The sequence below is a fragment of the Calothrix sp. FACHB-168 genome, from assembly GCF_963889195.1.
Taxonomy (GTDB): domain Bacteria; phylum Cyanobacteriota; class Cyanobacteriia; order Cyanobacteriales; family Nostocaceae; genus Aulosira; species Aulosira anomala_A.
In genome coordinates, this window is the sequence record NZ_CAWPNJ010000041.1 from 57672 (window position 1) to 115342 (window position 57671).

42 protein-coding genes and 2 pseudogenes (2 of these 44 cut by a window edge) are annotated in these 57671 nt (G+C 41.1%); 19 read left to right on the plus strand and 25 right to left on the minus strand.

The annotated features are described in order from the left end of the window. Nucleotides 1-606: the 5' portion of an MASE1 domain-containing protein gene (locus tag AACW45_RS23480; RefSeq protein ID WP_190628881.1), read on the minus strand. The gene continues 1794 nt to the left of window position 1, outside the view; only the first 606 of its 2400 coding nucleotides appear in the window; its start codon is at nucleotides 604-606; its stop codon lies off the left edge, out of view. 421 nt (nucleotides 607-1027) lie between these two features. Beyond that, entirely contained in the window at nucleotides 1028-1753 is a 726-nt protein-coding gene (gene hetI / locus AACW45_RS23485; protein WP_190628884.1) for a 4'-phosphopantetheinyl transferase HetI, read from the minus strand. 280 nt (nucleotides 1754-2033) lie between these two features. Between hetI and AACW45_RS23490 the strand changes: the two genes are divergently transcribed. Both AACW45_RS23490 and AACW45_RS23495 read left to right on the plus strand, forming a co-directional pair. Beyond that, nucleotides 2034-2783, plus strand: a complete 750-nt coding sequence (locus AACW45_RS23490) for a PEP-CTERM sorting domain-containing protein (protein ID WP_190628886.1) — start codon at nucleotides 2034-2036, stop codon at nucleotides 2781-2783. A 603-nt stretch (nucleotides 2784-3386) separates the two neighbouring features. Beyond that, nucleotides 3387-4130: a response regulator transcription factor gene (locus AACW45_RS23495; RefSeq protein WP_096589036.1), complete on the plus strand. Its 744-nt coding sequence runs from the start codon at nucleotides 3387-3389 to the stop codon at nucleotides 4128-4130. Between the two features lie 865 nt (nucleotides 4131-4995). Here AACW45_RS23495 and AACW45_RS23500 read toward each other — a convergent pair. The 8 genes from AACW45_RS23500 to AACW45_RS23535 all read right to left on the minus strand — a co-directional run bounded on the left by AACW45_RS23500 (nucleotide 4996) and on the right by AACW45_RS23535 (nucleotide 10806). After that, complete coding sequence (locus tag AACW45_RS23500) at nucleotides 4996-6255, minus strand: bifunctional sterol desaturase/short chain dehydrogenase (protein WP_190629246.1); 1260 nt, start codon at nucleotides 6253-6255, stop codon at nucleotides 4996-4998. A gap of 184 nt (nucleotides 6256-6439) precedes the next feature. Continuing rightward, nucleotides 6440-7036: a hypothetical protein gene (locus tag AACW45_RS23505; protein WP_190628889.1), complete on the minus strand. Its 597-nt coding sequence runs from the start codon at nucleotides 7034-7036 to the stop codon at nucleotides 6440-6442. 393 nt (nucleotides 7037-7429) lie between these two features. Beyond that, nucleotides 7430-7801 carry a hypothetical protein gene (locus AACW45_RS23510; RefSeq protein WP_190628891.1) on the minus strand — a complete coding sequence of 124 codons (372 nt, stop codon included), beginning with the start codon at nucleotides 7799-7801 and terminating at the stop codon, nucleotides 7430-7432. Beyond that, the gene (locus AACW45_RS23515; RefSeq protein WP_190628894.1) at nucleotides 7794-8795 is read right to left on the minus strand and encodes an LLM class flavin-dependent oxidoreductase; all 1002 of its coding nucleotides are present in this window, start codon (nucleotides 8793-8795) and stop codon (nucleotides 7794-7796) included. The genes AACW45_RS23510 and AACW45_RS23515 overlap by 8 nt, the downstream gene beginning before the upstream one ends. 20 nt (nucleotides 8796-8815) lie before the next feature. Beyond that, a complete protein-coding gene (locus AACW45_RS23520; RefSeq protein ID WP_190552152.1) occupies nucleotides 8816-9181 on the minus strand; it encodes a hypothetical protein in 366 nt (121 codons plus the stop codon). Between the two features lie 551 nt (nucleotides 9182-9732). Next, complete coding sequence (locus AACW45_RS23525) at nucleotides 9733-10044, minus strand: hypothetical protein (protein WP_190628896.1); 312 nt, start codon at nucleotides 10042-10044, stop codon at nucleotides 9733-9735. A 2-nt stretch (nucleotides 10045-10046) separates the two neighbouring features. Next, nucleotides 10047-10337, minus strand: coding sequence for a hypothetical protein (locus AACW45_RS23530; RefSeq protein ID WP_096644287.1), 291 nt, complete (start codon nucleotides 10335-10337; stop codon nucleotides 10047-10049). 40 nt (nucleotides 10338-10377) lie between these two features. After that, nucleotides 10378-10806, minus strand: coding sequence for a hypothetical protein (locus AACW45_RS23535; protein WP_190628898.1), 429 nt, complete (start codon nucleotides 10804-10806; stop codon nucleotides 10378-10380). A 1022-nt stretch (nucleotides 10807-11828) separates the two neighbouring features. On the opposite strand from AACW45_RS23535, the gene cysK reads away from it, so the two are divergent. After that, on the plus strand, nucleotides 11829-12788 hold the full coding sequence (gene cysK, locus AACW45_RS23540) for a cysteine synthase A (RefSeq protein WP_190628901.1): 960 nt from the start codon (nucleotides 11829-11831) through the stop codon (nucleotides 12786-12788). A gap of 749 nt (nucleotides 12789-13537) precedes the next feature. Here the strand turns inward: cysK and AACW45_RS23545 are convergent. Further along, nucleotides 13538-13753 carry a caspase family protein gene (locus tag AACW45_RS23545; RefSeq protein ID WP_190628903.1) on the minus strand — a complete coding sequence of 72 codons (216 nt, stop codon included), beginning with the start codon at nucleotides 13751-13753 and terminating at the stop codon, nucleotides 13538-13540. A 122-nt stretch (nucleotides 13754-13875) separates the two neighbouring features. Here AACW45_RS23545 and AACW45_RS23550 point away from each other — a divergent pair, with 122 nt between their 5' ends. Continuing rightward, a complete protein-coding gene (locus AACW45_RS23550) occupies nucleotides 13876-14307 on the plus strand; it encodes a Pepco domain-containing protein (RefSeq protein WP_190628905.1) in 432 nt (143 codons plus the stop codon). A gap of 14 nt (nucleotides 14308-14321) precedes the next feature. Then, nucleotides 14322-17081 carry an SUMF1/EgtB/PvdO family nonheme iron enzyme gene (locus AACW45_RS23555; protein WP_242045530.1) on the plus strand — a complete coding sequence of 920 codons (2760 nt, stop codon included), beginning with the start codon at nucleotides 14322-14324 and terminating at the stop codon, nucleotides 17079-17081. Nucleotides 17082-17415: 334 nt separating this feature from the next. Here AACW45_RS23555 and AACW45_RS23560 read toward each other — a convergent pair whose 3' ends face one another. The 7 genes from AACW45_RS23560 to fdxB all read right to left on the minus strand — a co-directional run bounded on the left by AACW45_RS23560 (nucleotide 17416) and on the right by fdxB (nucleotide 24458). Continuing rightward, nucleotides 17416-17910, minus strand: a complete 495-nt coding sequence (locus AACW45_RS23560; protein ID WP_190628907.1) for an ArsC/Spx/MgsR family protein — start codon at nucleotides 17908-17910, stop codon at nucleotides 17416-17418. Nucleotides 17911-18070: 160 nt separating this feature from the next. Further along, a complete protein-coding gene (locus tag AACW45_RS23565) occupies nucleotides 18071-18682 on the minus strand; it encodes a cysteine dioxygenase family protein (protein ID WP_190628909.1) in 612 nt (203 codons plus the stop codon). Between the two features lie 388 nt (nucleotides 18683-19070). Continuing rightward, nucleotides 19071-19556, minus strand: a complete 486-nt coding sequence (locus AACW45_RS23570; RefSeq protein ID WP_190629251.1) for a hypothetical protein — start codon at nucleotides 19554-19556, stop codon at nucleotides 19071-19073. Nucleotides 19557-19810: 254 nt separating this feature from the next. Next, nucleotides 19811-20401: a cytochrome c oxidase subunit 3 gene (locus AACW45_RS23575; RefSeq protein WP_190628911.1), complete on the minus strand. Its 591-nt coding sequence runs from the start codon at nucleotides 20399-20401 to the stop codon at nucleotides 19811-19813. A gap of 292 nt (nucleotides 20402-20693) precedes the next feature. After that, nucleotides 20694-22373, minus strand: a complete 1680-nt coding sequence (gene ctaD / locus AACW45_RS23580; RefSeq protein ID WP_190545652.1) for a cytochrome c oxidase subunit I — start codon at nucleotides 22371-22373, stop codon at nucleotides 20694-20696. 107 nt (nucleotides 22374-22480) lie between these two features. Further along, nucleotides 22481-23458 (minus strand): cytochrome c oxidase subunit II, encoded by a 978-nt coding sequence (locus tag AACW45_RS23585; RefSeq protein WP_190628914.1) that lies wholly within the window; start codon nucleotides 23456-23458, stop codon nucleotides 22481-22483. Nucleotides 23459-24164: 706 nt separating this feature from the next. Then, nucleotides 24165-24458, minus strand: coding sequence for a ferredoxin III, nif-specific (gene fdxB, locus AACW45_RS23590; protein ID WP_190628916.1), 294 nt, complete (start codon nucleotides 24456-24458; stop codon nucleotides 24165-24167). 1018 nt (nucleotides 24459-25476) lie between these two features. On the opposite strand from fdxB, the gene AACW45_RS23595 reads away from it, so the two are divergent. The 3 genes from AACW45_RS23595 to AACW45_RS23605 all read left to right on the plus strand — a co-directional run bounded on the left by AACW45_RS23595 (nucleotide 25477) and on the right by AACW45_RS23605 (nucleotide 34038). After that, nucleotides 25477-27069 (plus strand): helix-turn-helix domain-containing protein, encoded by a 1593-nt coding sequence (locus AACW45_RS23595; protein ID WP_190628919.1) that lies wholly within the window; start codon nucleotides 25477-25479, stop codon nucleotides 27067-27069. 371 nt (nucleotides 27070-27440) lie between these two features. Then, nucleotides 27441-28868, plus strand: a complete 1428-nt coding sequence (locus tag AACW45_RS23600) for an ATP-binding protein (protein ID WP_190628920.1) — start codon at nucleotides 27441-27443, stop codon at nucleotides 28866-28868. 301 nt (nucleotides 28869-29169) lie between these two features. Next, nucleotides 29170-34038, plus strand: coding sequence for an nSTAND1 domain-containing NTPase (locus AACW45_RS23605; RefSeq protein WP_190628921.1), 4869 nt, complete (start codon nucleotides 29170-29172; stop codon nucleotides 34036-34038). A 100-nt stretch (nucleotides 34039-34138) separates the two neighbouring features. Here AACW45_RS23605 and AACW45_RS23610 read toward each other — a convergent pair whose 3' ends face one another. After that, a complete protein-coding gene (locus AACW45_RS23610) occupies nucleotides 34139-34489 on the minus strand; it encodes a DUF433 domain-containing protein (protein WP_190628923.1) in 351 nt (116 codons plus the stop codon). Between the two features lie 374 nt (nucleotides 34490-34863). Then, complete coding sequence (dnaK, locus tag AACW45_RS23615) at nucleotides 34864-36768, minus strand: molecular chaperone DnaK (RefSeq protein ID WP_190628926.1); 1905 nt, start codon at nucleotides 36766-36768, stop codon at nucleotides 34864-34866. Nucleotides 36769-37178: 410 nt separating this feature from the next. Between dnaK and AACW45_RS23620 the strand changes: the two are divergent. From AACW45_RS23620 to glsA, 5 genes and pseudogenes are all read left to right on the plus strand, one after another. After that, nucleotides 37179-37418: pseudogene (locus AACW45_RS23620) on the plus strand (ADP-ribosylglycohydrolase family protein); the annotation flags it as partial. A 449-nt stretch (nucleotides 37419-37867) separates the two neighbouring features. Then, nucleotides 37868-38242, plus strand: a complete 375-nt coding sequence (locus AACW45_RS23625; RefSeq protein WP_313933734.1) for an ADP-ribosylglycohydrolase family protein — start codon at nucleotides 37868-37870, stop codon at nucleotides 38240-38242. A gap of 71 nt (nucleotides 38243-38313) precedes the next feature. Continuing rightward, nucleotides 38314-39135 carry an Rpn family recombination-promoting nuclease/putative transposase gene (locus AACW45_RS23630; protein WP_190628927.1) on the plus strand — a complete coding sequence of 274 codons (822 nt, stop codon included), beginning with the start codon at nucleotides 38314-38316 and terminating at the stop codon, nucleotides 39133-39135. 161 nt (nucleotides 39136-39296) lie between these two features. After that, entirely contained in the window at nucleotides 39297-40352 is a 1056-nt protein-coding gene (gene dusB, locus AACW45_RS23635) for a tRNA dihydrouridine synthase DusB (RefSeq protein WP_190628929.1), read from the plus strand. A gap of 35 nt (nucleotides 40353-40387) precedes the next feature. Further along, nucleotides 40388-41302: a glutaminase A gene (glsA, locus tag AACW45_RS23640; RefSeq protein WP_190628930.1), complete on the plus strand. Its 915-nt coding sequence runs from the start codon at nucleotides 40388-40390 to the stop codon at nucleotides 41300-41302. A 199-nt stretch (nucleotides 41303-41501) separates the two neighbouring features. Here the strand turns inward: glsA and AACW45_RS23645 are convergent, their stop codons facing one another. Beyond that, the gene (locus AACW45_RS23645; RefSeq protein ID WP_190628932.1) at nucleotides 41502-43085 is read right to left on the minus strand and encodes a hypothetical protein; all 1584 of its coding nucleotides are present in this window, start codon (nucleotides 43083-43085) and stop codon (nucleotides 41502-41504) included. A gap of 630 nt (nucleotides 43086-43715) precedes the next feature. Here AACW45_RS23645 and psaA point away from each other — a divergent pair. From psaA to AACW45_RS23660, 3 genes and pseudogenes are all read left to right on the plus strand, one after another. Then, on the plus strand, nucleotides 43716-45974 hold the full coding sequence (psaA, locus tag AACW45_RS23650) for a photosystem I core protein PsaA (RefSeq protein WP_190628934.1): 2259 nt from the start codon (nucleotides 43716-43718) through the stop codon (nucleotides 45972-45974). A 179-nt stretch (nucleotides 45975-46153) separates the two neighbouring features. Further along, a complete protein-coding gene (psaB, locus tag AACW45_RS23655) occupies nucleotides 46154-48379 on the plus strand; it encodes a photosystem I core protein PsaB (protein WP_190628937.1) in 2226 nt (741 codons plus the stop codon). A 165-nt stretch (nucleotides 48380-48544) separates the two neighbouring features. Continuing rightward, a pseudogene (locus AACW45_RS23660) lies at nucleotides 48545-49014 on the plus strand (REP-associated tyrosine transposase). Nucleotides 49015-49124: 110 nt separating this feature from the next. On the opposite strand, the gene AACW45_RS23665 reads toward AACW45_RS23660, so the two are convergent. The 4 genes from AACW45_RS23665 to AACW45_RS23680 form a co-directional block, all read right to left on the minus strand. Further along, nucleotides 49125-50546: a tetratricopeptide repeat protein gene (locus AACW45_RS23665; protein WP_190628939.1), complete on the minus strand. Its 1422-nt coding sequence runs from the start codon at nucleotides 50544-50546 to the stop codon at nucleotides 49125-49127. A gap of 574 nt (nucleotides 50547-51120) precedes the next feature. Beyond that, on the minus strand, nucleotides 51121-52125 hold the full coding sequence (locus tag AACW45_RS23670; RefSeq protein ID WP_190629257.1) for a WD40 repeat domain-containing protein: 1005 nt from the start codon (nucleotides 52123-52125) through the stop codon (nucleotides 51121-51123). 349 nt (nucleotides 52126-52474) lie between these two features. Then, nucleotides 52475-52771: a hypothetical protein gene (locus AACW45_RS23675; protein ID WP_190628943.1), complete on the minus strand. Its 297-nt coding sequence runs from the start codon at nucleotides 52769-52771 to the stop codon at nucleotides 52475-52477. A gap of 331 nt (nucleotides 52772-53102) precedes the next feature. Continuing rightward, nucleotides 53103-53273 (minus strand): chlorophyll a/b-binding protein, encoded by a 171-nt coding sequence (locus AACW45_RS23680; protein ID WP_096647654.1) that lies wholly within the window; start codon nucleotides 53271-53273, stop codon nucleotides 53103-53105. Between the two features lie 414 nt (nucleotides 53274-53687). Between AACW45_RS23680 and ald the strand changes: the two genes are divergently transcribed. From ald to AACW45_RS23695, 3 genes are all read left to right on the plus strand, one after another. Next, the gene (gene ald, locus AACW45_RS23685; protein ID WP_190628945.1) at nucleotides 53688-54779 is read left to right on the plus strand and encodes an alanine dehydrogenase; all 1092 of its coding nucleotides are present in this window, start codon (nucleotides 53688-53690) and stop codon (nucleotides 54777-54779) included. 201 nt (nucleotides 54780-54980) lie between these two features. Beyond that, nucleotides 54981-55598 (plus strand): hypothetical protein, encoded by a 618-nt coding sequence (locus tag AACW45_RS23690; protein ID WP_190628947.1) that lies wholly within the window; start codon nucleotides 54981-54983, stop codon nucleotides 55596-55598. A 483-nt stretch (nucleotides 55599-56081) separates the two neighbouring features. Further along, nucleotides 56082-57671, plus strand: partial view of a DEAD/DEAH box helicase gene (locus tag AACW45_RS23695; protein ID WP_190628949.1) — the 5' portion only. The gene runs 582 nt beyond the window's last position; only the first 1590 of its 2172 coding nucleotides appear in the window; it begins with the start codon at nucleotides 56082-56084; its stop codon lies off the right edge, out of view.

Consider the following 57671-nt stretch of genomic DNA (forward strand, 5'->3'; position numbering starts at 1 on the left):
CAGCAAAATAAACTCGCTAATCTGCTGCCAATTTAGTGGTGTCTGTTGTTCCGGTTGCTCAAACCAAGTTAAAATTGCTGGGGCGATAATCAGCACGCTAGTAATAGAACCAAAATACCAAATTCGCCAAGCATCTTCATAAGCCTCCCAAGATGTCATTCCATCTAAACATTGAAGGCTAATCCCCAAGGTAGCGCTGACTAAAGGTGCAAAGGAAATTAGTACCAGAAATTTAAATACATCCGCAGTACGATGAAGTAATTGATAATGTTTAATGCAGCGTTTAATTAAAAAAGCGTTGATTATTGCCTCAATTACACCAACGACAGCAGCCAGAATACCCAATCCAGGATTTTTATAAAACAATAAAATATTGATAATTATTTCACCAAGCAATATTCCCGGTAAGACACGATAACCCCACAGCAAAATAATCGCTACATAAACCCCAGATGAAGGCCAAATAGCTGCAACATTATTCTCATAAGATATAAATACTGCAAATTTAGCCAGACAAAAATGCAGAATGGGAATTGCGATCGCTGCGATCGCGACTGTACGATTTAAAACTAGTCGAGATTTTCTCTTCGTAGAACTTGCTTGCATCGCTTCTCTGTGCTTTTTATTACCACTAACAAGCAGCAACAGATACAATACTGAACTCAGTAATGACCTGATGTGGAGGCGATCGCTTGTAGCATATACTACTTCAGCTATGCCTCAACTTCATATTTCCCAAAAGTTCTACAGTAATAACTTTAATATTGGGCATGGGGCATTGGGCATTGGGCAATTCAATTTTGGATTTTGGATTTGCGATAGCGCAGCGTAAAGCCTTCTCTTCTCCCAAGGGGAGACGCTACGCGAACGAGAGGCTTCGCCAACGGCATAGCTTCGCTTAGAGCGAGTCCGCGAGCGTCTTTTGGATTGGGTTTGAATCTAAAATCTAAAATCTAAAATCTAAAATCTAAAATTCCTTGTCCCCCTTCCCTGCTCCCTGCTCCCTGCTCCCTGCCCCTCTGCCTCTTCATCCGCCATATTCCCAGCAATGCAAGTCCCAGCCAAAGCCGAGTACTGCTAAAGCGGCGACGTAATTGTTGGCTGGTACTAGTTCTAATAAACTCCAGTCTGGCTGCGTCAGTAACTTTGCTGGTTGTGTGGGAGTCAGGGAAATTTCTACTTGTTCTAATTGGGCTATGCCTTCGCCTGTGGCTTTAAGGTAAGCTTCTTTACAAGTCCAATAGCGAAAAAATACTGAAGATTTTTGCTCATCAGGAAGCGATCGCACTAGTTCATATTCTCGTGGTAAAAAGAATCTGTGGGCGAGAGATTCTAAATCTGACAGGGGACGAATGCATTCCAAATCTATCCCTAATTGACGATTTTTACTCACAGCACACAAAGCTAAATTTTGGGAGTGCGATAAATTAAATGCTAAACCACTGTCAGCAAATTTACTTGCTAAAAATGGCTTACCACGTGGTTCGTAATCAAACTGTATTTCTTTAGCTGTCACACCTAAGTAACCACCTAATATTGTCCGTAGGCTACCACGCCCAGCAATGAAGCGTTGACGATGTTCGGGAAAATAAAATCTGTTAGCACGAACTAATTCATCCTCAGAGAGAGATAATGCAAGTTTTTCTAAGATTGATTCTGGTTGTTCGAGGTTAATTCGCCAAATATGGACATCATTCGGCAATAAAGTGAAATCTGCCGGTGTGGGTAGCCATAGATGGTTAGCAAAAGTCATCGAGTTAACGCATTAAAGGATTGGTGAGTTTAGCTATTTTACTGGAGTTTAGACTAGAGAAGCGCGATCGCAATCCGCTTATATATTGCAATACGCTTATATCAAGATTTCATAAAGTTAAGGACAAGATGTAGTGAACTTGTCGTTCTGATGGGATTGCTCATGAATTAGCAAGTATATAATTACACAATGCAACAAAATACAAGAGGTTCAATTATACCTAAGTAACTCCGTATTTATAGTTGCAAAGTAACGCAAATACTCAGTTGTCTATATTGACATGAAAATAAGTTTATCAACATTTATTGCTTCTTCTGCCCTGTCTGCTAGTATGGCCGTGACTGCAATGGTCACTTCTGCACCAGCCCAGGCGTTTCAAGTTACCATCGAACCTACGTTTGGGAGTACTGAGAATACAGGTGCTTCTGCACTGTTGGATTTCAACTTTTCTCAATTCGCAGATAATCAGGTAAAGCTAAATTTAGATATTACCAACACTACTGATGGTAGCAAAGGCTTGAAAGCAACAGAGGCTACTTTAGTTGGGCTAGCATTTGACGCGGATAATTTTGATCCTGGTGCTCCAGTTTCCTTCAATAATTACGATTCAGGTACTAGCGGCTTTACAAAGTTGTGGGTTAAAGGGATCGATACTCCCAGCTTACCACCCTATGGTGACTTCGATGTTGCTATTAGCCCTCCACGCAACACGTTTGCTGGTGGTAATCCCCAAACAGGCTTAACAGCAGGTCAATTTACTACAGTTAGTTTCCTATTTGACACCAGCTTAAGTGCCGATGAGCTTTCTGATGCACTGGAGAAGGGATTTCTCACTCCAGCTTTGCGGATAGCTGGGCGATTCCAACAGGTGAATGCTGGTGGTGGAAGTGATAAAGTTTTGGGTGGTATCATCAAGGGCGGCGAACCAGTACCTGAACCTACTACTATAGCTGCATCACTTTTGGCACTTGGTGGACTTGGTTTGTTTAAGAAGAAATTTCAGCACAAACAAGCTGTCTCGATTAACTAGTCAGCATTGACTAATTGTCTATCAATCTAGGGTTCGTCTACCAACCACATTACTGCTCTTTTCTTTTTTGTTCCAGCTGTGCTTTGTCTATACTCTTTCCCCACACTTTACCTATAATGAACGATCGCGGGTACGCCAATCAAATAACGCTACACAACTAATTGCGCGTATACCCAACAACTGAAACATTTCTCACAAAAAAACTCTATTTAATTCTTCCTAATTGTCAAAAATTGCAATAATAGTACGGGAAGCCTTGTCTGTTATAGCCCTTCAACAAAAAATTGGCATACCTTGCGCACCAGTTAATACTGTTTTATGATAGGGCGGCTTTGAATCGGGAATTGAACTTTGGCGATCGCAACTTCTTAACTAAACAGTGTTAAACAGTCATAGCTCGATGATTTTGTAGTCATCTGAGCCAGATTGTAGGGTGTGTAACATATCAGCTAAAAAAATTCCTGTACTTTAGGGTAGATTTATTTATCCTGGTATCTTAAGCTTTATGTTAGATTTAAAATCTTTTTTATAATCGATCAAGAATTCTTTGTATCTATCAAAGGTTCTTATTTATCCTTAATAAGTAGTAATAATTTTTTAAGAATGCCGAGGATTCTTGTCATAGACGATGACCCAGCAATTTCAGAACTCGTTGCCGTCAACTTGGAAATGGCTGGCTACGATGTTAGTCAAGCAGAAGACGGGATAAAAGGTCAGGCTTTAGCTCTCCAGCTACAACCAGACTTAATTATGCTTGATTTAATGTTGCCCAGGGTAGATGGATTCACCGTTTGCCAACGGCTGCGGCGCGATGAGCGCACAGCTGAGATTCCTGTGTTAATGCTGACTGCTTTAAGTCAAACACAAGATAAGGTGGAAGGCTTCAACGCCGGGGCTGACGACTATTTGACCAAGCCCTTTGAAGTTGAAGAAATGCTGGCTAGAGTCAGGGCGCTATTGCGGCGTACTGACCGTATTCCCCAAGCAGCAAAGCATAGCGAAATTCTCAACTATGGCCCCTTAACTCTTGTTCCCGAAAGATTTGAGGCCATTTGGTTTCATGAGACAGTCAAGCTGACTCACTTGGAATTTGAGTTACTTCATTGCTTGCTCCAGCGCCACGGACAGACAGTTTCTCCCAGCGAAATCCTGCGGGAAGTTTGGGGTTACGATCCAGATGATGACATTGAAACAATTCGAGTCCATATTCGTCACCTCAGAACCAAACTCGAACCAGACCCCCGTCATCCCCGCTATATCAAGACAGTGTATGGTGCTGGATATTGTCTGGAGTTACCAAGCCTCCCTCCCTCTGCTGAAGGAGCTTCAACATCAGTTGTGGAATAAAATCAGGATAAGTTTTCTTCTTGACCTGAGCCATAAATTGGCACTCTGTTCTGTCAAAGTTAGCGAGTGCCAATAGGATACTGCGTCGGAAATTGGTGTCATATAAGCAAATACTGTTTGTAGTTCCGCTCTTCATTTGCTCGCACTAACCATAACTGCTTGTCAGTATTTCAACATTTCCAGGCGCTGATATCCTTTGATACAGCATATTTCAGGTAAATGAGGTACGCGCTTTGGGGCATGGCAGTGCCAGTGCCCCTACAATCAACTATCGTTTCTACCTCACCAACTGGCAATCTGCTGTAACTTGTGTTTATCTAACTAACCCTCTACATCACTCTTTCGAGAAACATCTCCAATCCTGACTTACTCAGATTTTTATCGAGCCATCAAAGTTTGAGCTTTTATGGGGAATATGCTGCTTAAACCTAGAATAAATCTGAGTTTTGCATGAAGGCGATAATTTTTATCTAAGAAAAGTGAAATAAGAGGGTTATTTTTCAGAACTTCTCTCACTGACAAATTTAATTGACACTCCCCGTCCCAATACTACTCGGTTACAGCAGTTTTCACCTATTTGAACTACATCTGTCGTAGGGGCACGGCACCAGTAAAATTATTGTATATATGAGAAGATTGTGCATGACGTGCCCCTACAGTGTGGTCTATTTACCTGAAAATAGCTGTAAGCATAAAAAATAGAAATGTGTAGGTTGGGTTGAGGCTTTGCGAAACCCAACATTTTCCTGGGTTTGTTGGGTTTCGTTCCTCAACCCAACCTACGAATATTCTTCATTGAGCAGTATTCCGGGGTGATCCGCCACTACAATTTGGCATAATTTATTTTTTGAAGTTCGCTTGATGCTCAATTCACAAATTCATCGCGCTGCGCTTTTTTGCTAAACATCCGATAGTAAAGCCAGGTGCTAGTTTCTTTGATAGGAAAAAGTAGATATGTCAAAGGATTTATCGTCACAATAATATTGCGGAAGTCGCGCTTGGCAAAAAACAAAATTGCCCTAGCAACTTGTTGTGCTGACATCACTCCGTAAGGATTGAGTTGACTTTTGAAAGGCCCCAAAATTAACTTGCGAATTATACATTCCCCATCTAACCGCTTGAGGGTGACAATTTCACCTAAAGCGCGTTTGCTCAGTTCATAAAGGGGGCTAAAGGCTGGCGAGACTTCAGCTTCAGAGGTGTTTACCCAAATTTCTTTAGTTGCTTTTGATTGGGGGCCTGTGACAGTGGAGATAAATATATCCATCAACCGCAATGTGGAAAAAGTGTTGACTTCATAGGAGGAATTAATCGCCTCTGGCGTGCGGTTACCATAGACGTTGATTCCATGATTGAGAATCAAAATATCTACTTTTTCTAAACTCTTTTTCAATTCTGCTTCGTTACCTAATTCCCAAGGAATGATTGCGAGTTTATCTTGAGCCTGTAATTTTTCTGGATGAGTAGTTAATGCTAAAACTTTGGCATTATGTTTAAGTAATTCAGTTGCTAATGCTTGTCCTAATGCACCAGAAGCACCAGTCAAAGCGATGGTTTTACCTTTCAAAGATAGCCCCGTTCCTAATATGGTATCGACTAGGGGAAATACACCACTATAATAGGCGTTAACATCATCAAAATGATGACGCCAGTGATAAGAACGATTTACCCACCAAGTAGAGGGAATTGTTTCTAAAGGGCCGGGGAGATGGGTATAATCTGTGTCAATTTTACCTAAGAAATATCGGCGAGAAGCACCATATAAAAAGGTAAAAGCATAAGCTACACCTAGCCAAAAGCCCATTTGGTTAAGTAGTAGAGCAATTAATGTCACAACGACAACTAATATACTGGACTCAACAATATCGTTATATAGCTGGGACTCTTGATATATTTTTGGGGAAACTACCGATAAATCCCGACGATATGCCATGTGATGCTTGTTATGCCATTTACTCATCCAAGTAAACTGGTGACATAAGGCGTGATAGCTATCTCTGACAACCTCAGCCAACAACAGCGAGAATAATCCCCAAAGAGCAAACTGTAAGCAGGTGTTGAGCAAATCCCAATTAATCTGTAATTGGCTTTCAATGTCAGCCCAGCCTTTAGTAAAAAAATTCATCGTAATTTTTTTGTACTCGTTGTCTGTAATCATTCTTCATAATCTAATAAGAACGGTTTCAGGTCGAGTTGTCCAGTAAATAAAAATTAAAATGTAGAGACTTGACTATAAATATAATATATGCATTCTTTCTGAAAAGAATCAGTTAGTGATGATTTGCGCTTAGGTACTTAAAATATATTTTTTAACTCACAAAACTGACCAAAATACCCAAGATTTTTTCTACTGGAGGGATAGTATATTCCAATAATCCAATGGTAACGGTATGATTTTCTAGTTTGAGAAATTTCCAGCGATCGCCTGTTGTCACCGTACCATAAATTACCGGGATAGTGCGATCGCTCTGTTCGTTAAACCTCTGTACAGCAATCATTTCGGCTACACATTGACCTAATCCACTGTTGAGATCTTCTCGTTTGGCTTCGACTACCACTACCGCAGGTGCTTCGATAAATAACTGTTCGGGAGAACGACTGATTAAAAAGTCACAAACACCGCTAAGTCCGATAGAACTATCGATTGTAAAGTCATTCCCCGAAAATAAGCTGATTTGCTGTTGGAGAATTTCTTTTACTTCTAACAAAATCGGACAGATTAGCATTTCTGAGCGGGCTTTTTCTGTATTCAGCGCTAAAGCTAAGGGTAAATATTTTTCCAGAAATGAAGCCAAAAAATTACTAGGTGCAATCGATGGAAGATTATCTATAAATGTTGGTTGCTCTATGATGGTGAGGTGAAAATCTTGTTTGACACGACGAAGTGTAAAGTCACTATAAGGCATACTTTCACCTAAAGGCGATCGCTTGGTTTGGACACGACTAATACCAATTTAAACAATGTTGGCGGCATATCAATATATTCTAGAGGGCATGGCAGTGCCCATTGGTGTCAACTTAAGTTAAAACGCTTACCCCACAAGCGTTTTACCCCTCCCCTTCATCCCCTCCCCGTAAACGGGGAGGGGAGGTTTTGCGTTAGCAAAGCCGGGGTGGGGTAACGCGGAGCTTGATGGTAGGTGATAGAATTAGTTCATCGAGTCTTGGCAAGGGTTTTGCGTTAAGTTGACACCAATGTGCCATGCCCCTACAATCTGTCGCATTATTTGATAAACAAAAGAAGCGCTGAACGGGAAATAACCACATCAGCGCGTTTAGTTGTTTATCTGCCCTAATTACTAAATCCAATCGCGGTAAGCAGAGATTTCATTAACGCTAATCTCAAAGGGCCCGCCTTTACCAAATGGGGGATAGACGCGAATTCTAGCGTTAGTGGTAAACCGTTCTAATCTGTTGCCTAGTTGGGGTATATTGCTGACTATATGCCAATAAGAAACTATATCTGGACAGTCAATAATTAGCATTAAGGTATTGCTATTACTGGTGAGATACCATTGGCAATTAGCTAATAATGTTTGGGTAATGCGATCGCAAGCTTGATAAAAGCATCTACCAATCGATTGCTCTAGCTCCAGATGCAGCATCCCATCCATTTTTGTGACTTCGTTGGGTGGTAAATCGTCTGGAGGCAATAAGGGTAACTTAGACATAATTCCGCACCTCTTGATTGTAGCGCGTCAAACTTTCCAGGTTTTTTTGCACGTTGCAAGATGAGGGTTTAATTGCCAGCGTTCCTAGATTTAATTCATCCTGAAATAATTTGATTCTGTCTCGACAGGTTTGGACATCACCAATAATTGAGTTTTCTAGCAAATAGTCTTCATCAAAACAAATATTGGTGCGATCGAATGTTTTATGTCCAGTAGAACTTTTCTGCATGACAACAGCCGCATTTGCTGTCATTTTTTGGCTAAATTGGCGGATGAAAGGTAACGCTTCTGTGACTGCTTCGTCGTATGTCCTGGCAACATAAAAGAAACGAGCTAGTACTAGGTTTTCGCAACCACTAGAATTTAAGGCTCGGTATTTAGCAACAGTATTCCGCAATCTAGGCAGAGAAAATGGCGGCCCCCCCATTAAACCAAAGGAATGTTTGGCGGCAAACCCTATACCGTCATCATCGCCAGTGGCTACATATACGGGAATTTGGTGTTGCAATGGTTTGGGGTAAACTGTGAGGCGATCGCATTGATAATATTGCCCGTTAAATGATACGTTTGTTTCATATAAAAGCTTTTCAATCAATGCCATTGCCTCTAGCATCTGCGGGCGAGATTCACCCATTGGTGTGGCAAAATGTTTATTTTGTTCGGGAAAAGGCCCGCCTTTGGCAATCCCAAATAACAATCTGCCATTGCACAGGTTATCTAAGGTGGCTATGTCTTCCGCTACCCGAATGGGGTTATGAAACGGGAGTAACACCGCAGCTGTGCCGAGTTTAATTGTGGTGGTTAAGGCGGCTAAATGCCCCATTAACACCAACATTGAGGGGCTAAGATTGGATTCACTAAAATGATGCTCGCTCACCCAAGCTTCTTCAAAGCCTAAGCTTTCCGCCTGTTTTACCAGTGCAACTTGTTCTAAGATGGCACGGCGGGCATCCTGATGATAATTATCGTAATTGCAGAAAAGTCCTGTTTTCATTTTTGTGGGCGATCGCTATTTTAAGATGCAGCAACCCAATGTAACTCTAACCATAAGCGCGGATTGTTCTGCTTTAACGGCGATAACGGATCGCGTAGCAATCGCCCTGCATTCATACACACTACTTGAACTAATCCCATATTATCTGCGATTTCTCTGAGAATTTCTTTTTTGGCTTGTACAAGGGGAAGCATTTCTTCAGAACAATAAATTCCTATGTACTGTAATCGTCTAGCTGGCCTTCCCCAAAAACAGGTAATTACCTTCACATGACAATTAAGAAGTAATTCTCCAACGCTGGGGTAATAGTGATTGACGACTCTGGTAAATTCTTTGGCTAGGATGTCTTCGGCAATCATAGCAATTGATATTTCTGTAGCGTTCATCACGATATTAATATAACATACATTTGTCAGTTAAATGTGACATTTGGTTGTAATTCTTTAGTAAGATTTGTTAATCATTAAATCTTGATTATAAACATACAAAAAGAGTGATATTTACTTAAATATCACTCTTTATAAAAATTATTTACAAATCCAAAGTCAACAATATTTAATGGTCAAAAACTATAACTCTCCAGCCATGAAATAGAAATTTTAAAGAGATTTATATTTATCTGGGAATCTCCCCAAAAAATTGGGGAGCATCCCAATTTTGACGCAATACCCTACAAGGGTATTGCTATACCAACAAAGCCTGCCTTCGCAGGCTATCAAACTTTTAGCCTGCGTTCGTCGAAGACGTTCCCGAAGGGTAGGCAGGCTTCGTATTTCTAGCCCCACCCTTATAGGGTGAGGGCGTTTTTGCACATTTGGGATGCTCCCAAAAATTGTATCTTATTTCTCATTTTTGACCATTGACCATTGACCATTGACCATTGACCATTGACCATTGACCATTGACCATTGTACAGACGCGATTCATCGCGTCTCTTTTATCGAGCATTTCTTTCCGATACTAAAACTTCTGCAACCAAATGCGGTAAATCTATCAGGTCAACATAACCTTCAGAACCGCGAATAGGCGAAATAAATGTGTAATTTGGGTCGCAAGCTCCGGTATCATAGACTTGGATAAACCAGCGATCGGGAAACCCAGGTACACTCAGTTCTACAATGTACCAACTCTCCCCCATCGGGCGAGAATTCACAATTGTAAACCAGTCTCTATCCTGTTCAGAAATATTCCATTCTGCCAAGATAAATTCTAACGCTATTTGTCCGGCATCAGTTGCAGTTAATAGCATGGCTACTCCTTCGTGGAAACTTCCGCTTCAGCATCAGGTTGAGAATTTTCCGAGCCAGTTTCCGGATATAATCCTAATTGCTTGGCTAATTCCCGCCCAATAAAAAACAAGAATTTTGCACTATCTTGATTACCCTCATGGGCAAATACTGTAGCAACTTTCAGTACTGCATAAACAAAATCAGCATCAATTAATTCGGGATTTGCTTCTAAAACTTCTGGCTCTTGACCGTTAGGACATTTAAGTAGCTGATCGATTAAATCAAAATATAAAACTTGACGTTCTTCTGTCATGGTTTCCTTGTGAATTTAATTAGTGTAAATTTACCAAAGCTTACTGCTCAATACTTTGTTGCCACAATCTTTCTAGCATTTCAACTTGTTCTTTAAATACGGCATTACGATAAACAAGATATCTATCGTAAACAATAATTCCTAGCCCCAGACATATAGGGGTAAAAAAGAAAAACCACTCTAGGAATGTTGCTAATTGATATTGTTCGCTAGCAGTCAATTGCTGTGTTTTTAGATTAGTTACAGAGATTTGATTACTGTCTTCAATTGGCGAGGAAGCTATACCCCCTGTTTGGGGAGCCAAGATTTCATTAGCTTTAATATTATTGTTGACTTCACAAGTTAAATTCTGTGCTTTTGCTAACTCTATATGCTTGCCCCAAACCATGCTAAATACTAATAAGGCTGGAGATAAAACAGCTAAAGTAATGACACAGACTGTGAGAACATTTAAAAGCTTAACTTTCATCCTGGTTCTCCCTCTCTAGGTATTATGCACCCAGTTAGACAATAACTTTTGTTATCTACTGACAAAAATAGAACTGATGTGCAAAAAGTTATCAGTTAACAGTTGTGATTTTGCCGTAAGTTTATCCTGAACTATTTACTAAGCGAGGTTAGTTTAAGGCAAACATTAAGTTATAATCATAAATATCGGGAATAGTAGATAGTTGATCAAAAATTAGTATTGTAAAATACTGAAATATGTGAGCTTATGTGATTTTTAATATTGCAATCAAAGCATAAATATTAGTCTCTAATTTTGATAAATAGGGGGTTAAGAAGTCCCCCCTTCATCTCCAGGTTTTGCCTGTTAACGTCGGGGGGTAGAGGGGAATCTCTGCGTAAATCCTATACGATTTATATCAGGCATATCCCTCAATAGCAGTTTAGTTGAGTGCGATCATATTTATTAAAAATATTAAACTTGTACTCAAAGGCTAGAGCTTTGATTTAGCCCATAATGCAAAAATTTTTTAGGGTATGGGTACTAGTATTTTGCAAGGAATGTCCTAGCATTTATGATTTAGGGGTCGGGGATGTTTGTACTCAAGCTCAAACCCAGACTGAGGGCTAATTCAAATATATTTGTTGTGAATGAATGCTAAAAAATTTTGTACTCAAAGAAAATATATTTTTGCACGAAGATATCTCAGAAAGATATAAAAATCAATAAAATTTTATAAAATCATCAATGTGTTATCGACAAACATAAAAAATATCCCCATCAAATATAAAATCAAACAAATATATTAAATTTGGCACTACCAAATTTAAAAAAGATTCCATGTGTTCACCGTTAACAGTCAACAGTCAACGACTGATATTTTTACAATAACTATCTCAATCGATACAGTTTTGTGGTTTAGTAATAGTACAGACCTCATGCAATCACTAACAGTCAAATATCAAGAAAATAGATACAAACTTACTGTTATAAGGAACAAATACCTAAGTTACTACCGGATTTAGAATTTTAGGAGTTATTGAATGCGCATTGCTAAAGATGTAACAGAACTTATTGGTAAAACACCTTTAGTTGAACTTAACAAAATTCCTCAAGCTGAGGGAGCAGTAGCCAGAATTGTTGCTAAACTCGAAGGAATGAACCCAGCCGCTTCAGTTAAAGACCGCATTGGGTTAAATATGGTACTAGCGGCGGAAGCTGATGGCTTGATTGAGCCAGGAAAAACTATTTTAGTTGAGCCAACTTCCGGGAATACAGGCATTGCTTTAGCGATGGTATCAGCAGCGCGGGGCTACAGCCTGATTTTAACCATGCCGGAAACCATGAGCAATGAAAGACGGGCGATGTTACGCGCTTATGGTGCAACTTTGGAATTAACACCAGGCCCCGAAGGGATGCGCGGCGCAATTCGTAAAGCCGAAGAAATTGTGGCTAACACCCCCAATGCATATATGTTGCAACAGTTCCGTAACCAAGCTAACCCCAAAATTCACCGGGAAACTACTGCTGAGGAAATTTGGGCGGATACGGATGGAGAAGTTGATATTGTGATTGCTGGAGTAGGTACTGGCGGAACAATTACCGGAATTGCGGAAGTATTGAAACAACGTAAGCCAACTTTTCAGGCGATCGCAGTTGAACCCAGCAACAGTCCTGTATTATCAGGTGGGGAAGCAGGCCCCCATAAAATTCAGGGGATTGGCGCTGGCTTTGTTCCTGATGTTCTCAAGCTGGAATTAGTAGACGAAGTAATTCGCGTCAGTGATGAACAGGCGATGGTATTTGGAAGACGATTAGCTAAGGAAGAAGGTTTATTATCGGGTATTTCTTCCGGTGCGGCTTTATGTGCAGCGCTTCAGGTAGCTAAACGTCCAGAAAATGCAGGTAAGCTGATTGTGATGATTCAGCCTTCCTTTGGCGAACGTTATCTCAGCACTTTGATGTTCCAAGATTTAACTTTGGAATCGGCTGTAGCGCGTTAGTGACAGGTAAAATTGCGTGAACACAGGCGGGGGAACCCCGCCTTTACGATTGGGATGCTGTGCCAACTATATTCTTATACTGGTTTAACAACTTCATTTTTTTCCCGAATAACTAATTATGGCATTGTCTTGAATTTCAAAGGCGATCGCAAAAAACAAAAAAGCGTAGTTCCATAGCAGCTTGTTGTCAGACTTAGTACTTTTTGAGCAAGTGATTAGCTGAAATTTTTGCGGAAAACACTAAAATAAGTGCGCGATTTACCGAAATTAGTAAGTAATAAGGCTTTTTACCTGCGGAAAACACCAAAATGAGTGCGCGATTTACTAAAATTAGTAAGCGATAAGGCTTTTTGAGTAGGTGAAATGGCTTTTCGCTTGCGGAAAACACTAAAACCAGAAAGCAATAAGGCTTTTTGAGTAAGCGATAAGGCTTTTTAAGTAAGTGAAATAGCTTTTTGCTTACTTAAAACATTTAAATGAGAAAGTAATCAGCTTTTTTGTTTACTCAAAATATAAAAATGAGTCCCTAATTTAAATAAGGGACTTCCAAATAAAAAAATATTCCAATCATTAACTTACCAAACCCGCAACTCGTAGGGGCGGGGTTACCCCGCCCCTACAATTTGGCATAATTTATTTTTTGGAGTTCCCTAAAGCATAAAGCGATCGCCTTTTCCACCACCATGACAAGCCAAGAAAAACCAGAGATTATCCCCTGCTTCCAGTAGTGGCGTTTCAAAGTTTGCTTGTCAGAACCGCCGTAAGTTACCGTATGTTGGCTGAGTGAGAATCGGTGGATTGGTGGGAATTGGGGGAGAATCATCGGTAAACAGGAACATTTCATTAAATTTAGCGTCTCTTTTAAACCAATCACCCATAGCTTCAGCATCTAGTTTGGCATAATTTAGATGCTGAAGATTGTTGTACTGATTAATCCCCACTACAATCGCCCAATTTTTAGCCATTCTGCGTTGTTATGCTCGCCTTGTTGCCAGTTTACGTGGTATTACTTAATAATAGTAATCAATAAATCCTATAAGCTTGGGAAAATTTAGTTAACTCACGAATAATTTAAATCATTAAAATTATGTCAGCAGAAAATCCCACCCCAAAAGAAATCTGGATTATTACGGAAGAAGTAGCGGAAACTACAAATACCACCACTGAAACCTATACAGATACCGTCACTAGAGATGGAGCCAGAAGCGGTACTCAAGATACAGGCGGAAGATTGGGCGGAATTAAAACCACAGAAGAAATAATTATCAGCCAAAAACAAGGCCAACTAGTAATTACTAGACGCAAGGTAGAAGTATCTCAACTCAAGCAAGAAATGAAGGGATTTCTTCAAGCAATGCGAGAAATGCTTGATGAGGCGGAAGAACCCAATTCTAAAATGCAGCTAGATGAAGTTGAACTTTCTGTAGAAATTAATGGCGAAGGAAAAGTCAGCCTGTTTGGGTTGGGTGGTAAAGCCGGGGGAAAAGGCGCGATGACTTTTAAGTTTAAGCGGAAATAATTTGGTAGTTGAAGATGGGTAGGAATTGGGCGATTGTTGTTGGGATCAACACATATGATAATCTTCTACCATTAAAATATGCTCAGTTGGATGCTGAGGCTATGGCGACTTGGTTCAAGGAAGCCAAGTTTGAACAAGTTTTTGTGTTCACAGAAAATTCTCCATCTATTGGCCAAGTAGGTATTTACTCAGTTAACCCTCCTATACCTACCCAACCAACTTATGCACGCTTTCAAAGAGCCTTGGACGTACTTTTTGAAACTCCTTTGCTGAAGCCAGAAGATAATTTCTGGTTTTTCTTTGCTGGACATGGTAGAAGATATGCAGACAAAGACTATTTGATGTTCTTGGATAGTAATCCCCAAGCTGTTGATAGAACCGCTATTTCTGTGGATTATGTCACCAAAAGATTGCGTCGCAGTGGTGCTGGTAATGTAGTGTTGTTTTTGGATGCTTGCCGAAATGAAGGTAGTCGCTCAGGATTAGGAATTGGTGAAGAAAGACATCAGGGAGTTATTACATTTTATTCCTGCACAGCTAATCAGGAAGCTTATGAAATTGATGAATTACAACATGGGTCATTTACCCATTCCCTATTAGAAGGATTGCGACTACAGGGTGAGGCTAATTGTGCCACAGTCGAGCGGTTAGCACAATATTTACGTTATCAAGTTCCTGCTTTGAATACTCGCTATGGCAAGGCAGTACAAAATCCTTATTGGCAGGCAGAACCGCCTTATAAAATGCATTTTATTTTATTAGAGCAAGCTGCCACCCTTAGAGATGTAGAGCCATTAAAATATCAAGCTTCTCAAGCTGAAAATAGAGGTGATTTATTATTAGCAAAGCAATTATGGGTGAGAGTTTTAGCTGTATCTCGTGGTGATTGGGAAGCAATTGAAGCGATTGAAAGAATTGCCCGTAAGCGAGGAAGTTTTGAACCGACAAGCTCAAATTCTGAACCTGCTACTTCCTCAAGCGGAGGTAGGTCAGTAAGTAATAAACTGTTAGCTCAAAAACAAGAAGAATATCGGCAGAATTTAGTAAAGTATGAGCAAGCTTTTTCTCAAGCAATTAAGCAAGAATATCCCCTCAGTACAGCTAGTCGTAAAAAGTTAACCAGCTTACAACAATCTTTGCATCTGACTAATGAAGAAGTTGTAAAAATTGAACAGCCAATTTTTGCTCAAAAGCGAGCAGAATACAGTCAACGTCAAGAAGAAGAGAGAATTAGACAGCAACAAGAAGCTGAATATCAGCAAAAATTGCGGCAGTATGAGCAAAAATTCATTCAAGCCGTTGAGCAAGAATTTCCTTTAAATAAAACAAGCCGTAGACAGTTAAAAAATTTACAAGAATCTTTACAGCTTCCTGATGAAGAAGTATCGCAAATTGAACAACCAGTTATTGCTCAGAAGGAGGCAGAATATAAGCAGCAGCAAGAGATAATTAGACAGCAACAAGAAGCTGAAAAACAACGACAAGAAGAAGAAGCCGTAATACTGAAGCAGCAGGAAGCAGAAAAGAAACGGCAGCGAGAGGAAGCAGAATATCGCCAAAAATTACAGCAGTATGAGCAAAGGCTAATTACAATAATTAGAGCTAGACATTCTCTTGATAGTTATGATGTTCGGTTGAGGTTAAAGATACTTCAATGGACTTTAGGACTTAAACAAGCGGACATCACTGCTATTGAAACTACAGTTATAGCTAGCTATGCTCAACCTAATCAATCGAATTTACCACCAATAACTCGACAAAAGTTTTTGAAATTGGCTGGTTTAGGAAGTGCAGGTTTAATAACAGCAGTGGTAGGTCGTGAAATGTTTAATAGTCTATTACCAAAACCTATTGTAGCAAAACCTAAATATATACTTTCAACCGAGAAGGTATTTGGATTACCTATATGGATGGTTGAGTTTGAAACGGTAACAGTAGATAAAACTGGAGAGGTAATTAAACGAAATTCTAATAAGCAAGCTAAATTATTTAAGCAAGACTTAGGTAATAATGTCACCTTAGAAATGGTGGAAATTCCCAGTGGCAAATTTATGAGGGGTTCGCCACAAGGGGAAGGATTTGATACTGAAAAACCTCAGCTTCAGGTAACGGTTAAGTCATTCTTTATGGGTAAAAATCCAGTCACACAAGCACAATGGAAAAGAGTAGCAGCATTCCCCAAAGTTAACCGTGACTTGGAAGCAGACCCATCTTATTTTAAAGGAGATAACCGACCAGTAGAGCGAGTGTCTTGGTACGATGCAGTTGAGTTTTGCTTACGCCTTTCCAAATATACAAACAACCAATATCGTCTACCAAGTGAAGCAGAGTGGGAATATGCTTGTCGTGCAGGAACAATATCACCATTTTACTTTGGCGAGACAATTACAACTGATTTAGCCAATTACAACGGCAATCGCACTTACGCTTCTGAGCCAAAAGGCAAATATCGCGGAGAAACAACAGAAGTAGGAATTTTTCCACCCAACGACTTTGGATTATACGATATGCACGGGAATGTTTGGGAATGGTGTCAAGATGATTGGCATGACAGCTATCAAGGAGCGCCAGCAGATGGTACTGCGTGGTTTGATGATAACAATCAACTTTATCAAAAACAAGGAAGAGCCGTACTGCGGGGCGGTTCTTGGGACTACAATCCTAAAAACTGCCGTTCTGCGTCTCGCTTCAACAACGATGGGGCGGAGCGCGACGTCATCGTCAGCGCTTTTGGTTTTCGTGTTGTCTGCGCGTTCGGGAGGATTCTTCAGTAGCCCTTTAGACTTTAGCCTTTTTCCCCTTTACTCTTGTTTCTTTTTCCCTTCTTAAGCGTAGCGAAGCGGAGCGATAAAAATTTTTTTTTAAATACAAAAGCATCCTGATTTTTTTGAAGAACAGAGATGTAGCGTTGACGGTGCGTTAGCCTACGGCATAACACACCCTACTAGCGTGGCAAGCTTAAAATGTTGCAATATAATTTTCTTGTGGGGTGGACATCTTGTCCGCCCAGGACGGGCGAGACGCCCATCCCACAAGAGTTTTATCTAAATCAAAAAGAACGTCCCTTACCGAGTCGGAAAGGGACGTAACAGTTAACAGTTATCAAATTTAATGGCTACAGCTAGTTTCCTTTTTCTCGTGTCCCTTACAACCGCCTTCGTGATGGTGGTGTTCGTGATTTCCACCCGCACAGCCTTGTAAATCTTTGCTCATCAGGTTTTCCGCCATTTCCCGGAAGGATTCATCAACTGGTTGTAAGCCAATCCAAGCGTCGATGGTTTCCACTTCAAATCCTACCTCACAGCGATCGCCTACTTGGAGTAAGGGACGGCGAATTAATAGCGGATCTTGCAGCATTAAGGCTAATGCGGTGTTTGCATCAAGTTTTTCAGGAACCACTTCACCTGATTTTACTCGTGGCGCACTTTTATTAAACCATTCGGCTACGGGGCGATCGCCAAAAAATGACCGCAATCTTTCCGCAGTCCAAGGTTCTGTGAGTAAGCTATAGGCTACAACTTCATGTCCTGCGGCGGTTAATAATACTTTTTGCCGAGTACCGCCTTTACAGCCTGGTTTTTCATAAAAAATTACTCTAGCCATTGATTCATCTCCGGGTTATATCTTTTATCTGGTTAGTGATTTTCAACACAGAGTTACGCAGATGTTGACTATTGACTATTGACTATTGACTATTGACTGTTGACTGTTGACAGCCCTGACGATGGATTGTGCAATTTAAAAGCACAATAGCTGATTGAACCTAAAATTTTTTGGCGATGTGAGTTACTGGATTAAACTCAAATCTTTCTTTAGGATCTGTTTCTCCATAAAGGTTAAAAGTCACAGTTGGTTCATCACCTACTGCTTCTACAGAATGAATTGCGTCAGGAGTAAAACTAATAATATCTCCTGGTAATAGATGAATTTCTCCCGTTGCTTCCACTTTATTTTCTGCATCGGAGCTAGGATTACGCCGCCAAATTGTGTTCTTTTCTTGACCTTTTAAAACTGCAACAATTCCCCAGGTTCCATGATTATGAATTGTCGATGATGTCCCTGGTGCAAAGGTGACTGTTTGCACTGTCAACGGGAAACCTAATTCATCATACATGAGTAACACAGAAGTGCCAGTTTTGGGACAAGGTTCTAAATGTTGACTCCGTACCCAATAAGAATTAACAATTAAACGCCTTACCAGCATTCTTAATTCTGGTAAACGGCTAGATTCATCCTCAACATCATTGAGAACGTCTTCCACTTCAGTTAAAAACCGATAAAGACGATAATTCTCTCGCAGTAAATCCCATGCTCTCGCAGATTTACACGCTTGTAACTTGCCATCGCCAGCTACAAGAAAATCCCTACCTTGCATATGTTTTAAACTAAACTAAACTAATCGAAAAGTATTTTGTGGGAGAACAGGGCCGGGCGGAAGCGACGGCGAATTCATTGGTGGAAGTTCAATCCGAACAACAGGAGGAGGAATTAATGTAGCAGAATGTATGGGAGATAAGCTAAGAAAGTTATTGGACAATGAATGATTCATGACTTTTGTCTCAATCCTTAATAATTACTCATTTGTAATTGATAATTCGTAATCAAATAGGTATCAGCAAACACCAATTTTTCAATTAGTGCTGCTATTTGATAGTTAAAACACAGATGATATTTAGGGCAATATACAGCCAGTCTTGTTTCCAGCTATTGCCCATAACTGTGTAAAACTTAATTACGAATTACGAACTACGAATTACGAATTATTAATCCTCTTCTTCAGGCGGACGGGTAAGAATATCCAGCAGGATTCCGGCTCCAAAATCGTTATTTGGATCTATGGCTTTGACTCGACTACTAATTATTTTAGCTTCTTCGATATTGCCTAGCTTTGCTAATACTAATCCCGAAGCAGCGTAAGCATTCAAATATAGCCTGATTTGGGGGTCTTCCTTCCGACTCACTAAAATCGGTTGCAGTTGTTCCCACGCATCAGGAAATTTTTCTGCTTCCTTAATTTTATCTAATAATTGGTTTGTTGTTTGCAATGCTAAAGAATAATTATTTTTGTAATAAAAGTACCTATATGCTGCTACTAAAACATCTGTATAATCGCCTGTTTTAGCAATAGCCTGTTGCATATATTTCTCAGATTCTGCGGTATTTTCCCAAGTCTCGGCAGCTAAAATTAACAGCTTTTTGACATCTTCAGGAACTTGGAACCATGAGAATTTATTCGCATCTACTTGCATAGTAATCTCCAAGATTGGGCATGGGGCATTGGGCATGGGGCATTGATGAGCATTTGTTATTTATCTCTCTTGTCCTCCCTTTTCATCCCTAGGGCGTGTTTTCAAACTCTAAATTAGACTTAATTGTAGGTTGGGTTGAGGAACGAAACCCAACATTTACGTCACTTCGTTGGGTTGCGCTTGGCTTAACCCAACCTACTTTTGGAGTTTGAAAACAGTCCCTAGCCCCTAGCCTCTAGTCTCTAGTCCCTAATTTAAAACAAAGTGAGAATGTACACTAGGGTAAAGAGAATAATCCAGATGATGTCTACAAAGTGCCAGTAAATTTCTGCCATTTCAATACCAGTGTGTTTGGTAGCAGAATAATGGCCTGGGCGGAGCGATCGCCATAACACGCCTAAAATTAATAACAGTCCCACAAATACGTGCAAACCGTGGAATCCTGTCATCAAGTAAAAGCAGTTGGCGAAAACGTTGGTAGTCAAGCCATAGCCTAGTGTGGCATATTCATACACCTGACCGCCTAAGAATACCGCACCCATAATTGCGGTGAGGATGTACCAAAACCGCATGGCTTTGACGTTATTCTTTTTAATCGCTTTATCACCAAAGTGAATCACGAAACTGCTGGACACCAGAATAATGGTGTTAATTGTCGGCAGAAATAACTCTACCTCTGTTCCTTCGGGAGGCCAAACTTCTGTACCACCTCTCAAGTACAAGTAAGTGGCGAAAAATCCGCCAAACATCAGGGATTCGGAAACGAGAAAGGTTAACAATCCCCAGACTCGTAAATCTGGATGATGTTCTTGGTGCTGTTCGCTGGTTGTTGTCGCTATGGTCATATTGTTTAATTAGTGGTCATGAATTGCTGGTGAAGGGGCTAGGAGAAAGTATCGTGCTGTGGTGTCATCCCGCCCAGAACTGAAGTTCCGGGCTAATAGTCTAAGTCCACTCAAGTGGACTGAAATATGCGGTTTAGTCTACTTCAGTAGACTTGAACTATTAGCCTGGGAATTAATTCCCAGGCGGAATAGCAACGCCGCCAGAGATTTGAGCAATGATAAAGGTTAGGGGCTGGTATTTTTAAGCATGAAAATCTCTGTTTCTCTATCCCCTAGTCCTTAGTTTTTCTAACTAAGCGCTAACTTCTGGTGTACCTACCGGCACATGATCATGACCGTAGTCGTAAGGGCCGTGAGTAACAACGGGCAATTCTTCCCAGTTTTCAATTGCTGGTGGGGAAGCGGTTGTCCATTCTAAGGTTAAGCCTTGCCAAGGATTATCACCGGCTAAAGGCCCTTTGAGCCAGCTTTGAATCACGTTGTAAGCAAAGGGAATAACTGAAAGCCCCAGGATGATTGAACCAAAGGTACAAATCTGGTTAAGATTAATAAACTGGGGATCGTACATTGCCACACGGCGAGGCATACCTTGCAAACCTAGTTCGTGCATAGGTAAGAAGGTAAGGTTTGTACCGATGAAGGTAAGGGCAAAGTGAATTCTACCCCAAGTTTCATTTAACATCCGACCAGTCATTTTGGGGAACCAGTGGTAAATACCGGCGTAAATCCCAAATACAGAACCGCCAAATAGTACATAGTGGAAATGTGCCACTACATAATATGTATCGTGGACATGTACGTCAAAGGGAGCAGTACCCATTGTCACGCCGCTTAAGCCGCCCATGACAAACATGGATAACAAGCCGATCGCAAATAGCATGGCACTGGTAAAGCGAATCTTACCACCCCATAATGTAGCTACCCAGCCGAAAATCTTCACGCCTGTGGGCACGGCAACAAGTAAGGTGGAGATGGTGAAGAACATCCGCATCCAGCCGGGTGTACCACTGGTAAACATGTGGTGAACCCAAACAAATAACCCGACAACGCAAATAGCCAAGCTGGAATAAGCGATCGCTTTATAGCCAAAAATTGGTTTACGTGCGTGAACGGGAATTACTTCGGACATAATGCCGAAGATGGGCAGAATCATTAAATATACTGCCGGGTGAGAATAGAACCAGAACAAATGTTGATACAGGACAACATTACCGCCTGCATCTGGTTTAAAGAAGGAAGTACCAAAGTTAAGGTCAAACAATAACAGCACCAAACCAGCTGCTAACACGGGTGTAGAGACAAGTGCTAGTACGGAAGTTGCTAAAATTGCCCAGCAAAACAAAGGTAATTGATCCCATTTCATGCTGGGAACCTTCATCATCAAAATGGTGATGACAAAGTTCAGGGAACCCAAAATTGAAGAAGTCCCCACCAACACGATCGCCAAAACCCACATACTTTGAGCGATGGGTGCTGTGACTAAACTTAAAGGTGGGTAAGCTGTCCAACCAGATTGAGAACCGCCAAAGATAAAACTAGCAAGTAATAACAAACCTGCTGGTGGGTTTAACCAAAAGGCGATCGCATTCAATTTGGGGAAAGCCATATCCCTAGCACCAACCATGAGCGGTACTAAGAAGTTACCAAATCCCCCGATCGCACTGGGAACAATCCACAGGAAAATCATAATTGTCCCGTGGTTTGTCATGAAAGCGTTGTAAAGATTGGGGTCGATGAAATCAGCTTCCGGGGTTGACAATTCAACCCGAATAGCCATCGCCATCAAACCGCCAATAATATAGAACACAAACGCTGTCACCAGGTATTGAATCCCAATGACTTTGTGATCCACATTAAAGGTAAAGTAATCCTGCCATCTCCAAGCTGTAGGATGTGCAGCGTGACCAACCACCGGATTTTGTCCTTTATTCTTATCTGGTGGCGTATTTCGCGGAAATTCTACTTTTGTCATTTGCTTAGTTGTCAGTTGTTAGTTGTCAGTTGTCAGAGACGCGATGAATCGCGTCTGTACAATCGTCATTTGTCTAAAACTTATAAACAATGACCATTGACTATTGACTAATGACTCTTGACCATTGACTCTAGAGTTGCTGCATTCACGCCCAAATCTTTTACATGGGGTGCAAGAAACTCGGATGTTGATAAGTCAGCTGGGTTAATTGCGATCGCTTGACGCAAATCTGGCTTTTGGGCAATTTGGTTTTCTGCTAACCAGCTTTGATACTCTTCTGGAGTATGCACAACTACCTCAGATCGCATGGAACCGTGATAACCACCGCACAGTTCAGCGCAAACTACAGGATATGTACCCGGCTTTGTGGCGACAAACCGCAATTGCGTAGCAATACCAGGAATTGCATCTTGCTTGATGCGGAAATTGGGTACCCAGAACGAGTGAATTACATCCTGTGCTGACAAATTGAGTTGCACATCAGCACCAACGGGAACGTGTAATTCCCCAGCAGTCACGCCACTATCAGGATAGTTAAAGATCCAAGCGTACTGCATCCCTTGGACATCAACAACTAAATCCGGTGCTTTGTCTTGGGTTTTAGATGTTGCACCAATGCCAATTTTGGGTGCAGCTTGAGCTGTTCCAGGTTCATCCAAAGTAGCAGCGATCGCACTACCGCTCATGTGCGCCACGTGAGTTCCGCCATGAGGATGACCGGCTGGTTCTAACCCGCCCATACGATTAAAAACATCTACGCTGTAGATGCCTAAACATACGACAATCACTGTGGGGATAGCAGTCCAGAAAATTTCTAAGGGAACATTGCCTTCAACGGGAACACCATCGGTATTATCTCCCCGACGACGACGGTACTTAAACAAGAAAATCACAATCGTTCCTTCCACTACCAAGAAAAGAGCGATCGCGATCGTAAACATCACATTAAAAAACCCGTCTACCATCGGCGCTTGTAACGACGCCTGTACAGGTAATAGACTGTGATGCTGACCAATCCAAATGCTGATTGCGGAAACTAATATCCCAGCAACCAAAGTCCATAGTGAAACGGGAATTTGTTCCATACATACCACCTGCTCTGTAAAACGCCGTCAAAGGGAATTGGGTTTTGGGCATTGGGCATTGGGCATTGGGCATTGGGCATTGGGCATCGGGCATTGGGCAAAGACGCGATGAATCGCGTCTCTACAATTGTCCTCCTTGTCGCCCTTGTCCTCCTTGTCCCCCTGCTCCCTGCTCCCTGCCCCCCTGCCTTCCTCATCCCTCTTCCCTTCATCTACAGGGCAGCGTTTTGTTTTCTTTCTCTTTTTCTAACTTGCAATTATAAAAATTGGGGGGAATTTTCCAGATCTTTTCACATCTTTCCCCCCAAAATATTTAATTTAAAATCTTTATTTTGATGACAAAGTATCCCGCAACTTTGACGAAAACCTAGTTCAGGAGAGTACTTTTAGCTTTAATATTAATTTAGCTAGTTGACGAGCAAGTATGGATTTGTTAATAGATAACACTTTAAGATTTACGCATTTGTTTACTACGAACTTTTTCCCAACATCGAGTAAACACTAAAGCAACATAGCCAGCATAAATAACTACACAGTTGCACAAGGTTATAAAGCTTACTTTCCACACTTTCTTACCTTCTGCCATCTGCTTGGGCACTGAGCGAAGTCGAAGTGCTGCCATCTGCCTTTTTACAATCCCCTCAAATTACCTTGCCTTTTAGTACCTCCTTGAACTAGTGAAAATATTGACTAATGCCAAACCATTCTAGCTGTTTAATGGAGCGTGTGAGTAGCAATTCTTAGGACAAATTCTCGAACAAGCTTCACAACCAATGCAGTTTTCTGGTGTAGCAACAACCATTACTTTACGTTCAATTTCTTCATCATCTTCATCCTCAACAAATTCGCCTTCTTCGTTGAGAGCTTTTAGATCTAAGACATTGTACCCGCATACTTTCATACATCTGCCACAGCCGATACATTTATCTTTGTCAATTGCTTGAGCAAATTTTGGAGTCCAAGTTTTACCTCCAAAGGTTAATCCTGTTAGTTGTGCCATGATAAATCCTCGGCAATTTGCCTAAAAATATGTTGGTGCCTTAATCATTATCCTAACCTAATCTTAATAGTTTGGTTGTGCCATTAAAGCTGGATTTCGCTATCATCAAAATTTTCTGACTTTTGCAAAATCGCAATTAATTTATGTATTGACTATGTTAATTGAAAGCTTTTAGCAATAATTAAAAATAATCTTGATCTAAGTCATGCTTGCTTAACATCTGTTGTCGCTTTTTCTGCGATAATCGGGCATTGTTGATTTTAAAAATCTCAACAGCAACTTCTAGCATTAAACATCAATTATATGAATAGCGATGAGTATAAAAATCTAGTTTGATACAATTGATGCCCTTGTCAAAATCAGATTTTTTTGCTTGCTATATATAGCCTTTGGCAAGGTATTGAGATATACAGATGAAGTTTTATTAATAGCGATCGCTTTTGTTACTCTAATAGTTAGTATGCAAATTATTGCTTATATAATTTATAGTTGATTATTGATACAAACACAAAAAACCTAAATGTTATCTTGGCACATTACAGCAAATTTTAGCCCAAAGTCAGCTTAATTGCAAAACTGTAATAATTATGGCAGAATATGAACTAATGTAAAATATTAAAAGTATTAATAAACAAGTTGAATACTATTAAATATAAGCGTTGGTGTTCGCCAAAAACACTTAGGGTAAGGTTTTAAGGTCTTAACAAAATACTCTTTGAATCTCTGCGGATAAAATCCTTAAGAAAGCTCCCCAGGCTCATTGTGAACAAACTTCTCAATATGATTATGAAATCTATAGTTAATAAAGAAGTAAATGATAAGGCTCTGGCGATAAGCCTGAAGTAGTTTACCAGTGGATGCAATATCTCAGAATGAATATGGACAGATTACCTAGCAAGAAAAATCTTTCTTGTTAGCAAAATCAACTGGTAGTGAGTCGTGGATGTAATAAATACAAAGTAAACATCCAGGGGAGACTTAAGCCAAACATCTCAACGAGTATAGTTAGAAGTGCATTATGCCATATACAATTCCTAACAACAGTTGCGTTGGATGTGATAATTGCCGTCCCCAATGTCCGACGGGTGCAATTAAAATCGAAAACAACGAATATTGGATCGATCCTTGTCTTTGTAATAATTGTGAAGGTTATTATTCTGAACCGCAATGTGTAGTTGCATGTCCAATCAAATCACCAATTCCTTGGCAAGCGAAAAAGGGTAGATGTAAAGTAGAACCGCGAGATGCTACCAGCCCAGATTTATTTTCTAATGGTAAAAATAATGCTTTTGCGTCAGCAATTGTGATTTGGGAAGCTTGTAATGTTCTAGCACAACGCACTTCTTTAAATTGGGAAATTGATGAAGCTGGACATTTATGTTATAGCCGCCAAGTTAATCAAGGTAAAGGTGCGATCGCATTTCATATCCAAGACCCATGTAATACTAATAATCGCACTACAGATATTGAGGCTATTGAAGCTTTAGATATTAGAGCAGCTTGCGTTCATTTAATTTTTGCGGCTCATGCTACCGCTTTAGAGCAACCTTGGGAGCAAGAATTCGCCATTGATGAACGTCAGCTAGAGAAATATTTAGGATTAGAAAAACGCAAAGATTTGACTAAAAACGTCAAACTCGCATTAATGAAAAATATCGTCCTGCAAGCTTGTTCCTTAATTGTTTCTATTGACTGGCCGCCACAAGGTAGAATAAATGGATTCTCAATTGCGGGTACTCGCTTGTGGCGTTTAGTTGACATTGAACACCACTTTCAAGAAGATGATATTGGCTGCAAATACTTAATTGGCTTAACTTTTAAAATTAAAGCTGGACTATGGGCGCAGCATTTCTTAAATAAACAAGCCTGTAAGGAACGCACTGCATTTTATCAATATGGTATTCTCCCCAAAACACTATTAACTACAGTAATGAGTATTTGGCAGCAACATGAAGGTACAGCTAGACTCATGCTGTGGTTGCTGTTTAAAACCAAAATGGGTAGAGAACAACGCATTACTGTTCCCACCTTACTGCGTGTTGCTTATGGCGAACATAAAGTTACTTTAGCTGCTAGACAACGAGAAGAACGCAAACGTTTGTTGCGGACATTTGAAAGCGATTTAGAAATACTTAATCATTATGGAATTAAACCTATATTTGATCCAGTTACCTATCCGCCAAACATTCAACCCCTATGGGCAAAGTTAGCCGATATTCCCGAAGATCCAGAAGCGGCGTTAGAATTTTGGACAAATGATGGTGGTGGCGATACAAGGTTAACAGATACAGGCCCCCGTGGTAAGTGGAATTTGCTAATGAATGCGCGAATTTTATCCTTTAACTTACCAATTGAATGGGAGCATCAAAACTCAGACTCAGATAAAAAGCCAAGACGGACAATCAATAAAGCTAGAAGACAGCCGAAAACCACAGGCGATTTACTGGGAGAACAAATTTTACAAGCGCGAAAAAACCTCAATTTGTCGCAGCGAGAATTGGCTAAGTTGACAGGTAAAAGCCAAAGCTGGATTCGCGACATCGAAAACGGGCGGTTAAAAGTTAAGCTAGAAGACCAAGCAATATTACGGAAAATACTGAATATGGCTTGATGGATGAAAAAAGCTAAAGTTTCTAGGCTGGATTGATTTAGCGATCGCATTTTTGGGATATTGAGGAGAGCGATCGTTTTGTTATACCAATTTGAAGAATGATCGCTACAAATGTAGGTTGGGTTGAGGAACGAAACCCAACATCCCAAAGCCTTGTATATGTTGGGTTTCACTTCGTTCAACCCAACCTACACATCTGTCGCATTCTTTTTTTAAATTGGTATTACTACTAAAGCACATCAATATATTCTAGAGGGCATGGCAATGCCATGCCCCTACCATTTATAATTGAAAATTAACCGTATATTTTCGTAAGTGTATATCTATTTTTTTGTATAAAATAAGGAGAAAACCTTGTTATGAGGTAGTTAATGGTACTAGATTTACAGAAGTTTTATCAGGCGTGCAATCCAAGCAAAACCTTAGCCGTAGAGAATCCTGAGGATCGTAAATATTATATTGATTTCTGCTCCGTGCGCGGTGGCAAGATTATTGAAGAGTTAAAAGAAAACATCACCTTTTTTTCACCCGATGAGCCTACCTGTGAATTATTTACAGGTCATATTGGTTGCGGTAAGTCTACGGAATTACTCAGACTCAAAGCTGAATTAGAACAAGTAGGCTTTCATGTAGTGTATTTTGAGTCTAGCCAAGACTTAGAAATGGGTGATGTTGATATTGGAGATATTTTACTGGCGATCGCTCGCCGTGTGAGTGAAAGTCTTGATAGCTTAGAAAAACTCAATCTCCCTGAACCTCTAGGTCTAAAAAAAATCCTTCAAGGAGCCGCTAAACTATTAACCACAGAAATTGAAGTTTCAGCAGAAGCCATGATTCCTGGTCTTGCTAAGGTAGCAGCTGGTAGTGATGGGAAGTTTTCAGCAGAAGCTACGATTTTAGGCTTAGGAGAACTCAAACTTAGCGAGCAAGAGGGAATATCCCTAGTAGCCGCAGGTATTGGCAAGATTTCTGCCAAAGCCAAAAATAGTCCTGAACTTCGCAATAAGTTAAAAGAATATCTTGGCCCCAGAACAAAAGGTATTTTGGACGTAATTAACGAAGAATTGCTGTTACCTGCAATAGCGAAACTTAAACAACAGGGTAAAAAAGGACTAGTTGTAATTGTTGATAATCTCGATAGAGTCGAGACTACTGCTAAATCTTGGGGACGACCTCAACCAGAATATCTATTTATAGATCGTGGAGAACAATTAACTCAACTTAAGTGCCATGTACTTTACACCATGCCTTTAGAGTTGATGTTTTCTAATGATTTAAGCAGACTCACACAGCGATTTATGGTCGATCCAAAGGTTTTACCAATGGTACCAGTTAAATTGCGCGATGGTAGTGAATGTGGTGAAGGAATAGCATTATTGCGCCAAATGGTGTTAGCAAGAGCTTTTCCTGAGGTAGCTGCTGAATATAGGCTGGCTTTAATCACAGAATTGTTTGATACACCAGAAACTTTAAATCGCCTATGCTGTGTCAGTGGTGGTCATGTTCGCGAATTACTCAGGCTGCTGAATGACTGGATTAAGAAAGAACGAAAACTTCCTTTGTCCCGTGAAACCTTAGAAGCTGTAATTAGAGCTTATTGCAATCAAATGACTTTAGCTATAACTCATCATGAGTGGGAATTGTTGCGCCAAGTTCAACAGCGAAAATGGGTGAGTGGTGATGAAGGCTATCGTGTTTTAGTACACAGTCGATTTGTTTATGAGTACCGCGACACTCAGGGTTCATGGTTTGAAATTAATCCGATTTTGGCAGAAGCATCAGCCTTAAACCAAATTTAGAGACTGTTTGAAAAGTGGTTGGCTATGATTTTAAACACTGTTGATCCCCCCTACCCCCCTTAAAAAAGCTACGGTGTATATACAAGTCTTATAACCTAGCCCGATAACGTTTTGATCCCCCCTAACCCCCCTTAAAAAAGGGGGGAATTAGAATCAAAGTCCCCCTTTTTAAGGGGGATTTAGGGGGATCTAAAAGTCTCGAATACTATACAAAAAATTTAAGAGACATCTTCTTAGATTTTTTTGGACATTTACACAGTAAAAATTTCCCAATATTTAGCTGGAAAAGATATTAATAAGTATGCAAGAAGCGCACAGCATCGAAACTTATAACGAAAATTCTTTACAAGAGTTAGCATGGGCGATCGCAACTTCTCAAGGAGAATTTTCTCTTATTTTGGCGCTGTGTAATGCTGCTAGCTTGCGACAGTCTTTAACTCAAAGGTTACAAGCATCTTGTTCACAGCAGATTCGGGAAATAGTTTTGTATAAGTCTGTGAAAACATTTTTTCAGGCTATCCAAAACTCACTAGGCGAAAAACAACCGCAAGCGCTGATAGTATCTGCTTTAGAGTCAGTCAAACAGCTTGAGCAAGTGCTGACAGCTGCTAACCAAGTACGAGAAGAATTTAGGAAAAATTTTCATTTTCCTTTAATAGTATGGGTGACAGATGAAGTATTGCAAAAGCTGATGCGATTAGCACCAGATTTACATAGTTGGACAACAACAGTTGAATTTGCGATCGCTACTGATGATTTAATTAATTTTATTCGGCAAACTGCTGATGATATTTTTACCAAAGTATTAGATTCTGGTGCAGGAAGATATCTCGATAGTAATGCACTAAATCTGCAAGTTGGTTCGCCACGCCGCATTGAGTTAGAGTCAGCGCGAACTGAATTACAAAATCGCGGTGTATTCTTAAAATCAGAATTAGAAGCCAGCTTAGAATTTGTCCTTGGTCGAGCTTTTTCTGGTTCAATGGAACAATCTCGACAACATTATGAGCGCAGTTTAGCACTATTTAACGATCCTGCCCCATCTCCCGAATTACTAATTCATCAAGGATGTGTACTCTACTCTCTAGGTATTTGGTGGGGTACATACGCTATATTGCATCATCCTGAACAAAATAGCGCTCGTAGTATTACCAAAGATTATTTACAAAAATGTATTCAAATATTTGAACAGGTTAATCGTCAAGATTTAGTAGCTAAGTTTATAAATGCTTTAGGATTAGTCTTACAATTGCTTGAGGAATGGAATGATTTGGCAGATGTTGCTAACAAAGCATTAGCACTGCATCAAACATATCCTCATCAGTTAAAACTAGCTAGAGCTTACGGATTTTTGGCTGAAGTAGCAATAGCAAAATCAGCTTGGGTTGAAGCTAAACAAACAGCTGAAACAGCACTTTCTTTACTCAATAGTGTAGAACTCAATCCAGATCATCCTGACTTTCAAGAAATGAAAGCAGATTTAGACTGGGAAAAATTGTCTCATCAGGGTTGGTATTTATTTGCGATCGCGCGATCGCAATCTGCACTCAATCAACCAGAAGCAGCACTACAAACCTTAGAAACTGCTAGAGCAGAAACTAAAGCTCAATACGATCCAGAGCTTTACATTCGTATTTTGGCAGAGTTACGTGATGGCTATTTTAAACAAGGAGAATATTTAACTGCCTTCCATATTAAACAGCAGCAACGTTCTATTGAACAGCAGTATGGTTTTCGTGCTTTTATTGGTGCAGGTAGGTTACAACCGCAACAAGCAATAAATAACCCAGCACTACCATTAGTTGAACCACAAACAGCGATAGCTACAGAAATTGCTGCATCTGGAAGACAACAAGATATTAATCGCCTCATTGAACGCATGGGGCGTCACGATCATAAACTCACAATAATTCATGGACAATCGGGTGTTGGCAAAAGTTCTATTTTACAGGCTGGGTTAGTACCAGCATTAAAACAAAAATCTATTGGTACTCGTGATGTTTTACCTGTTGTGCAACAAGTTTATACAAATTGGGTTCGAGAACTTGCTAATAAATTACAAGAAGCAATTTCTGATTTAAGACTATTTCCAGATTTTACTTTAATAGATAATCAAGACAATATTTTACAACAATTGCATCAACATGATGATAAAAACTTACTGACCGTACTAATATTTGATCAATTTGAAGAGTTCTTTTTCGTTTGCAAAGAGCCAAAGCAACGTCAGATTTTCTATGATTTTCTTAATCAATGTCTAGATATACCTTTCATAAAAGTTATTTTGTCATTACGTGAAGATTATTTACATTATTTATTGGAATGCAATAATCGCTTAGCTGATTTTGATGTTATTAGCAACAATATTTTAGATAAAAATATTCTTTATTATTTGGGAAATTTTTCACTAAATGATACTAAACAAATTATTCAAAATTTAACGCTGAAAACGCAATTATTTTTAGAGCCAGAATTAATTAATCATTTAGTATTAGATTTGGCTAGAGATTTAGGTGAAGTCCGACCAATTGAGTTGCAAATTGTAGGAACACAACTACAAACTGAAAAAATAAACAAACTCGAAGATTATCAAAAATTTGGGACGAAAGAGAAATTAGTTGAGCGATTTTTAGATGAAATTATCAAAGACTGTGGCTGTGAAAATGAACGTGCTGCTCAACTTGTTTTGTACTTATTAACAGATGAAAACAATACCCGTCCTTTAAAAACTCATGGGGAGTTAGCGAAGGATTTAGCTGTAGAAGCTGAAAAACTAGATTTTGTATTAGAGATTTTATTGGGTGCAGGTTTAATCTTTCGTATAGCAGAATTACCAAATGACCGCTATCAATTAGTACATGATTATTTAGTACCATTTATACGCCAACAAAGAGGCGCAGAAATACTTGCAGAACTAGAAAAAGAGAAAGAGCAAAGGAAACTGGCTGAAGAAAGATTAAATCAATATCTTAAAAGGCGACTAAAAGAAGCTTATATAGCAGGAGCTGCATTAACATCACTCGTAATTTTAGCTGTGGTGTTTGGCTTCCGGGCAGAACATGAAAGGCAGCAAGCCGAAACTGGTCAAATTTTGGCACTAAGTGCTTCGTCAAAAGCTATTTTTGCTTCAAATCCTTCACTGGATGGACTTATGGAAGGTTTAAGGGCAGGAATACGGCTAAAAAAAGCAACATGGGTAAATTCTGAATCCAAAATTAAAGTCTTAGCTGTGGTACAACAAGTTATTGAGCGAGTTCAAGAGCAAAATCGCTTAGAAAGACATAGTGATATTGTCTGGGGCGTTGCTTTTAGCCCTGATGGTAAATTGTTAGCCTCAGGTAGCACGGATAAAACAGTCCGAATTTGGCTGCCTAATGGAACTTTACTACAAACTCTCGCAGGTCATAATGATGCTGTCACCAGCGTCAGCTTCAGCCCTGATGGGCGCTTCCTGGCTTCTGCTAGTCTAGATAAAAATGTACTCATTTGGCGGAAAAATCCAACTACAGGGGAATTTGACCCACAGCCATACAAAACTTTGGAAGGTCATAGCGATTGGATTTATAGCGTCAGTTTTAGTCCTGATGGTAATTTATTAGCTACTGCTAGTAAGGACGCAACCATTAAACTCTGGAATAAGAATGGAAATTTAATTAAAGTTCTTCGAGGACATCGGGGATGGGTTAACTGGGTCACCTTTAGCCCTGATGGACAATTTATTGCCTCAGCTAGTGAAGACAAAACCGTGAAAATTTGGCGAAGAGATGGCAGCTTAGTCATGACCTTGCAAGGGCAAGGACATAAACAAGGTGTTACTGCTGTCGCATTTAGTCCTAATGGTCAAATAATAGCTTCTGGGGGTAGAGATAAAATCATCAAGCTTTGGCGCAAAGAAGGCAATAACAGTAAAGATGGCTTTTATTTTCGTCCCAGTAAAACTTTACAGCAGAATAGCAAGACAATTTGGAGCCTAAGCTTTAGTTCTGATGGTAAAAAGTTAGCCTCTGGCAGTGATGATAACACCATTCATCTTTGGAGTGTGACAGGCACTTTATTGGATACATTAAAAGAACATAGTGACGCCGTCACCAGTGTCGCCTTTAGCCCAAATAACAAACTTCTGGCATCAGCTAGTTATGATAAAAGCGTGAGATTGTGGCGATTAGACGCCTCAACAATACCTATCCTCAAAGGTCATCAAGATAGAGTTTTAAGTGTTGCTTGGAGTCCTGACGGTCAAATGTTAGCTTCTGGTAGTAAGGATAAGACAATCAAACTCTGGAAACGAAATCCGAAAAGCAATGAAACCAAAGTCAATCTCTACAAAACTTTGCAGGGACACTTAGATAAAGTTACCAGTGTTACCTTTGACCCCAAAGGGGAGATATTAGCCTCAGCTAGCCACGACAAAACCGTCAAACTCTGGCGACGCGACGGTACTTTATTAAAAACACTCTCAGGACATAGCGATAGTGTTCTCAGGGTTAATTTTAGCCCTAATGGCGAGCTATTAGCCTCAGCTAGTAAGGATAAGAAGATCAAACTTTGGAGCCGTGATGGTCGCTTGCTGAAGACTCTAGTGGGGCATAATGGATGGATAAATAGCGTCAATTTCAGTCCTAATGGTCAGCTTTTAGCTTCTGCAAGTGACGATCAAACTATAAAAATGTGGCAGCGCGATGGTACCTTATTGAAAACTTTTCCACCTCAAGATAGTTGGGTTTTAGATGTGAGCTTTAGCCCTACTAATCAGCTACTAGCTTCTGCTAGTTGGGATAACACGGTTAAACTCTGGAACTATAAGGGTACATTGCTCAAAACACTGAAAGGTAATACTGATAGTATGAGTAGTGTGAGTTTTAGTCCAGATGGACAGATGTTAGCTTCAGCTAGCTGGGATAGAACTGTAAAACTTTGGAGGACTGATGGCAATTTACTCCATATTTTTAATGGTCATCAGGGTGCAGTATTAAGTGTTAGTTTCAGCCCCGATGGTAAAACTCTTGCTTCTGCTAGTGATGACAAGACAATCATTCTGTGGAGTTTAGATTTCGATTTAGATAAATTGCTGGTAAGAGGTTGCAACTATGTGCATGATTATCTAAAAAATAATATTAATGTTGATGAGAGCGATCGCCATCTCTGTGACGACATCTACAATAAAAAGTAAAACAGTGATCGTTGTATTCCTCTCTGCGCCTCTGCGCCTCTGCGTGAGACAAAATTATTTATACAATAACTCGACTAGCTAAAAATCACTCTAAGTGCGATCAGCAATGAAAAATAGCGATCGCGGTAACTGGGTGAAGAATGTTATTAGCCTGCATCCGAACAAAAAATGGCGATCGCGGTGACTGCATTTTTGCTTGTTCAGCTTGTTCCCATTCCGTGCGAATCTCAGCGTCAATCTCTTCTTGATTGTCAAAATAATAACCCATCGCTGCATGAGCCTCAGCTAATCTTAAATCCGGATGCTGACGGCACATTTCCTCAACTGACCAGCCGTAAGCCAGGTAATCCATCACAATTTGAGCAACACGCACACGGGGTAAACGCTGCAAATGTGCAGGCTCATGTAAACTAGTTTTCTCTATATGAGGATAAATTACTGTACTGGTCATAGCATTCGACCAACCGCTTCCTAAACCTTCATTATAGCTAGTATACTGGCTAATATATCTGCTGGATAGGCTGGTTTACAGTAGCGATCGCGCTCATAATTTGTTGAAAAAATCAGCATATCAAAAATTGCGATCGTTAATAACCCACACTCTTGCATTCCTCTTTGTGCCTTTGCGCCTCTGCGTGAAAAAAAATTATCCCTGCAACAAATCGACCTAAACCGAGTGGATCAAGAACAAGATAAATATATGCACATCCATATTAAGTGGTACTGAAATTTATAACTAAATAAAAAAATTCCCACCCAAGGATAAACTTGGATGGGTAATAGGGGGTAAGGATGCGATCGCATCCCCACCAATCGCTATGAAAATTATTTGCTTTCTGTGAAGTCAGCATCAATGACATCATCACCGCCGCCAGAAGGAGGAGTGGGGCCGCCATCACCAGCACCAGGCGCACCAGGCGCAGCACCACCAGCTTGTTGATAGATGTTGCTACCAACTGCGAATAATGCTTGTTGTAATTCTGGTGTCAGCTTCTTAATTTGCTCATCATCTTCTTTGGCTACAGCTTCGCGCAAGTCTTTCACCAAACCTTCAACTTTGGTTTTGTCAGCCGCAGGAACTTTATCACCTAATTCTTGCAGTTGCTTCTCTGCTTGGTAAGCCAAGGAATCAGCTTGGTTCTTGCGTTCAATCTTCTCGCGACGTTCCTTATCAGAAGAAGCGTTTTGTTCAGCTTCTCTCACCATCCGGTCAACATCGTTTTTATCTAGTGTTGAAGCACCAGTGATGCTGATGGATTGTTCCTTACCAGTACCTTTGTCTTTTGCAGTTACGTTAAGGATACCGTTAGCGTCGATGTCAAAGATAACTTCAATTTGGGGGACACCGCGTGGTGCAGAAGGAATACCATCTAAGCGGAAGGTTCCCAGACTCTTGTTATCGTTAGCAAATTCCCGTTCACCTTGAAGAACGTGAATTTCTACATTGCTTTGACCGTCAACTGCTGTTGAGAATACTTCAGATTTCTTGGTAGGAATTGTGGTGTTACGAGGAATAATCTTAGTCATCACACCACCCAAGGTTTCTACGCCTAGAGACAATGGTGTTACGTCTAACAACAAGATACCAGTAACATCACCAGCTAATACCCCAGCTTGAATAGCCGCACCAACAGCTACCACTTCATCAGGGTTAACAGTTTGGTTAGGATCTCTACCTAACAACCGCTTCACTAACTGTTGTACTGCGGGAATCCGGGTAGAACCGCCCACGAGTACCACTTCATCGATATTGTCTTTGGTTAGCTTGGCATCTCTGAGAGCGTTTTCTACAGGGATGCGGGAACGGTCGATTAAGTCAGAGCAGAGTTCTTCAAACTGAGCGCGGGTTAAAGTTGTATCCAGGTGCTTCGGCCCGTCTTGGGTAGCGGTGATAAATGGTAAGTTAATTTCCGCTTGGGTAACGCTGGAAAGCTCAATCTTCGCTTTTTCAGCAGCTTCAGTTAAACGCTGTAAGGCTTGTCTATCTTTGCGTAAATCGATACCTTCTTCTTTGCGGAATTGTTCAGCTAAGAAGTCAACAATTTTCTTATCGAAGTCATCACCACCAAGGTGGGTATCACCAGATGTTGCTAGTACTTCAAATACGCCATCACCAACTTCTAAGACAGATACGTCGAAGGTACCACCACCAAGGTCAAATACCAGAATGGTTTCGTTACTCTTCTTGTCAAATCCGTAAGCTAGAGAAGCGGCTGTAGGCTCGTTGATAATCCGCAGAACTTCAATACCAGCAATTTTACCAGCGTCTTTTGTAGCTTGGCGCTGAGAGTCGTTAAAATAAGCCGGAACAGTAATTACAGCTTGTGTAACAGTTTCGCCTAGATATTTACTAGCATCTTCAACTAGTTTGCGCAGAACCTTAGCAGAAATTTCTTCAGGAGCAAATTGTTTACCAGCCCCAGGAGAGTCTACTTTAACGTTACCGCTACTGCTGAGTACTTTATAGGAAACTTCTGTAGCTTCGTTTGTAACTTCATCAAAGCGGCGACCAATAAAGCGCTTCACAGAGTAGAAAGTGTTTTCTGGGTTCATTACCGCTTGACGTTTAGCGATTTGCCCTACCAAAGTATCGCCGTTTTTCGCAAATGCTACAACAGATGGTGTTGTCCGAAAACCCTCTGCGTTAGCAATAACCGTGGGTTTACCACCTTCCATGACTGCTACGCAGGAGTTTGTTGTACCTAAGTCTATTCCAACTACCTTTGCCATTTTAACTGCTGGCTCCGTATAACTACAAATGAATGAGATTTATTAAGGTCTAAATTTTTGAACCAACTGTGTTGATTAATGCAGCCAGTTCAGCATGAATACCTTTGGTGGGGTTTTTTGGGGCATGAGACCCAATACTATGCTGATATATATACTGAGCTTATGTAGTCAGTTCATTAAAGGGGGTTTCCCGAACCTGTTAAGGGACGGTTCAACTTGACGATGCATTGAGTTGGCTCATGGATTAATTCGCTTGCACACTGTACTAATGTATGAGAATTAATACTTTCAGGAATTGGGGCGAACCGTAAAATCAAAGTGGGGTTTGCCGTCTTTATAATATTTGTCAGTAGTCAGTGGTCAGTTGTCAGTTGTTGAGAAGTCAATGATTAGATGTAAATACTCGTGCAGCTATTTCCCAATTTCAAGCTGCATTAACACATGGTCATCCTACAGCTTTGGCTGCTTCTGATTTAACCGCAACGGCGATCGCATATCTGATCAATGGTGGCGATTCACAAGGTTTACCTTCCCGGCTCTACAACTATGCCCAGAGTCAGCGCTCAGTTTATCATCATGATTGGCTCGGTTCGCTTTGGCAACCTTCCTACATCAATACACCAGAGGAATTTATCAGGAAAGCTAGCTGAAAACCCTTGAGAAACAGCAACGCAGTTGCGCTTTTCGTACTTCAAGCAAGGGGACGGCAGTTGCGCGACTGCCGGGAAACCCGTCCAACGCACTGCCTGATGAAAGCCGCGCTTCAGGTGTTTACGCCTGGGTCACGTTTTGGTAAAATTTAAGTCTAACAGGAACGGTAATCAACCTGTATAAAAACCTAACTGCCTAACGGCAATCTGTACCTTGACAATTGAAGATATGGGGTTCTATTCCATAGTTCTAGTTCCTGCCCAGGAATAGGTAAAATCTACCCTTCGGGAACGCTGCGCGAACACGGGGGCTAGACGACACAGAATTTGAACAAACAAATTCTTGGAGTAATCCAACTACCGAGGGGCACTCGGAAAGTTAAAGCTTGAGGAGAGAACCACCTCTAGTTTAGATACCGCAAGGGGTCTAATCTAAGTGGACTCGTTGAATCAAGAATCCCTGTGGCTTTAGCCCAGGGAGTGTCAATAGTCGTGGCTGGGATGAATGTCTCGCTGTACTCGATCGCCTCAACAATGCATTAGCTAATCCCAACCGCAAAGCCGATCCTTGTTTAGCCACAGGTGATGGTTGGGTAGCAGAAAAAGCCTTCGCTACAGGTTTATTATGCTTTTTACTGTTTCCCGAAGCACCATTAGCCGCAATACGACGCGCAGCAGTTACAGCAGGTGATTCTGATTCAATTGCTTGTTTAACTGGGGCTTTTGCTGGGGCTTATTTAGGTATGGCTGCTTGGCCGGAAGATTGGGTAACTCGTATTGAATACCGCGATCAACTCACAGAAATAGGTAAACTGTGGGATTGACTTTTTTTGCTGCCAATTTAACAGCGTAAAAGCGGTAAAATCGCAAAAGCGCAAATTTCAGCCCAGCTAGAGTGAAAACTGACAGCATCTTTTATCGCCTTTTTCAAGAACTACCAGAAATTTTTTTTGAATTAATTGGTAATCCTCCCGAAAATGCAGAGGCTTATCAATTTTCCTCTGTGGAAATTAAGCAGACTGCATTTCGGATTGATGGTGTTTTTCTCCCAATTCAAGGAGAACAGAATCCGATTTACTTTGTGGAAGTTCAATTTCAACCTGACGCAGAAATTTATTCGCGCCTAGTTTCGGAAATTTATTTATACCTACGTCAAAACCAACCGAAAAATTATTGGCGGGGAGTAGTCATTTATCCAACGCGAAGTCTAGATATATCAGATATCCATAATTACAGCGAATTATTCACCAGTCAGCGTATCAGTCGGATCTATCTGGATGAATTAGGTGAAATAGCATCATTGCCAGTTGGTATTGCTACTATTAAATTAGTTCTGGAAGATAAAGATACAGCAATTGTAAGTGCTAGGGAATTAATCAACAGAACCCAACAGGAAATTAACACCGGATCAAAACAGCGACAGTTACTAGAATTGATAGAGACAATCTTGGTTTATAAGTTTCCTACTATGAGTCGAGAGGACATAGAGAGTATGTTTGGTTTAAGTGAGTTGAAGCAGACAAAAGTTTATCAAGAAGCAAAGCAGGAAGGTATTGAGGAAGGTAGACAGAGAGGTATTGCAGAAGCGAATTTAAATGCTATCTCTGGAATGCTAATGTTAGGTTTGACAATTGAACAAATTGCCCAAGCTTTGAACTTAGATATTGAACAAGTGAGAAATGCTGCACAACAAGCAAAAACTCAGAATGATAGATAATTGATCGTCGTTAAAATCTCTGACTAGACTTATACAACAAGGAAAATTATTACCCTCACAGCACTAAGTTTGATGTGACTAAAATTATCGAAAATTTGGCGATCGCTAAATTCGTATTTTAATTAAGAAATATCAATAAGTTGACATTTTGAATTCTTTATATGCTTACTCTCTCTCCTAGCCTGCAAGCTAGACTTTCCCAACCTCTGAAAATCGGCTCCTTTGAAGTCAACAGCCGGGTTTTACAGTCGCCTTTATCTGGAGTCACAGATTTGGTATTTCGCCGTTTGGTACGTCGCTACGCGCCAGATTCGATGATGTACACAGAAATGGTAAATGCTACGGGGTTGCACTATGTGAAACAGTTACCGAAAATTATGGAGGTAGATCCCAACGAACGACCAATTAGCATACAGTTATTTGACTGTCGCCCAGATTTTTTAGCAGAAGCTGCAATTAAAGCTGTCGCTGAAGGTGCGGATACTGTTGATATTAATATGGGTTGTCCGGTTAATAAAATTACCAAAAATGGTGGTGGTTCTTCGCTGTTACGTCAGCCAGAAGTCGCAGAAGCAATTGTGCGGGAAGTAGTGAAGGCTGTTGATGTTCCAGTAACAGTGAAAACTCGTATTGGCTGGAATGATAAAGAAATTACCATTCTCGATTTTGCCAAGCGAATGGAAGATGCTGGCGCAAAAATGATCACTGTCCACGGGCGTACTCGTGCCCAAGGATACAATGGTAATGCACGTTGGGAATGGATTGCCCGTGTAAAGGAAGTACTTTCTATTCCAGTGATTGGCAACGGGGATATATTCTCTGTAGAAGCGGCGGTGAAATGTTTAGAACAAACTGGTGCTGATGGGGTAATGTGTTCTCGCGGAACTTTAGGTTATCCGTTTTTGGTGGGAGAAGTCGATCATTTCTTGAAAACTGGAGAATTGTTAAGGCCACCGACTCCGATTCAGCGTTTAGAATGTGCCAGAGATCATTTACAAGCTTTGTGGGAATATAAAGGCGATCGCGGTGTTCGTCAAGCTCGTAAGCACATGACTTGGTACGCTAAAGGTTTTGTCGGTGCTGCTGACTTGCGCGGACAGTTAAGCTTAGTAGAAAATGTTAATCAAGGTTTAGATTTAATCGATCGCGCCATTGAACAATTGACTAAGGGTTATGAACCAGAAGTAGATACAGAATCTAACTTTGCTATAGCCTAAAGTTCATAGTCAATCATTTTGAATCTGTACTAATTTTGACAAGACTTTCAGCAATAACCACTACAGAATTATCAAATTGGGTTGAGCAAGCTAAATCCCATGTTCATCGTGGAAGAGTAGCCGATCGCACTCCGCGATTAAACATGGCTAATCCCTATTGGTTTGCGGTTCACATCTGTTGTGTCACGGGACAAAATTACAGCGTTGGCGATACAGCTTGTGTATTCCCACTCATGAGTGTAGTTAAAGCGTTTTCGCTACTCTATCTGTTAGAAACGTTCGGTGCAGAGAAGGTTTTGCAATGGGTAGGCGTTGAACCATCACAAGCACCGTTTAATTCTTTAGATCAATTAATTGCCGATCGCGGTTACCCCCGCAATCCGATGATTAACAGTGGCGCTATTACTTTAGCAGCTAAATTACCGGGTGATCATGCTAGCGATCGCACTCAGCGTTTTTGTCAATGGCTGAATCGATTAGCTGGTTGTCAGCTAAAGTTAGATGAATTAATGCTAGCTTCAGTTCGCTTAACACGTTCGCCAGCTAATCAAGCGATCGCTAATTATTTAGCAGAAACCCAGTATCTCGATAATCCAGAAATGGCTCTTGACACATACGAACAAATATGCTGCTTATCGGGACAGGTAGAAGACTTAGCTTTAATTGGCAAACTCTTAGCAGTGAGAGATGGGATAATATCAGCAAAAAACCGCCGAATTGTTAATGCTGTCATGTTCACCTGCGGATTATATGAAGCATCTGCCGAGTTTGCTGTCAGAATTGGTCTACCAATGAAATCGGGCATAGGTGGTGGACTGTTAGCAATAATACCAGGCGCAGGAGCGATCGCTTGTTACAGCCCAGCCTTAGATACCGTAGGAAATCCCGTAGCAGGGTTAGCATTTGTCGAAACTTTAGCACAGCAGCTAGAGTTGAGTATTTTTGGCTAAAACTGAGAGAATTAGTTTTTTGCTGAACAAACCTGCAACTCGTAGGGGCGGGGTTACCCCGCCCCTACAATTTGGCATAATTTATTTTTTGGAGTTCCCTAAATCATAATTATGAAGCCTGCCAAAGCAGGCTTTGTTCAATTAGCCGCACCCTTCTAGGGTGACGGCGGAATTTCGGATGCAGGGAGAGATATCGGCCTTAATTAGGTGTAGACGGCTCAACAATTTCTGGTATTGTAGGCTCTACACTCGGTGATGTTTGAGGAGTAGGGCGTGGGCGACGCTGAAAATATTTGCTTAATCGCGTTGTTAAAGGCTGTTCTACCTCTGGTTGCGGTGACTCTGTAACAGTCGGCGTTGGTGTTACCTCTGGTTGCGGCGACTCTGTAACAGTTGGTGTTGGTGTTACCTCTGATTGCGGCGACTCTGTAACAGTCGGTGTCGGCGTTACCTCTGGTTGCGGTGATTCTGTAACAGTCGGCGTCGGTGTTACCTCTGGTTGCGGTGATTCTGTAACAGTCGGCGTCGGTGTTACCTCTGGTTGCGGCGATGGTGTAACAATCGGCGTCGGTGTTACCTCTGGTTGTATTGGCGACTCGCTAGGAGATGGTGTATCTACTGAATGAGGACGACGCTGGAAATATCCGCCAGATTTTGGTTTTTCTGGTAACTGAGTAGCTTCAGGAGTTGGTGTTATTTCTGGTTGTGGTTCTACTATCGGTTCTGGCTGTTTTGATTCAGTAGGCTGTGTTATCGGTGTTTCTGGAACCTTAACTTCTGGAGTTGGCTGTGGTGCAGGTGTGGGTTTTGGTGTTGGTACTTTAGCAGTATAATTTGGGTCTACAATCCCACGTAACTCATCTGCAGTTAGTTCTCCTCTCACAATTCTCGAAAGCGTATCTTTACCATTAGGCTGGTAATTAATGATTCCCACTGTTGTATTAAAGACATTTTTGACAGGATTACCCTGATTATCAAGAAATTCCAGTTTTACCCAATTTTTACCTGGTTTAAAACCTTTGAGGTAAACAGCTTGCCAACGATCCAAAATAAAGCTTTCACCATTAATCGTGCAACGAATCCGCCAATCACTGAGATTATCCTTGGGGTTATCTTGCGCTAAAAGGTGTAGAGGGGCATTAGTCAGGTAAAAGTCCAGTAAGATAGGTTCTGCCCCATAGTCACCTTGAGGAATGCTGTAAGTTAACAATGGTAGAGACGGATCGGGGTTGTTATCTTCAGTTTTGGTAACAATATGAAATTGTATCTGGGCATAAGCACCTTCATTTTTAAAACTTTCATCCCAAGGGCGCGAGGCAAAGACACGCAAAGTATGAGTGCCTGGGGCTAAATCTGATAACACCAGGGGCTGATTTAAATCATAAACAGGTATATAAGGCTGATTATCAAGAATTACATGCAGATGATTCCCTAATTTCAGTTCTGGGTTCTTAAATATGGGTAGATCCTTCACCTGCAAGCGCACTGTAACTTGATTTTCTTGCAGGACTTCCTCGGCTTTTGGTGTAATTATTGTCACCTGTGGCTGGTAGACTTCCAAAGCTGGGCGTAGTTCTTGAATTGTATCGGGTGGGGAAACTTCCGCAAACTCTTTGGCAATCTGTTGCGGTTTACCCGTATCACCCAAAGATACATCTTGGCTGACAGCTTTGTCACCACACCCTGCCAAACTCAAGATGATTAACAATGTCATCAGCAATTTCACCATAGCGAACCTCCGGGGGAGGAGATTCTCTAAAACTTTTTTCTGCCAAGAGTTCATGCCTTCTACCCAGCGATGTCTTCAAGAACTGCCAAATTATTTTGGCTCAAACTGTCCATAGGGAACTATAGCCCAAAATTTTTACTGCTGTATCCACGTTGAGGAAAGGCCAAGGTAGGAGTGGACTAAGAAAGTCCGAACTGTAGACGGATAAATTTTCATTAAGTTCCGCCTTTACTACCGATGTTACCTCTGCTTCCCTGACTCACCAGGAAAAACAAATTTAGCATTCGCCATTTTGGGCGACATACCATGAAGATGCCATTTATTTGACAGTTTTTTGCTAATCGTAATTTAAGGCTAACAGTAGCAAGCGCAACAGTCAAAAGCCTTACTGTACGCCTACAACCTATAATTTTTACGAATTGTGTTTGTTTGTAAATTAAATGAATAATCTATTGACTTTTTGTCCATTGTTTTGAAGTTCAAAGGCAGATTGGACAGATATTCTGGTGATTTTGAATTATTGTTAAATTATCTCCAACAATGTACAAGTTAAGACTTTATAATTCAACAGAAACAAACTTCCACATCGGGTCTTCATCGCCCCCCAGAATTTTCTGGAGGATGCGGTAATGGTTTACTTTGTGGTTTCCTGATTCCTCATTCCTTATCTAGAGAGGAGGTCGAATGACGATTAGTCCTCCGGAGCGAGAGGAGAAAAAAGCAAAAGTAATAGTCGATAACGATCCAGTACCTACCTCATTTGAGAAATGGGCACAACCAGGTCACTTCGACAGAACTTTAGCTAGAGGTCCCAAAACCACCACATGGATTTGGAACCTACATGCCCTCGCCCACGATTTTGATACACATACAAGCGATCTAGAAGAAATCTCCCGCAAGATATTTGCTGCCCACTTCGGTCACCTAGCCGTAGTGACCATTTGGTTGAGCGGGATGATATTCCACGGCGCTAAGTTTTCCAACTACGAAGCTTGGTTAAGCGACCCTCTAAACGTTAAGCCTAGTGCGCAAGTAGTTTGGCCAATTGTTGGACAAGACATTTTAAACGGTGATGTTGGCGGTGGCTTCCACGGTATTCAAATCACCTCTGGCTTGTTCCAAGTATGGCGTGGCTGGGGTATTACCAACTCCTTCCAGTTGTACTGTACTGCCATCGGCGGCTTGGTATTAGCAGGCTTATTCCTGTTTGCCGGTTGGTTCCATTACCACAAGCGCGCTCCCAAACTGGAATGGTTCCAGAATGTGGAGTCTATGTTGAACCACCACCTACAAGTATTGCTAGGTTGCGGTTCCTTGGGATGGGCTGGACACTTAATCCACGTGTCCGCACCGACCAACAAGCTGTTGGATGCAGGGGTAGCTATCAAAGATATCCCCTTGCCCCACGAGTTCATCCTGAACAAAGACTTGTTGACCGAGCTTTATCCCAGCTTTGCCAGTGGTTTAGCACCTTTCTTCACCTTGAACTGGGGTCAGTATGCTGACTTCTTGACCTTCAAGGGTGGTCTCAACCCAGTAACAGGCGGCTTGTGGCTGACAGATATCTCTCACCACCACTTGGCGATCGCTGTACTGTTTATCATTGCTGGTCACCAATACCGCACCAACTGGGGTATCGGTCACAGCATTAAAGAGATCCTCGAAAACCATAAAGGTCCTTTCACTGGTGAAGGCCACAAAGGTCTTTACGAAAACCTGACAACTTCTTGGCACGCTCAGTTAGGCACTAACCTTGCCTTCTTGGGTTCCTTGACCATCATCATCGCGCACCACATGTACGCGATGCCACCCTACCCATATTTGGCAACTGATTACGCTACACAGTTGTGTATCTTTACTCACCATATTTGGATAGGTGGTTTCCTAATCGTGGGAGGCGCTGCTCACGCGGCTATCTTCATGGTTCGGGATTACGATCCAGTTGTTAACCAAAACAACGTACTGGATCGGGTGATTCGTCACCGGGATGCGATTATCTCTCACTTAAACTGGGTTTGTATTTTCCTCGGCTTCCATAGCTTTGGACTTTACATCCACAACGACACAATGCGTGCATTGGGTCGTCCCGAAGATATGTTCTCCGATACAGCAATTCAGTTGCAGCCAGTATTTGCGCAATGGGTACAAAATATCCATGCCTTAGCGCCTGGTTCCACTGCTCCTAATGCGCTAGAACCGGTTAGCTATGTCTTTGGTGGTGGTATTTTGGCTGTAGGTGGAAAAGTAGCAGCTGCTCCTATTGCTTTGGGTACAGCAGACTTCTTAATTCACCACATTCATGCCTTTACCATTCACGTAACTGTTCTCATCCTACTCAAGGGTGTGCTGTTCGCTCGTAGTTCTCGTCTGATCCCAGACAAGGCTAACTTGGGCTTCCGCTTCCCTTGCGACGGTCCTGGTCGTGGTGGTACCTGCCAAGTTTCTGGTTGGGATCACGTATTCCTCGGACTATTCTGGATGTATAACTCCCTGTCAATTGTAATTTTCCACTTCAGCTGGAAGATGCAATCTGATGTATGGGGAACAGTAGACGCAGCAGGTGATGTAACTCACATTACTGGTGGTAACTTTGCCCAAAGTGCCATCACAATCAACGGTTGGTTGCGTGACTTCTTGTGGGCGCAAGCTTCACAAGTAATCAACTCCTACGGAAGTGAACTGTCTGCTTACGGACTCATGTTCTTAGGCGCTCACTTTGTATGGGCATTCAGCTTGATGTTCCTGTTCAGTGGTCGCGGCTACTGGCAAGAATTAATTGAGTCCATCGTTTGGGCGCATAATAAACTGAAGGTAGCACCAGCTATTCAACCTCGCGCTTTGAGCATTACTCAAGGTCGGGCAGTAGGTGTAGCTCACTACCTCTTAGGAGGAATTGCTACTACCTGGGCATTCTTCCACGCACATATTCTTTCAGTAGGATAGCAATCAGCGAATTGAGGGTTTTGGTGAGGCAGCTTGCTCTGGGAATAATCCGCAAAGAGCAACTGCCAAACCAGGAAAGATTTGAGATTTAGCCCAAAATCAAAAATCTATACCAAACATCTAAAATCCAAAATGCAGCTGAAACCTGATGGCTAAAGGTCAGAGGAATTATCACACCTATGGCAACAAAATTTCCAAAATTTAGCCAGGATCTCGCACAGGACCCGACTACTCGTCGGATATGGTATGCGATCGCAACAGGCAATGACTTTGAAAGCCATGATGGCATGACTGAAGAAAATCTTTACCAAAAGATTTTCGCCACTCACTTCGGTCACTTGGCAATCATCTTCCTGTGGGCTTCCAGCCTCCTGTTCCATGTAGCCTGGCAAGGTAACTTTGAACAGTGGATCAAAGATCCCCTTCACATCCGTCCCATCGCTCACGCAATTTGGGACCCCCACTTCGGTAAACCAGCGATCGAAGCTTTCACCCAAGCTGGTGCTAGTAATCCTGTAAACATTGCTTACTCTGGTGTTTACCACTGGTGGTACACCATCGGTATGCGCACAAACAGCGAACTGTACGCAGGTTCAGTTTTCCTACTACTGTTTGCAGCCGTACTACTGTTTGCAGGTTGGTTGCACTTGCAACCTAAGTACCGTCCTAGCCTAGCTTGGTTCAAGAATGCTGAATCTCGCTTGAACCACCACTTAGCTGGTTTGTTCGGCGTTAGCTCTCTGGCTTGGGCTGGTCACTTAATCCACGTTGCTATCCCCGAAGCTCGCGGACAGCACGTAGGTTGGGACAACTTCCTCAGCACCGCTCCCCACCCAGCAGGGTTACAACCCTTCTTCACTGGTAACTGGAGTGTTTATGCCCAAAATCCTGACACAGCAGGTCATATTTTCGGCACATCTCAAGGTGCAGGTACTGCAATCCTGACTTTCTTAGGTGGTTTCCATCCCCAAACAGAAGCTTTGTGGTTGACTGACATTGCTCACCACCACTTAGCGATCGCTGTACTCTTCATTGTTGCTGGTCACATGTACCGTACCAACTTTGGTATTGGTCACAGCATCAAAGAAATGATGAATGCCAAAACTTTCTTTGGCAAACCTGTTGAAGGCCCGTTCAATATGCCTCACCAAGGTATATATGACACCTACAACAACTCCCTGCACTTCCAATTAGGTTGGCACCTAGCTTGCTTGGGTGTTGTTACCTCTTGGGTAGCGCAACACATGTACTCCATGCCTTCCTATGCATTTATTGCTAAGGACTACACCACACAGGCAGCGTTGTACACCCACCACCAATACATCGCCATCTTCTTGATGGTTGGTGCTTTCGCCCACGGCGCTATCTTCTGGGTTCGTGACTACGACCCCGAACAAAACAAAGGTAACGTACTAGACCGTGTTCTCAAGCACAAAGAAGCGATTATCTCCCACCTCAGCTGGGTATCTCTCTTCTTAGGCTTCCACACTCTAGGCTTATACGTTCACAACGACGTAGTAGTTGCTTTCGGTACTCCTGAAAAGCAAATCCTAATTGAGCCAGTATTTGCTCAGTTCGTCCAAGCAGCTAATGGTAAGGTACTTTACGGATTGGATGTACTATTGTCCAACCCTGATAGTATTGCTTACACAGCTTATCCGAACTACGCTAACGTCTGGTTACCTGGTTGGTTAGATGCTATTAATGCTGGTACCAACTCCCTGTTCTTAACAATTGGCCCTGGCGATTTCTTGGTACACCACGCGATCGCACTTGGTCTGCACACCACCACCTTGATTCTCGTTAAGGGTGCTTTGGATGCTCGCGGCTCCAAGCTGATGCCCGATAAAAAGGACTTCGGTTATGCATTCCCTTGCGACGGCCCTGGTCGTGGCGGTACTTGCGATATCTCTGCTTGGGACGCTTTCTATCTAGCTTTGTTCTGGGCATTGAACACAGTAGGTTGGTTAACCTTCTACTGGCACTGGAAACACCTGGGTGTTTGGCAAGGTAACGTTGCTCAGTTCAACGAAAACTCCACCTACCTCATGGGCTGGTTCCGTGACTACCTCTGGGCTAACTCCGCTCAGTTGATCAACGGTTACAACCCCTACGGCGTGAATAACCTGTCTGTTTGGGCTTGGATGTTCCTATTCGGACACCTAATCTGGGCAACAGGCTTCATGTTCCTCATCTCCTGGAGAGGTTACTGGCAAGAGTTGATTGAAACTCTAGTTTGGGCACACGAGCGTACTCCTCTAGCTAACTTAGTTCGCTGGAAAGATAAGCCCGTTGCACTCTCCATCGTTCAAGCTCGTTTGGTTGGTTTAGCTCACTTCACCGTTGGCTACTTCGTAACCTACGCAGCGTTCCTAATCGCTTCTACTGCTGGTAAGTTCGGTTGATCTGGCTACTAGTTTTGTAGGTGATTAAACAAAATCCCTCGCCGCAAGGTGGGGGATTTTTTGTTGGGATAGTAAAAATATTCAATTTTCTTTTTATTAATGGGAAGGATAAGGAAAGGGCGGGCAAGATGCCCACCCCACAAGAAAAATAACCTACTATACTAAATGCAAGAGCCAAAGTTGAAAATTTTCAGAGAAGATTGCCTCATTGGGAGTTAGATGGGGCAGTTTATTTTATTACCTTTAATACTTGGGAGAAGTTAGAACTTAGCCCAGAAGCTAGAGAAATAGTTTTTAATTCTTGCTTGTTTTTTAATCAAAAGAGATATCAAATATTTGTCTTAGTAATCATGACAAATCATGTGCATTTGCTCATTCAACCTTTACTCAAATCTGAAAATGAGTTTTGGTCACTGAGTAGTATTATGAACAGTATTAAAAGTTATAGTGCTAAACAAATTCCCAAAGTGATGAAACATATAGGTACAGTTTGGCAAGATGAAAGATATGACCGTATTGTTAGGGATGACCAAGAGTTTCAACAATATTGGCAATACATTAGAGAAAATCCTGTGAAAGAAGGGCTGTCATCAAACCCAGAAGATTACCCTTTCTTTTGGCAACTTCCCGAATAATCTCAATCATCACATTCTCTCTTATACTGTCAAATTTTCTCTTGTGAGCTATCTTGTGGGGTGGGCATCTTGCCCGCCCTTTGTAGCCTTAAGTGGCAGTTTAAAATTAATTATTGAATTGATTTAATTCTCTCTATTGCCTCTGAATATTTTTTTGTATTACCTTGTTCTAAATAAAGGTTAGCAGCAAGCTGCCAATCTTTAATTGCAGCTTGCTTATCTCCTAATTCATAGCGAACCCAAGCCCGATTATAGTAAGCAGTAGCATTTTTTGTGTTTAACTGAATTGCTGTGTTGAAATCTTGTAAAGCTCCCTGTTTATCACCTAAATCGGAGCGAGCAAGACCTCGGTTGTTATAAGCAGAATCATATTTAGGGTTAAGCTTAATTGCTTTATTATAGTCTTGCAAAGCACCCTGTTTATCCCCTAAATCGGAGCGAGCAAGACCTCGATTGTTATAAGCAGAATCATATTTAGGGTTAAGCTCAATTGCTTTACTGTAGTCTTGCAAAGCACCCTGTTTATCCCCTAATTCATTCCGTAATCTAGCGCGAGCGATGTAATTAAAAGAAGGATGAATGTAAGATGAAGAACTTTTAGATTCAAGCTCAATTACTTTATTGTAGTCTTGCAAAGCACCCTGTTTATCCCCTAATTCACTCCGTAATATAGCACGAGCGCTGTAACCAAAAGACCTTTCAGGTTCAAGCTCAATTACTTTATTGTAGTCTTGCAAAGCCCCCTGTTTATCCCCTAATTCACTCCGTAATCTAGCGCGTTCGATGTAACCAAAAAACCTTTCAGGTTCAAGCTCAATTACTTTATTGTAGTCTTGCAAAGCCCCCTGTTTATCCCCTAATTCACTCCGTAATCTAGCGCGAGCGCTGTAAGAATAACGGTCAGGTTCAGGTTCAAGCTCAATTACTTTATTGTAGTCTTGCAAAGCCCCCTGTTTATCCCCTAATTCACTCCGTAATCTAGCGCGAGCGCTGTAACCAAAAGACCTTTCAGGTTCAAGCTCAATTACTTTATTGTAGTCTTGCAAAGCTCCTTTATCATCATTCAAGAATATGTCACGTAAATTACCTCTATCAATATAAAGTTGGTAATTATTTGGGTCAATTTGAATTGCTTGGTTGTAACGTTGCAACCTTGCGTTGCTATCACTATTCCATGAATTCAAATTTAATAGATACCTATCCTTGTTATTAGGGTCAATTTGAATCGCTTTTTTGATATCTTCTATAAATCCTGACTCATCGCCTAATTTCTCACGAACTTCAGCCCGCTCAATGTATAACTGGGGGTTTTTAGAATCTAGCTTCATCGCTGCGTTAAGAGCGTCTAAAGCTGCTTTATGATTTCCTGAAGCCTTATAGGTATAACTTTGCTCAATATACTTTGATGGAGAAGGAAAAGATTTCTGCACAAGAGTATAAGCAAACTGGATTATAAATACTCCTATAATTGCTGCACCTATATAATATATTAAGAAATATTTAGACTTGTGATTATTTAAGTTGTTTGTCATACAAATAACACCAATTACTGAATTGAATAGAATTTTTTATAGGAATAAAATTTTGTTGTAGGATTGTAAGCATTGTACTAATGTACCAAATTTTTGATATTATGTTGATATAAATACTGACTGCCCTTGACTTGGCAAGTATGAACACTAAACTTATTAAATGTTTAGTGCAAGTAATATTATCTATCTCTGAAGAAGAACGTTATTTTTTGTCAGAAAAGCTATTTTGAGATTCTTCCTATCCATGCACACCTAACATTATTAAACTTGCACAGAGAAGGAAAGAACCACATCTGTCGTAGGGGCACGGCAATAGTAAAATATTGTATGTACCAAAAGATTATCGGTGCCGTGCCCCTACAGCGTGGTCTATTTACCTGAAAATAGCTGTAAATTTACTGATGGTACGAGCGTTTCAATTGACATTATAAATAAGCAAACAGCGATCGCCTCCAGTTGTTGACTGTTAAGCATTGATTGTTAACCGTGAACCGTCAACAACAGATATGTTGATTAAACCCGCCCGTACAACAATAGCAATGGAATATTGTTTACTTGGAAGTCTCTAAAACTCTCAATTACGTTTTGGTGCAATTCCCCACACTTTAATTTGTTTATCAAAACTACCACTGGCTAACATTTGCCCGTTAGGACTAAAAGCGATCGCACTTATCCAATCTGTATGTTCGCTGAGTGTATTAATTAACTCGCCTGTAGTCCAATCCCACAGCTTAATTCCGTCTTTACCAGCGCTAGCGAGAGTTTTACCATCAGGATGAATAGCGATCGCATTTACCCAATTGTCATGTCCTTTGAGAGTGCGGACTAGTTCGCCAGTATAAATATTCCAAATTTTAATAGTGCGATCGCGGCTAGCAGTAATTAAATGTTCTCCGTTCGGGGTAAAGGCTACAGCAGTGACTATATCCGTATGTCCCACATAGGCGCGAGTTAATTTTTCACTCCCTAAGCTCCATAGTTTCACTACACCTTGATAATCTCCACTAGCTAAGGTTTGCCCATCAGGACTAACAGCGAGAGTATGAATCAAATTACCAAAGCTGGCTAAAGTAGCTAAAGGGCGCTCCTGTGGTAAATCCCATAAGCGAATTCCATCCATCCCACCACTGATGAGAACTTGATTATCTGGGGACACAGCTAAAGACAGCACATTAGTACTATGTCCCACAAAAGAGCGTTTAAATTTCTGATTTTTCAGATTCCAGAGATTAATTGTGTAATCGCTACTACAGCTAGCGAGGGTTTGTCCATCTGGGGAAATTACCAAAGATTCCACCGCAGTTTTATGTGCTTTGCGAATCGTCCCCAGCCTATTCCCTGTTGTCAGATTCCACAAGCGAATTACACCTTCATTGTCTGCTCCACCACTGGCGAGAATTTTGCTATCCGGACTAAAAGCCAGGGATTTTACTGTTCCCCCATGTCCTTGAAGAGTGTAAATTAACTGAGGATGACGAAAATCGGTTTTAAGTTGAGAATTTGTTGCTTCTACAGCAGCATCAGCAGTTTTCCCAGAAAATCCCTGCCAAATTGTCACAGGAAAAGTCATAGCAGCCATAAATGCTAAGACAATATACGGGCGAAGCACAGAAGAATTCCTAACTTTTCCCTTGCTGCTCACTGTTGTTTCTCATTTGGTAACACCTGCTGTCACCTTACTCTAGGTTTTACGCTGCCGTCCTCCGAGCGTATACTGAGGTGTTGGGCATTGGGCATTGGGCATGGGGCATTGGGCATGGGGCATTGGGCATGGGGGGACAAATCCCAATTGTACAGACGCGATTCATCGCGTCTCTTAACGCCAACGCAAAATACTTCACTTGGACAACTCCCGGTGAAGAACATTAAGACACCTTACCCTACCAAGGTACTGTCTTTTGAATTATGAATTATGAATTATGAATTGTTTATTGTGGTGGCTTTTTCTTGGTTACAGTCAGCATGGGTAAAGTTGTACTAGAGGAACGAGAAGGTAGGTAATGTTGGACTACAGGCTCCTCTTCTGCGATTGGGCGACTCTGCTGAATGCGCCAGAGTTTAACACCAAGGCTGACTCCGGCTGTAACTAAACCAAAGGTAAATAACGACCAGCTATCATCTAAACCACCAATCAGCGCATCTACTACGCCCATTGTGATCAGTAAACTGACGATTGGCTCTTTGCGGTAGGATGACTTCAAAAAACGCGGAAATATAACGTTCATCACTGTTTAATTTGATTTCGTTTTGCTTTTGATGAAAGAGAATAAGTCTTTCCTTGATCCCTCTGCCTTTCGGTGCAGTTAGTCAAGGAATTTAAAGTATTATAATTATCTTCAGTAGGAGAGGAAGTGTAGCAATTTACCTACTTGCACATAGAAATGTAAGTTTTGGATAAAGTTGTCACTTTTGGTGGATCTCTTAGCCATAGACGATAAGTCTTGAGAGGTAGTTTCGCTATCTATTAATTAAGTTAAAACCAGCCAGAATTACTAGCTGGTTCCAACTCTTCTAATTACTAGCTTACAACTTTCGTGCTTGTGCGTTGTGGCAGATCTACTTCAGACCGAGCCATGATAGCACGCCTTGATTGGTGACATATTCAATTACCACCATCAAGATAAAGCCAATCATCGCCGCTCGACCATTTAATCGTTCGGCATATTCGTTAAAGCCTAACTTTGGTTCCTCTAGTTTGGGTGTAACAGTTGGCTTTGGCTGTGTCATCATTAATAATTCCTCTCTTATTGTTCGGCAAACGAAATTGATCTAGAAAAGCCTGTAGACTTTGCTGCGGTTGGCTGAGTCGTCTTCAACTTAGCATCATCGCCGCTAGTCTTCAGACATCAGAACTTCCTTAGGTGTAGAACTGACTTGCTCTGCTAGGAACTCAAGCTACATTGCTTCAGTAACCAAGTAGCAGTTTTGGGGGACGACCCCGTGTAAACTTCTGTTTACATTTTTTTATTATTCTTTATATATTTTAGAAAGACTAGGGCAATAGTCAAGGGTAAGACTTGGTAGCACCGTAATGGAAGTTAGGCAACAAAAGAACAATTTGGTTAGCAATCCTTAATACGGAAGTAGCCAGTCTAATACTGGCAGGCTAAAGTGAAACCACAATATTATTAGAGGCGATAAATGGAAATCGGCGTTCCTAAGGAAACCAAGGATCAAGAGTTTCGTGTAGGGTTGAGTCCTGCGACTGTACGGGTATTGAAAGAAAATGGTCATGCTATTTTCGTACAGACACAAGCAGGTGTTGGTAGTGGGTTTACTGATGATGACTACATCGCGGCAGGCGGTGAAATTGTTGCTACACAAGATTCTGCATGGAATCGCGAACTAGTAGTAAAAGTTAAAGAGCCACAAGAGGCTGAGTATAAATTTTTGCAAAAAGGACAGATATTATTTACTTATCTGCATTTGGCAGCCGATCGCAAATTAACAGAACATTTAATTGATTGTGGCACTTGTGCGATCGCCTATGAAACAGTAGAACAGCCCGGTGCGAATAAATTACCCTTGCTCTCTCCCATGAGCATTATTGCTGGGCGGTTATCCGTACAATTTGGTGCAACTTATTTAGAACGCCAAAAAGGTGGGCGAGGCGTTCTTTTGGGCGGTGTTCCGGGAGTAAAACCGGGTAAGGTAGTGATTTTAGGCGGCGGCGTTGTGGGGACAGAAGCCGCTAAAATCGCTGTAGGCATGGGAGCGATCGTCCAAATATTAGATGTAAATGTCGAACGCTTATCTTACCTAGAAACTCTATTTGGCTCTAGAGTTGAACTACTTTACAGCAACTCCGCCCATATAGAAGCCGCAGTTAAAGAAGCTGATTTGCTTGTTGGTGCAGTTTTGGTGCCAGGACGTAGAGCACCAATATTAGTATCCCGCGAATTGGTACAGAAAATGCGTCCTGGTTCGGTAATTGTGGATGTTGCTGTCGATCAAGGCGGATGTGTAGAAACCTTACGCACCACTAGCCATACAAACCCTGTTTACATTGAAGAGGGCGTGGTGCATTATGGCGTTCCAAATATGCCTGGTGCAGTACCTTGGACAGCCACCCAAGCGCTAAATAACAGTACTTTACCTTATGTGGTGCAGTTAGCAAACTTGGGCATGAAAGCGTTAGATGTTAACTCTGCATTGGCTAAAGGTGTGAATGTTAATAATCATCGCTTAGTACATCCGGCTGTACAAGAAGTATTCCCAGACTTGGTAAGTTAATGCATAACAAGTATTGAAATAGGGATTATAGGTGTAGTTTTTATACCTAATTTACCAAAGTAGTTTACCAGATACGCAGTTGCGGGTCTGGTAAATTTTCGCATATGAGCGCGATCGCTCTTTGTGTTTTCAATTTTTTGACATAAAATTCTATACAAGAGACAAAGAATGCAACAATTTTATCTTTCGTATTAAGTAAATATGAGTTTATTTAACAAATTAACAGCAACTTTTCAGGCATCTAAACAATTACTCAAACAAGCACTAGAAGAATATATTATATTTAGCGTAGCAACTAAACAATTGACTTTGAGAAAAAAAGCTGTTTTAGTTCTGTGTCAACAAGCTGAATCTAGAGTTGAGCAATTAAAAAGCTTAAAACCTGATATTGATGAAGGGCTGATAGCAACAATAGAATATAACCAAATTCAAGTTGAAGTGCATTTTACTCCAGAAAAAATTACGCTTCACAAAGACTATATTGAAGGAGAACTGCGATTATTAAAAAAACCTCAGTTTGATACTGAATCTATAGCCTACCGTTATCTCATCGCCGGGTGGCAAATATTTCTAGGGGGTACAATTCCTCATGGAGCATTACCAAAAGGGATGAGAATTGAAAACGATAAAGTTTACTACAATATTCCTCGCAATCAATCCCAGCTTTTAGATGTCTTGTTTCATAATCTAGAAAATGACTCGGTTTTAATGACTAAGTTGCAACAAGGAGATTTAACTATTCAATCATCCGTAGCTGTGAATTGGAATGATTTTCCGCTTCAGAAATTGTTTCAGCTTTTGAATGTTAAATCGATGTAATAGCGATTGTTTATGAGGCTGCATAGAATTCGATCCCCCCTAGGGCGTGTTTTCAAACTCTAAATTAGACTTAATTGTAGGTTGGGTTTCACTTCGTTCAACCCAACAAACCCGTGAAAATGTTGGGTTACCCTTCGGGAAGCCGCTCCGCGTCTACGTTCCTCAACCCAACCTACGCAGCGTAAGGTTTTTGGCGCTAACTGAACTGTATTGAGCTATAATCTTGATACAAGTTTGAAAAATGAATGTGACAGATGGTAGGGGCATGGCAATGCCATGCCCTCTTGAATATATTGATGTGCCGCAAACACTGTTTAAAATAAAGTCAAGCCTACAGAAGTACAGTTAAACCTTGCCCAATCCAACAATTTTTTGGGCAGAATGCGCGAAGGGGTAGGTGTAAATAAAAATTCGGCTTGTCAACAGTTAATAACCAAAGTTAAATACTATGGACTATTGACTATGGACTGTTGACTAAAATTTATGAGCAATGAAATCTTTCATCGACTTGCGCCTTTTATCCAAGAATATATCTATAATCACAACTGGGCTGAATTACGCCCAGCACAAATAGCCGCTTGTCAAGTCATATTTGATACCGATGCTCATTTACTAGTAGCAGCAGCGACAGCAGCAGGAAAAACAGAAGCCGCATTTTTACCTGTGGTGACTCGATTGTATGAAAAACCTGCTAATACTATAGGTGCATTATATATTGGCCCCATTAAAGCATTAATTAACGATCAATTTGAACGCCTCAATGGTTTACTCAAAGCCGCAGATATTCCAGTATGGCATTGGCATGGTGATGTATCTCAAAATCAGAAAAATAAGCTATTAAAAAACCCCAAAGGCGTTTTGCAAATTACGCCCGAATCTTTAGAAAGTTTATTAGTAAATAAACATCATGAATTAATCCGCTTATTTGGGGATTTACGCTTTGTTGTTATTGATGAAATTCACGCTTTTATGGGTTCAGAACGCGGTTGTCAAATCATTTGTCAATTGCAGCGTTTAGCAAACATTACCCAAACCCAACCCCGACGCATTGGTTTATCGGCTACCCTTGGCGATTATTCAATGGCGGAAGATTGGTTACGTTCGGGAACAGATAAATCAGTAATTACGCCAAAAATTGAGTCGGGAAAACGCCAAGTAAAATTAGCTATCGAACATTTTTATCTCAACGATGAAGTTGATGAAATTGAAGTTACGCCATACGATAGATATTTATTTAATCTCAGCAAGTCGCGCAAATGTTTGATATTTGGGAATAACCGCACGCAAACGGAATCTGTAATTGCATCTTTAAGAAGAATTGCCACAGAACAATCATTACCAGATATTTATCACGTACATCATGGTAGTATCTCAGCAAGTTTGCGCCAAGTAGCGGAAAATGCAATGCGCGAACCGAACAATCCAGCAGTGACAGCAGCTACTTTAACGTTAGAATTAGGTATAGATATTGGTCATTTAGAAAGAGTGATTCAGTTAGAATCACCGCTTTCTGTCGCGAGTTTTTTACAAAGATTAGGACGCACGGGAAGAAGAGGTGAAGCGGCTGATATGCGTTTTGTCTGTGCAGAAACTCAACCAGGATTAGATGCACCTTTAGCAGAACAAATTCCTTGGCAATTATTGCAATCTATCGCGATTATTCAACTTTATTTAGAAGAACGTTGGATTGAGCCGATTAAGCCGGTAAAATATCCTTTTAGTTTGCTATATCAGCAGACAATGAGTATTTTAGCAGCAACGGGAGAACTCACACCTGCGGCTTTAGCAAAGCAAGTTTTTAGCTTACCTCCATTTGCAGAAATTTATCAGGAAGATTTTAGATTATTGCTGAGATATTTAATTGATATTGACCATATTCAAAAAACGGAAACTGGTAAATTAATTATTGGCTTGACTGGTGAACGTATCGTGCGCAAGTTCCAATTTTATGCTGTCTTTGCTGATAGTCAGGAATATGTAGTTAAGCAAGGTACAACAGAAATTGGGAGTATTGTCAAACCGCCAATTGTGGGGAATCAATTTGCTTTAGCTGGGAGAACATGGGAAGTAACA

Excerpts from the sequence above, each read along its gene's own strand:
- AACW45_RS23505 (WP_190628889.1), bottom strand. The coding sequence starts at position 7,036 with ATGCCTTATAGTGACTTTACACTTCGTCGTGTCAAACAAGATTTTCAC.
- AACW45_RS23525 (WP_190628896.1), bottom strand. The coding sequence starts at position 10,044 with ATGCTATTAACTGCAACTGATGCCGGACAAATAGCGTTAGAATTTATC.
- AACW45_RS23610 (WP_190628923.1), bottom strand. The coding sequence starts at position 34,489 with ATGACCAGTACAGTAATTTATCCTCATATAGAGAAAACTAGTTTACAT.
- hetI (WP_190628884.1), bottom strand. The coding sequence starts at position 1,753 with ATGACTTTTGCTAACCATCTATGGCTACCCACACCGGCAGATTTCACT.
- AACW45_RS23560 (WP_190628907.1), bottom strand. The coding sequence starts at position 17,910 with ATGGCTAGAGTAATTTTTTATGAAAAACCAGGCTGTAAAGGCGGTACT.
- AACW45_RS23645 (WP_190628932.1), bottom strand. The coding sequence starts at position 43,085 with ATGAACTCTTGGCAGAAAAAAGTTTTAGAGAATCTCCTCCCCCGGAGG.
- AACW45_RS23680 (WP_096647654.1), bottom strand. The coding sequence starts at position 53,273 with ATGACACAGCCAAAGCCAACTGTTACACCCAAACTAGAGGAACCAAAG.
- AACW45_RS23690 (WP_190628947.1), top strand. The coding sequence starts at position 54,981 with ATGAGTTTATTTAACAAATTAACAGCAACTTTTCAGGCATCTAAACAA.
- AACW45_RS23490 (WP_190628886.1), top strand. The coding sequence starts at position 2,034 with ATGAAAATAAGTTTATCAACATTTATTGCTTCTTCTGCCCTGTCTGCT.
- AACW45_RS23555 (WP_242045530.1), top strand. The coding sequence starts at position 14,322 with ATGGGTAGGAATTGGGCGATTGTTGTTGGGATCAACACATATGATAAT.
- cysK (WP_190628901.1), top strand. The coding sequence starts at position 11,829 with ATGCGCATTGCTAAAGATGTAACAGAACTTATTGGTAAAACACCTTTA.
- AACW45_RS23500 (WP_190629246.1), bottom strand. The coding sequence starts at position 6,255 with ATGAATTTTTTTACTAAAGGCTGGGCTGACATTGAAAGCCAATTACAG.
- AACW45_RS23600 (WP_190628920.1), top strand. The coding sequence starts at position 27,441 with ATGGTACTAGATTTACAGAAGTTTTATCAGGCGTGCAATCCAAGCAAA.
- ctaD (WP_190545652.1), bottom strand. The coding sequence starts at position 22,373 with ATGACAAAAGTAGAATTTCCGCGAAATACGCCACCAGATAAGAATAAA.
- AACW45_RS23570 (WP_190629251.1), bottom strand. The coding sequence starts at position 19,556 with ATGCAAGTAGATGCGAATAAATTCTCATGGTTCCAAGTTCCTGAAGAT.
- AACW45_RS23550 (WP_190628905.1), top strand. The coding sequence starts at position 13,876 with ATGTCAGCAGAAAATCCCACCCCAAAAGAAATCTGGATTATTACGGAA.
- AACW45_RS23675 (WP_190628943.1), bottom strand. The coding sequence starts at position 52,771 with ATGAACGTTATATTTCCGCGTTTTTTGAAGTCATCCTACCGCAAAGAG.
- AACW45_RS23535 (WP_190628898.1), bottom strand. The coding sequence starts at position 10,806 with ATGAAAGTTAAGCTTTTAAATGTTCTCACAGTCTGTGTCATTACTTTA.
- fdxB (WP_190628916.1), bottom strand. The coding sequence starts at position 24,458 with ATGGCACAACTAACAGGATTAACCTTTGGAGGTAAAACTTGGACTCCA.
- dusB (WP_190628929.1), top strand. The coding sequence starts at position 39,297 with ATGCTTACTCTCTCTCCTAGCCTGCAAGCTAGACTTTCCCAACCTCTG.
- AACW45_RS23520 (WP_190552152.1), bottom strand. The coding sequence starts at position 9,181 with ATGAACGCTACAGAAATATCAATTGCTATGATTGCCGAAGACATCCTA.
- AACW45_RS23585 (WP_190628914.1), bottom strand. The coding sequence starts at position 23,458 with ATGGAACAAATTCCCGTTTCACTATGGACTTTGGTTGCTGGGATATTA.
- AACW45_RS23515 (WP_190628894.1), bottom strand. The coding sequence starts at position 8,795 with ATGAAAACAGGACTTTTCTGCAATTACGATAATTATCATCAGGATGCC.
- ald (WP_190628945.1), top strand. The coding sequence starts at position 53,688 with ATGGAAATCGGCGTTCCTAAGGAAACCAAGGATCAAGAGTTTCGTGTA.
- AACW45_RS23665 (WP_190628939.1), bottom strand. The coding sequence starts at position 50,546 with ATGACAAACAACTTAAATAATCACAAGTCTAAATATTTCTTAATATAT.
- psaB (WP_190628937.1), top strand. The coding sequence starts at position 46,154 with ATGGCAACAAAATTTCCAAAATTTAGCCAGGATCTCGCACAGGACCCG.
- AACW45_RS23605 (WP_190628921.1), top strand. The coding sequence starts at position 29,170 with ATGCAAGAAGCGCACAGCATCGAAACTTATAACGAAAATTCTTTACAA.
- AACW45_RS23545 (WP_190628903.1), bottom strand. The coding sequence starts at position 13,753 with ATGGCTAAAAATTGGGCGATTGTAGTGGGGATTAATCAGTACAACAAT.
- dnaK (WP_190628926.1), bottom strand. The coding sequence starts at position 36,768 with ATGGCAAAGGTAGTTGGAATAGACTTAGGTACAACAAACTCCTGCGTA.
- psaA (WP_190628934.1), top strand. The coding sequence starts at position 43,716 with ATGACGATTAGTCCTCCGGAGCGAGAGGAGAAAAAAGCAAAAGTAATA.
- AACW45_RS23565 (WP_190628909.1), bottom strand. The coding sequence starts at position 18,682 with ATGCAAGGTAGGGATTTTCTTGTAGCTGGCGATGGCAAGTTACAAGCG.
- AACW45_RS23575 (WP_190628911.1), bottom strand. The coding sequence starts at position 20,401 with ATGACCATAGCGACAACAACCAGCGAACAGCACCAAGAACATCATCCA.
- AACW45_RS23495 (WP_096589036.1), top strand. The coding sequence starts at position 3,387 with ATGCCGAGGATTCTTGTCATAGACGATGACCCAGCAATTTCAGAACTC.
- AACW45_RS23530 (WP_096644287.1), bottom strand. The coding sequence starts at position 10,337 with ATGACAGAAGAACGTCAAGTTTTATATTTTGATTTAATCGATCAGCTA.
- AACW45_RS23595 (WP_190628919.1), top strand. The coding sequence starts at position 25,477 with ATGCCATATACAATTCCTAACAACAGTTGCGTTGGATGTGATAATTGC.
- AACW45_RS23670 (WP_190629257.1), bottom strand. The coding sequence starts at position 52,125 with ATGGCTGCTATGACTTTTCCTGTGACAATTTGGCAGGGATTTTCTGGG.
- AACW45_RS23510 (WP_190628891.1), bottom strand. The coding sequence starts at position 7,801 with ATGTCTAAGTTACCCTTATTGCCTCCAGACGATTTACCACCCAACGAA.